A 55851-nucleotide genomic window follows, 5' to 3' on the forward strand; every position below is an offset into this window, starting at 1 on the left:
GCTGCGCGCGGATGTGGCCCGGTTCCTGCACATCATTGGCCGGTCGCTGCCCGAGGATGTGGCGCCGACGTTGGCCAATATCCGCGCCCATGCCGACGCGATCCGGACCGAGTTGAATCGCGGCGGACCGGTCATGGACCGGCAGCAGGATGTGATGTCGGTAAGTGGGATGCCGGCCCGGCTCTATGTTCCCGAGGAGACAGCCGGCACCCGGCTGGTAGTCTATCTGCATGGCGGCGGCTGGACCATCTTGGGGCTTGATACCCACGACCGGCTGATGCGCGAACTGGCCTCAGCCAGCGGGCTGCCGGTTCTGGCGCTCGACTATCCGCTGGCGCCCGAACACCCCTTTCCCCGCGCAATCGAGGCCATCTGCACAGCCCTGGCTGGCATCGACCTACCCGGCCTCTCTCCCAGTCTGCCGCTGGTGCTGGCCGGGGATTCAGCGGGAGCGAACCTCGCCTTGGGCAGCTATCTGCATCTGGGCGCACCCTTGGGCATCGGCGGTCTGCTGCTGAACTATCCCGTGCTGGACGCGGATTTCACCCGCCCGTCTTATCGCCGCTACGGCACCGCGCCCTATATGCTGAGCATTGAAAAAATGGCCGGATTCTGGAGCAATTATTGCCCTGACCCCGCCACGCGCAGCGATCCGCGCGCCGCGCCGCTCCGCGCCGATCCCGCCGCAATCCGCGTGCCGGTGCTGATGATTGTGGCTGGCAGCGATGCGCTGCGCAGCGAAAACGAAGCCTTCCGCAAAAGGTTAAGCGATGCGGGCCAGGCGGTGGATTGGCATGTTTATGACGACATGCCCCACGCTTTCCTTGAAGCCATATCCCTTCTGCCCGAAGCGCGCCACGCGGTGGGTGTGGCAGCGAACTGGTTAAAGGGTTTGAAAGATGGCTGACAAGATGACCCGCGTCGCCCTGCTTGGCACCGGATTGATGGGCCTGCCCATGGGGCAGCGCCTGCTGGCGGCAGGCTTTCCCCTGACCGCCTGGAACCGGACGCTGGGCAAGGCCAGGCCCTTGGCCGAGGCGGGCGCGCAGCTTTGCGCCGATCCGGCAACGGCGGTGGCGGGCGCAGAAGTCGTAATCACCATGCTTGCCGATGGCCCTACCGTGCAAAAGGTGCTGCTGGACCCTGCCTTGATCGAGGCGCTGGCCGACGACGCAGTGGTGATCGACATGTCCTCGACCGACCCACAAGAGGCCCGGACTTGTTCCAGGATGCTGGGTAAGCGTGGCGTAGCTTTTGCCGATGGGCCGGTTTCGGGCGGCGTGGTCGGAGCTGAGTTTGGAACGCTCAGCATCTTTCTGGGCACGGACGGGCAGACTGCGGACACCCTTGCCCCCGTCCTCGCACCGCTTGGGCGAGCCCATCATCTGGGCCCTGTCGGTAGCGGGCAAATTGCAAAGCTTGCCAATCAAGTGATCGTCGCGGCCAATATCACTGGTTTGGCCGAAGCGCTGTCATTTGCTGCGCACAACGGGTTGGACAAATCTGCTCTGCTGTCGGCATTGAATGGCGGTTTCGCTCACAGTCGTGTGGCCGAGGTGCACGGCCCCCGTATGGCATCCGGCGATTTCTCGCCAAAGGGACGGCTGTCCACCCATATCAAGGACCTCGAAAACACACTTCGTTTTGCCGGTGGCGACGTGAAACTGCCGCTCAGCCGCACCATCCGCGACCTGATGAACGAGGTCCGCAGCCAGCATGGCGATCTCGACCACGCGGCAGTGTTCAGGGCCTACGAGGACCGACGCTGAACGCCCTCAAGTTCACGGACGGCATGGTCACGACAGCCGCATCCAGCCGCTGTCCTCCCCGCCATCGGAGCTGATGTATTCCGCGCCGAACGGGCCATCATATCCCGCGGCCTCGATTCTCCTGATTAGGTCGAAGGTCTCGTTATCCGGCGCGGCCCGCGCCGGCAGTGAGGCGATCTGAACATGGCCCACCGCTGGCGCGACCTGCTCGAAAACCTGCGCCGCGTCGCCGTGGATTTGCGCCGCGTGGAAAACATCGAACAGGATGCCGACGCGCGCATCGTTCAGGCGGTCGACTATCTCGGCAGCTTGAAAGACGTCGTGCAGGAAATTGCCCGGCATGGCGGCGGGACAGATCGGCTCGATCAGAAGTTGTCGTTCGGAACAGTCGAGACCAAATCGCAGTGCGTCATGGAACGCCACTGCCGCGTCGGGCCCCTCGGCCACTCCGGCCGCCACACTGATCGCCTGCGCGTCCAGCGCGTTGGCGCAGTCAATTGCTCGCCTGATGCCGTCGCGCGCCGCCGCTTCGCTACCGGGGATCGCGGCCCCCAAGTCTTTCGGCGTGTTGAGACAGACCACCGGCAGGCGGGCGTCGTGCAGTGCATCGGCCACGGCGGGCGCCTCATCCAGCACGTCGTCGTGAAATTCAACGGCACAGAACCCGTGCGCCTGCGCCCGCGCAACGCGCATGGCCAAGGGATGGTCGCGGAATAGAAAGCCCAGATTGGCAGAAAAGGAGGGAGCCCGCGTCAATGGTTGTGACGGGGAAGTTTCTGCCCCACTCCCCTAAACGCGGTCGCCTCCGTAAGGACGGCACCCTCCGACAGATCGTTGACTGCGGCGCGATACATCTTTTGCCAGGGCGTCTCGTCCGCCGGAATGTCGATACCGGCCCCTTTCGCGCGCCGCGCTGCCAGCTCGCTGTCTTCCAGCTGTACGTCACAGCGCCCGCTGTTCAAATCAACGCGGATCAAGTCGCCGTCGCGCAGCAACGCGAGGCCGCCGCCCGCCGCCGCCTCGGGCGAGACATGCAAGATTGACGGTGCGCCAGAGGTGCCGGACTGCCGCCCGTCGCCTATTGTCGGCAGCGCTTCGATCCCCTTACTCAAAAGATGATCGGGCGGCTGCATGTTGACGACTTCGGCAGACCCGGGCCAGCCTTTCGGCCCGGCACCGCGGATGACAAGAATACAGTCTTCGTCAATGTTCAGGTCCGGATCATTCAGCCGGTGATGATAGTCGTCGGAGGACTCGAAGATCACCGCCCGTGCTTCCAGTACATTCTCCCGCCCCGGATGTGACAGATAGCGTGCGCGAAAATCGGGCGAGATCACCGAGGTCTTCATTACTGCGAATTCAAAGAAATTGCCGGACAAGACTAGAAAACCGGCCCGATCCATCAAGGGCGAATCAAAGGAGCGTATGACGTCACCGTCACTGATCGCGGCGCCCTTGAGGTTTTCAGCGACGCTTTGCCCTGCCACGGTTCGCGCCGTGCCGTCCAAATGGCCAGCATCCAGAAGTGTGCGCATCACCGCGGGCACTGCGCCAGCCCGGTGAAATCGCTCGCATAGGTAAGCACCGGCAGGTTGCACATTGGCCAGCAGCGGGATGTCGTAGCCGACCGCCCAATCCGCACGACCAAAATTCACCCCGCAATGTGCCGCTATTGCTTGCAGATGCGGTTGCGCGTTGGTCGAACCGCCAAGAGCCGCAACCACCCGCACCGCGTTCAGGAAGGCCTCGCGCGTCATGATGTCGAGTGGCTTGAGGTCTTCGCAGACCAGTTCCACTGCGCGTGCGCCGGTGCGATACGCCATCTGGCCACGTTCACGATAAGGTGCGGGGATTGCCGCGCAGTAGGGCAGTGACATGCCAAGCGCCTCGGCAACGGCGTTCATCGTACTTGCCGTGCCCATCGTGTTGCAATGCCCGGTAGAAGGCGCAGAACCGAAGGCGCGGTCGTAGAATTCGTCTTGTGTGATCTCCCCCGCCGCTTGCTTGCGTCGCGACTCCCAAATCACTGTGCCTGAGCCGACCAGGCGATTTTCGTGCCATCCATCCAGCATTGCGCCGCTGGACAAAACAATCGCCGGCAAATTAACCGTGGCCGCTGCCATAAGGGCGGCAGGCGTGGTCTTGTCGCAGCCGGTGGTCAGCACGACGCCATCAAAAGGATAGCCATGCAGCAGCTCTACCAGTCCCAGATATGCCAGATTGCGATCCAGCGCGGCAGTGGGGCGGCGGCAATTCTCGAAAATTGGATGTATGGGGAATTCCAGAGGAATGCCGCCTGCGTCGCGGATACCGTCCCGCACACGCTTGGCAAGGTCCAAATGCACCCGGTTGCAAGGGGCTAGATCGCTGCCGCTTTGCGCGATACCAATGATGGGGCGCCCGCTGCGGAGTTCCTCCGGGGTTAGTCCGTAGTTGAAAAACCGCTCAAGGTAGAGCGCAGTCATGTCCGGACGATCGGGATTGTCGAACCAGTCTTGGGAGCGAAGACGGCGCGATACTTTGTCATTCATGCCAGTTTTGCCTATATATGGCGCACCCATGAGGGTAAAATAGCGCGTGTTCGTTAATTTGGTATGATAACTTTTTCGTTGACGGACGTCAATTGCGCCCGGGCATCTTCAGTCTTCGGTAATCGCGCGCCAGTAGCGTTCCGAAACTGCCGTCAGATGCCGCTCCATCGCCTCAAGCGCGGGATATTCCCGCCCTGCGGCAATCGCCTCATAAATTTCGCGATGCTCGGCCACTACATCCTGCGTGCTGACCGCTTGGGAGGACACTGCGCGCTGTTCGATTAGCCAATCATGTAGAGCGCTTACCAGCGCGATGAAGACTTCGTTGCCGACAATGTCGGCGATGGTGCTGTGAAAGGCGAGGTCCGTTTTCTGAAATTCGCCGGCGTCGGTTGCTGCTGCGTTGGCCTCGAATGCGGCGTAGAGACGTTCAATGTCATCCGGCCCAGCTTTGCGGGCAGCATCGCGCGCAAGCATTGCCTCTACCGAGATGCGCGCGTCTTGCATTTTCTTCGCGCCGCGCGGGCGGGACAAAAAATAGCGCGCAGCACCTGACAATGTTTCGACCAGCGGTTGCACAGAAGGCTCGGCGACCCGTCCGCGAGCGCCGTGACGCATCTCAACTAGTCCCTTTCGTTCGAGTGAAAACAACGCCTCGCGAACCGAAGCGCGTCCTGCCGCAAACATCTCCATGATCTCGCGCTCCGGCGGTAGGCGATCTTGCACCTTTAGCGCGCCAGAAATGATCTTGAGCTCTAGTGCGTCAGCGATCTCCTCGAACTTCTTTCTTTTCATTGCCGTGCTGCCCTCATCTCAGACTTAAACTGTTGATACCACGAGCCCGCGGGTGCCGCCAAACGCAATTCGTTAGCGCAGCAGCGACGGGAGGAATAGCGAAAGCGCGGGAACAAGCGAAACCAGCAACAGCGAGAGAAAAAGCGGGACGAGGAAAGGCAGGGTGGCCTTAGTGACGAATTCCACCGATCTGTTCCCGACGCGCGCAAGCACGAAAAGGATCACGCCAACGGGTGGAGTCATCAGCCCGATCATCAGGTTCAGCACCATCATGATGCCCAACTGCACAGGGTCCAGCCCGATATCGGCCGCAATGGGCATCATCACGGGCACAAGGATAGTGATCGCTGCCACGGGTTCGAGGAAGAGGCCCACCAATAGTAGCACAAGGTTTATCAGCAGAATCACTAGGATCGGGTTGTCGGACACTGTCAGGATCGCGCCAGCCAGATGGTCTGGGACCCGGTTGATCGTCAGTACCCAAGCGAAGGCAGAGGCGGCTGCAACAACCAGTAGAACCGCCGCTGTGGTTTCTAGCGTGTCCAGGAAGATTGCGGTAATCCTGCGCAATCCCATCGTCTGGTAAATCAGGGTGCCAAGAATAAGTGCATAGATCACGGCGGCGACAGATGCTTCGGTCGCGGTGAAGGCGCCGGTCATTATGCCGCCGATAATGATACCGGGCGTGACCAGCGAGAGGAACGCTCGCGCGCCAGTGTAGCGGATGCGACCGAGCGACAGGCGGGTGTCAGCCGGATAGCCGCGGCGGCGCGCTACAATCGCGATCATCGCCATCAGAGTGAGCGCGATTAGAAGCCCCGGCACGATCCCAGCCAGAAAAAGCGCACCGATGGACGTTCCGGTTTGCACGCCATAGATAACCAATGGCAGGCTGGGCGGGATGATCGGCCCGATAGCTGAAGAGGCGGCGGTGATGCCAATCGCAAAATCGTCGTCATAGCCTCGATCACGCATCGCCTTCAATTCAATGGCGCCAAGCCCCCCAGCGTCTGCTGCTGCAGCGCCTGACATGCCAGAAAAAATGACAGATGCCACGACATTTACATGCCCCAACCCGCCACGCAGCCAGCCGATCAATGATAGTGCAAAATCAAAAATACGCGCAGTGATGCCCGCACTGTTCATAAGGTTCCCGGCGAGTATGAAGAAAGGCACCGCCAGCAGAGGAAAGCTGTCCACCCCACCTACCATGCGCTGCACCACCACGAATTCCGGCACCCGGCCGGTCATGGCTACATACGATAGAGCTGAAAGCCCAAGTGCCACGGCAATCGGGGCGCCGATGATCAATAGCACCGCAAGGATGACAAACATTGCGATGATCATTTGCCGCCTTCCTGGGTCCGCAGGTACACAATCCAGCCCACCACGCTTCGCAGCACCAGCGCAGCAAGGAATGCGGTGATGAGGTAGTAGAGAACGGATACCGGCACATCGACCACGGCCATGCGCTGATTATGCAGCCGTTCGCCCATCTGCCATGCTAGGACGGCGAGCGCTGCAAAAAAACTTACCGAAACCACCTGAATTGCGCCCTGCAGTACCCGTGCCCAAGCGCGATCTCGCCAGCGTCCCAGCAGATCGAGTGCCATATGCCCACCACGTCGTTGAGCACGCAGGCAGCCAGCGAAAACAGTACAGACCAGCAAATAGCGGGCAATCTCTTCGGTCCAGCCAAAGGAGGAGTTGAGTACGTAGCGCGTGAAGAACTGCAGGAAGACAATGACGAGGAGGGCAACAAATAGCCCGAGCGCCACCGTGTCCTCAGCCGTGAGGTCGATCACTGGCGCATCTTCCAACTGCTCGGCGGTATCTGATTCGGTTTTCATAGGTTTTGGTATTACTACATTTTTCTTACGCTGGGCTGAAAATTCTCCCAGTTTAAGGCAATCTTCAACAAGAAAAAGCGCGCATCTGAAGAAATTTATGGGCAAGTAGGAGAATTTCGGCTATTTGGTATCACGTCTTTAACGGAGGACCTCATGCTCAACAGATTTCGCTCACTCTTCCTCGGCGCAACCGCTGCCGCCCTTGCCGCAACGGCTGCTTTCGCGCAGGAGAAACTGACCTTCGCTCATGTTTACGAAGTAGACTCGGCCTATAACCAATGGGCGCAATGGGCCGCCGACGAGATCGGCAAGCGCACTGACGGTCGCGTCACGGTCGAGAATTTCCCCGCCGCGTCTCTCGGCAATGAAAACGACATCTTCCAGGGCCTGTCGCTAGGGACTGTGGACATCACCCTGTCGGGCAGTTTTTATGCTGGGCAGCTCTATCCGCCGATGTCACTGTCAAGCGCGCCGTACATGTACCGCGACTTTGATCACTGGCTGAAATACTCCAAAAGCGATCTTTTCGAAGAAATCTCGAGCGAGTACACCGAGCAAAGTGGGCGCCATGTGCTGGGCTTGATCTACTACGGTGCGCGACATCTGACCGCCAACCGCGAGATCAACTCGCCAGAGGATATGGCGGGCATGAAGCTGCGTGTACCCAACTCCCCGATGTTCACTCTGTTCCCGCGCTCTGTAGGCGCCAACGCCACGCCGATCCAGTTCGCCGAAGTGTATCTCGCACTGCAACAGGGCGTCGTGGACGGTCAGGAAAATCCTCTGCCGACCATCGTGTTCAAGAAGTTCTATGAAGTGCAGAGCCACGTGATGCTCACCGGTCACCTGATGGATAGTCTTGTGGTCGAGATGGGTGATCCTGCTTGGCAACGGTTGAGCGAGGAGGATCGCGCGATTGTAGCGGAGGTGCTGGGCGAAATGGCCGACAATGCCACGCAAGCTGTGCGTGAGTCAGAGATGGAGCTGGCGCAGTCAATGCCCGAAAAATACGGCGTCACGCTTGTCGAGATCGACCGCGCCCCATTTGTTGAGGCAATGAAGCCGCTCTTGGAGGCGGACGATCTGCCTTGGACGAAGGAACATGTCGCGCGGGTGCAGGCGATTAAGTAAGCTGACGAGCTATCTTGCAAGCGGCCCACCGGGGTCGCTTGTTTTTTTGGAGTATGCGAAGATGCAGCACATCCTGCCGCAAGATGCGGACAACGCTATTTTGGTTGGGCGGTTCTGGGACGAGGATGCCAATGGCCCGGCACTCTGCGCCATTCAGGACGATACTATCGCTGATATCACCGATGCAACCGCCCCGACTATGCGCGATCTGCTTGAGCTGGACGACCCCGCCGTTTACGTTAAGGCACGGCTTGCAGAGGCGTGTAAACTTGGCTCGATCCGGGAAATCGAGGCGGTCAAGCTGCTTGCACCTTGCGATCTTCAGGCGATCAAGGCATGCGGCGTAACCTTCGCGCGCTCCATGGTCGAACGCGTAATTGAAGAACGGGCGGCTGGCGATCCGGCTGCGGCAGATGCAATCCGTGCGCGCTGCAAGGCACTAATCGGCGACCGTTTGTCGGACCTCAAGGCAGGGTCGGCGCAGGCTATCGAGATCAAGAACGCACTGATTTCCGAGGGCATGTGGTCGCAATACCTTGAGGTTGGCATTGGGCCGGATGCCGAGGTGTTCACCAAGTCCCAGCCGATGTCCGCTGTCGGTTGCAGCGCGGATGTTGGGCTGCATCCTGCATCAACCTGGAACAATCCCGAGCCGGAAATCGTGCTAGCGGTAAACAGCCGCGGTGCGATCCAGGGGGCTACTCTTGGCAATGACGTGAACCTGCGCGACATCGAAGGTCGCTCCGCTTTGCTGTTGGGCAAGGCCAAGGACAATAACGCCTCCTGTGCCATTGGTCCATTCATCCGGCTTTTCGACGCCAAATTCACGCTGGACGATATTCGCACCGCGGAACTAAAGATGACCGTGACCGGGCAGGATGGCTACACGTTGACAGGCCACAGCGCCATGTCCGAGATCAGCCGTGACCCGGTTGACCTTGTCGCGCAGACTTGCGGCGCGCATCATCAATACCCCGACGGCTTTATGCTGTTTCTCGGAACGCTTTTTGCCCCGACCGAGGACCGCGACGTGCCGGGCGAAGGGTTCACCCACAAGATCGGTGATGTGGTGCGTATCACATCCGCCCGCCTTGGAACTTTGGAAAACACAGTTCGGCTGTCCACCGATTGTGCACCATGGACTTTCGGAGCTGCGGCATTGATGCGCAACCTAGCGGGCCGCAAACTTATCTGAGTAGAGAGGACGAGATGATACTGACGGGTAAACACCTGATCGCCGGGGAATGGATCGGCGGAGACGAAATTTTCCAGAACGAGCCCGTCGAAGGCGCTGCCGACAGTTTCGCCAAGGGGCGCGTTGCGGATGTAAATGCCGCTTGCGAAGCTGCCGAGGATGCTTTTGCCTCCTATGCCGCGACCAATCGCACAGAACGCGCGGCTTTTTTGCGCCGCATCGGCGATGAGATTGAGGAGCGGGGCGCTGAAATCACCGCCATCGGCACGCGTGAAACCGGCTTGCCCGAAGCACGGCTGGAAGGTGAGCGCGGGCGCACCTGTGGACAACTGCGACTTTTTGCGGAGCACATCGAGGCGGGTGACTACCTTGACCGTCGCTATGATGAGGCTCTGCCCGACCGCGCTCCGCTTCCGCGACCCGATCTGCGGATGATGCAGCATCCCATCGGCCCAGTGGCTGTCTTCGGCGCGTCAAATTTCCCGCTCGCCTTTTCCACTGCTGGTGGCGACACAGCCAGTGCACTCGCCGCCGGTTGCCCGGTCGTGGTCAAGGGTCATTCTGCCCACCCAGGCGTTTCGGACATCGTGGCACAAGCCATCGACGCGGCGCGGCAGGCCTGCAATTTGCATCCAGGTGTGTTCTCCCAGATTCAGGGCGGCAATCGCGCAGTCGGGACGGTACTTGTGCAGCACCCTCTGATCAAGGCGGTAGGCTTCACCGGGTCGCTGGGCGGGGGCCGGGCGTTGTTTGATCTCTGCGCACAGCGCCCGGAGCCGATACCTTTCTTTGGCGAGCTTGGTTCGGTCAATCCGATGTTCGTGCTACCCGCAGCGCAGGCCGCGCGAGCGGCAGAGATCGGCGCTGACTGGGCCGGGTCGCTGACCATGGGGTGCGGGCAGTTCTGCACCAATCCTGGAATCGCCGTCCTGTCCTCCGGTGCCGGAGCGGATACGCTGGTGGACGCCGCGGAGGCCGCGCTTCGTGACGTCGCGCCACAGCCAATGCTGACGCCTTCGATGGCCGAAACCTATGCCCGTGATTCCGCGGCCCTTGCCGGGCGCGCAGGCATCGAAACCCGCCTTCACGCAACCAGCAACGGGCGCAATGGTGCGCCGGTATTGCTTGAAGTCTCGGCCAGGCAATTCCTGGCCGATCCGGATATGGCGCATGAGGTCTTTGGCCCCCTGGGCCTTGTTGTCCGCGCCGACAGCGAAGATGAGGTGCTGGAGATTGCCAGGGGGCTGGAAGGCCAGCTGACCTGCACCTTGCACCTCGACGACGCGGATGTCGAACCGGGCCGTGCGCTCTTGCCGATCCTGACGCGCAAGGCAGGACGCGTACTGGCCAATGGCTTTCCCACAGGCGTGGAGGTCGCGGATACGATGGTGCACGGCGGTCCATACCCGGCCTCGACAAATTTCGGCGCGACTTCGGTTGGAACCTTGGCGATCCGCCGGTTTCTGCGCCCGGTTTGTTATCAAAACATGCCAGCGTTTCTGTTGCCGGAGGACTTGTCAATCGATAGCCCCAGGTGACGTGCAAGCGAACTTGCGAGTGTGGAACCCGGCAAGGAGCGAAACACTTTCTAATACAACCTAGTGTCCCGTGGAACTCATAAGAGTCAATGGGCTATGCTGCTCCCCTTGATACATGTGCCTTCTGGATAGAGCGCACGGCCAAAAACGGTCCGTTGTGTCCGGCGCCTTGGCTGCAATTGAGGTCAATGGCATAAAAGTGACAGAACCCCACGGCAGAACAGCGGCGGTTCTGGCACGTTTTCGCCTGAACTGCTTGCGCTGACGCTTCCAAGAAAGCGAAGCGAAGCAGGTGAGTTGGGCCACGCCGGACCAGGCACTAGCAGTGCGAGGCTCACCGAAGGAGCTTCGGCCAAGATATTTCTCGGATATCGTTACCGCGAGACGCGTAGCAGCGAAGCGAGCGGGGCGGTGGTCCAAAGTCTGAGCCTAGATATCAGCCCAGCACTTTGGTGCGACAAGTACGCCAGTTTTGTGCTACCTTTCTCGCGTGCGTCAGAACGCGTTTCGACCTTTCCGGCGGGCAAGGTGCTGCTCGATGCGGGCGCCGATCCGAACGCGCATTACATCTGGGGCGGAACCTATCGCTTTGCGGTCCTCACCGGGCGGAAATGCTCGAAGCCGATGCCCATCACACTTCGGAAACAGCCAGCGAGCGCAGTGCAGCCGTCAAGACCGACGGTGAGGCCGAGATCATCGTTGAGATTGGCCTCCATGCAATCCTCGACGATGGTGACCTGCACGGCGGGAAGTGGCGACTGCTCGCTCTTGCGCATACCGCAAGACCGCCGGAAAAGCTGAACCGCCAGCATCAGTGTCAGACCTTCCGACATGGCCCGCCACCCCATGTCCGCCTTGGAGACTTCGCGGCGCTTGCAGCGGATGAGATCGAGTGCCGAAAAACGGGTTTGCGCAGATACGTGATATGATCACGCAGGTTCGAAGAAGAACTGAGCCGCACTTGATGAGACGTTCTAGCAGGTCCTTCGCGCAGTCATCGCCAAGGGCAGAACCAGTCACATGGAGTTTAGAATGATATTCTTCGACACATACCAGATGACCAAAGCCATACCCGCACTTTGTTTCGCGCTCGCTGCAAGTGTGCAAATGGTGTCCGCCGAAGTGGTCGTGCGCGGCACCGAGGGAGCGCCGCTCCACGAGGCCCGACCGGCGCCTGCATTCATCAAGGGCGATCACGAAATCGTCGTGGCTCAGCCGTCGCCTTCTGAAATCAATCCGTCCTTTCTGGGGCCTGTCCTTTTGATGAAATCGGCGCATGTCGATCTTGACCGTGGGGTCGCGCGCCTGCCCTTGCGTGAAGGACAACTCGAAACGGGTGAGAAGGTCTGGTTCGCGATTACCGACGTGTCTGACCGAGACCTCGCCGAGCTTCACGGCGTCCCTTATGCCGCAAAAATGGCCTATGGGTTGACAGGAAACGCATCGCGGGAAGCTGTGATCGAAAAAGACGGTACATGGACGTTCAATCGCGGTGCCGTCGATTTTTCACCTGAATGGAACGTGGTCCCGGGCGATGCCCCTGACTACTTCCCTCCTGCCGAGATCCAGCCCGGTTCTGTTGGCGATGCTGGCTACTCACCGCTCGTGGAAGTGACGAATGCGGGCAAGCGTCCTGTCTTCAATGCACCGATGCTGGCCTTCGATGTGTCCGCGGAAGAGCTCAATGCCTACTGTGATGGTGAAGTAGACTACAGCGTGGTGCACGATAAAGTTGTATCGATCTGCCCCGAAACAGGCTGGGTCGAAATCCAGCTGACGTTGGGTTACACCTTTGGAAAACCGATCCTGTATATTTCAACTGAAGCAAACGACGAGCTCGTTGCCACGCTCGAACAGGCCACCTATTCGGAGGCGATGAAGGATTTGCCTTTTGCGAACGAGGATGCGGCTCCTGGAGAAGGGGCGGAGCGTATCTATGTCTTCGCCAACGGCCCGACCGGTACCGACAATCCGCATCGTCAAGGCTTGAACTCAGTCCTTGGCGGCGATGGCCGTGGGCCGCTGAATGTCCTGGGCGGCGTTCCGACCTTGAACCTGGACTACTCGCCAATGTGGCGGCTGTTTCCCGCGAAATGGACTACAGACGCTATCTCACGCGGATACCGAGCGCGTATGTCGGACGCGATCTGGATCGAAGATATGGCTGCGAAAGGCTTCATCACCTCTCTGGATGACGGACCGCTCCGTGCTGTCGGTTTCATCGTGAATTGTCCGGTCGTTTACCGGATCAACTGATCCTTCCCAACTGGCCGGGGGCCACCTGTCCCACCCCCAATGCTGTTCCAAGCAGCCTCCGGCCCTTTTTCATGGAGAACGATATGAAGTGTTCATCCCTGGCGATTGCACTCGCGCTCAGCTTCCCGGCCGCTCCTATTCTGGCCGCGCCGGTCACACTAATGTTCGGGGAGGCAGCGGGCCAACACGTTACTTTCGAGTTTTCGCAAAACCGTACGGCTCCGGACGCTCTGACAATTGAAACCCGTCGTATCGGCAACCCCGGCGCGCACATCCGTATTTGGATCGACAACAGCCGCAGTTCGCTATCGGAAATGATTTTGGATGGAGAGGACTGTAGCTTTGACGATGCCGGAGCGAAATGCACTTTGAAAATCGGCGGCGGAACCGAGACTTACCGCCGATACGTCGAAGCGTTTCGACTTGGCCGGACTGCACATATTGAGGTGCGCAATTCCAACGTCATGGCTATGCGAGACGATATCTCGCTCAAAGGTTTCACTGCCGCTTATAATAGATAACACGCGACCGGAGCGGCTGTCTTCGCTCCGGTCAGACCTCCGTCGCGCAAATGCCTTGATCGCGCCAGAAACGATGAAGAGGTCTCAGATCACTGGACAGCCGGCCAAGTTGTATCTGACCTGCTCCCCGAGGCTCTCTTATTCATAACGAGAGTCTACGGGTCTGTGATCCGACCCCCAACGTTGGACCGCCGTTGGCGAGAGTTTTCCGCCTCGATCAGGGTGACAGGCTAGTGATGCCCCCAGATTTCGTCAGCGTGATCGGGGCTTTGTTGCCGATCGCGCTGTGTGGCCGTTCCTCGTTGTAGTATCTACGCCCAGCCTCCAACTTTTCGGCCGCATCTGCAAGCGTCAAGAACCAGTGCGCGTTCAGACATTCGGCCCTGAACCTACCATTGAAGGCTCCGATGAAGGCGTTGTCCGTCGGCTTTCCCGGTCGCAAGAAGTCGCGAAACTTTTGACCGATCCCATATCGACCCGTCACAGGTGGAATACCCAGATCAGACCTCCTTCAAAACAAAACCCCGCCAAAATGACGGGGATTTGTCCGCATTCCAGGTCAGGCAATGCCCTCCTTACTTGCTTGAGGAGGCCCAGCACTCCAACGGAACCGTTTAGGGAGCTCCGGCTCAGCCTTTCAGGGCAGAAACGATCAGTGCCCTCATTTCGGCATTGCTTTCTATCGACATAGCCTGCGCAATCTGGGCAAGCTGTGATAGAGTCAAAGACATCACGTCAGCTTCAAAGCCGTTGCTGCGCAGTACGTTTGCAGCAGTTGTTTCGAGCCCGCTCAGCGCCGCGCGCATTTCATCCACGCCCATGTCCTGGGCGTTCGCTGCCGTTGCCATGAAAAGCAAAGCCGCCGACATCATCATCTTACGCATCGTTTTTCCTTTCGTTGCATGTACTACAGTCGTACGTCGGAACGGCTCTCCCGGCTTTCAGGAACGTGCGCTTTGTTGACAGTGATTTGCCCAGGTCTGCTGGCTTTCGTGACATAGGAGAAATGCAAATAAAGCGGTTTGCGTTTGATTTGAATCGAAGTGGGATTCACAGGCCCTGCTTGGTCTGATTCACTTCTTATTGGAGGTGTATCATGGGCAAACCGTACCCTTTGGACCTTCGGGAACTGATTTGCGCCTACGTTGCTGAAGGCAACTCGGCCCGTTCAGCTAAGCGGCTGTTTGGGGTGAGCGCGGCCACGGCGGTGAGATCCGTAGCGGAGCATCGTGAACATGGTTCGGCAGTGTCCAAGCCGCAAGGCCGCCCTGCCGGTCAGTTCGGCAAGCTGGCTCCGCACTGGGGTTTTCTGCTGGAGATCGTGCAGGTTGAACCAGACATTACGCTCAAGGAATTGGCCGCAGCCCTGTCGGAAACACATGGCGTGGCGGACCGTCATCTAAAAAAAGGACTGATCGCGGCGGAACGTGAGCGACCGGCACTGCGCCATCTCCGCCATGATTGGATCGAGCGCCGCCAGCCCGCATGCGCCAGGAGCCGCACAGGCTGGTCTTTATCGACGAGACGGCGGTCAAGACCAACCTCATGCGGCTGCGCGGAAGGGCCCCTGTCGGCGGGCGGCGCTATGGCGCAGCACCTTTTTGGCAAATGGGGCACGCTGACCTTTATCGCCGGGCTGACGCAGGTTGCCCTGATCGCGCCCTGGGTGATCAAGGGCACGATGAACGGACCTGCTATCGACACCTATATCAAGGCACGACTGGCCCCAGCGCTTGATCCCGGAACCGTTGTCATCCTCGAAACCCTGTCCACACACAAGAGCCCACGCGCGGCACAAGCCCTGAGAGAGAGCGGCTGCTGGTTCTTGTTCCTGCCTGCCTACAGCCGAGATCTCAATCCCATCGAGATGGCCTTCTCGAAACTCAAGGCCCAACTGCGACGCATCGGTGCCAGAACCTTTGACACCTTGTTCCACGCACTCGGAGACATCTGCGATCTATTCGACCCGCAGGAGTGATGGAACTTCCTCAAAGCTGCCGGATATGCGTCAGATTAAATGCAACGTGCTATAGCCGAGTGGTTCGGCTGGGGCGCGAAGGCCGAAATGGAGCATGCCCGGGTAGTTCCGGGTCAACTCCTGTCTCGGTCTCAATGTCATACGTCAAACCGTGCTACGGAATCGGAAACGAAAGAACGAAAATCGTTCCTGCAGGTCCGGTTTCCTCCAGTTTGAGTGTCCCGCCGATCCGGGAGGTCAGAGATTGCGCGATCGTCAATCCCAGGCCCATAGAGACCGGCAATGCCCCGCTTGAACATGATGCGGTGCTGCTGCCCAAACCAGGGCCCGTATCCGCGACGACGATATTTATCCACCCTCTTTCCGACACACGCGCCGCTATGCGCACTCCGCCAGGGTTGGAGCCGATTGCGACGATGGCATTGGTGAGTAGGTTGGCGAGGATGCGAAACACGGCCGAAGCCGTTCCTTCGCAGAAAACGATTTCTGGTGACTGAAAGCGCAGGTCGATTCCGGGATGTGCAATGCCTTCCCCAAGCTCGATCACGTCGGCGACCACGCGCGACAGCATTGATGGCTGGCCGTCATCCTCGATCATTCGGTCTTCGGAACAACAGAGCTCAAGTACGCGGGAGCAGCTGCGCTCCAGACGCCGACCGAGGGTTTTCGGTCGCGACGCGCTGGCCTCGAGCAACTCGTCGGCCACCATCGAGATCGTCGCGACGATGTTCTTGATGTCATGCGCTCTCTGGCGCCATTCGAGAGAATTAGGTTGGTTCGTCATGGAAACTCTCCTTGATGATACCTCAAAACTCTTCCCAATTTTCCGGATCCCGTATTTCTCGAACGAGCGAAATCGTTGCAGGAAAGCAGATTGCCGGGCTCAGGGCGATGCCACGTGCATAAGCCGATAGCTGCCAGGAGTGCGTCCTACGAAACGACGAAACAAGGACGTCATATGGCTTTGCGAACTGAAGCCCGTCGAATAGGCAATTTCAGCGAGGCTGAGATCGCTGGCGGTAATCAGTCGCTGCGCTTTCTCGATGCGCTGGAGGATCAGGTAGCGGCGGATCGACATGCCAGTTCGTTCCCTGAATCGTCTCGAGAAATGATAAGGGCTCAGGCGTGCGTGATGCGCGATTTCAGTGATGGTGATGCTCTTGTCGAGATTGGCGTCAATGAACTCGAGCGCCGCTTGGATGCATCGCGGGGCGTTCGTTTCAATTTTTTTTTCTTCGGTCACGATTTGCATCAAACGGATCGCGATCAGATCCTTGATGAAACTTGTCTCGGTGGGGGTCGAGCAATGCCGCTTGGTGACGATGAAATCGTAAACGATGACACCTGCGCCATTCAGGGCAAAGTCTATACCGTTCCATATGGGTTCCGTCATACCGTCCAGCGCCAGCCGGGCAGGCGCCACGCGCAGGGCGTCCAAGCGGAAGAGGAAAAGGATGGAGTGGCCTGCTCTGACAGAGGAATAGGTTCGGACGATCCCGGGCGGCAGAAGGCTAAAGGCGTGTCCGGCCTGACGCTTGGGAACACTGTCGCCGTTGGCTGTCAGGCTGCTGTCGGTTGCGCCGAGATTTATGTCGAGCAGCCAGTAGCCGTCTGGGATGTCAATTGAGAATGTACCAACGCCAAAGGCGTGCACCAAAAAGCCGTCGGCCTGAATGGCGATAGGTCTTTCCGAATCTGCGCCAGCGAAATCGTTCATTCCAGTATGAAACGGGATCCGGCGCCGAGCGTATTCCACGGTGTTCGGTTTTCAGGATCTTGCCTGAGTGTGCCATTACCTCGTCAGGGTTTGGGATCCGCGCCGTTGCCATTCTTAGGCACTACGTTGCGGTCGTTGTAGTTCTTGTTAGCCCAAGCAAAATAACGGTTCACCAGCTCATGTTCGCAGGTTTTGAAGGTCAGCCAGAAAAACAGCCCGGCACCCCCCCATATCAACAGTTCCCCAACCTGCCACAACGCGCCGTGCAGGATCGCGTCCCAACCGAATTCTCGTACGAAGCGCACGCTGGCCATTGCGTGTTTGAAAAGGTTGAATGTTACGAAGGCAAAGAAGGCTGTGGCGCTCCCTGCCAGCAGGAACACCAGAATGGCGGGCCAGCGCGTGATGTTGACGAGCACCATGATCGCTCCTTTTGCGTGCACGTTAGTGGGCAGACAGAAGGACAGCAATTCGCGCCGTAGCAATCACAGCGGCACATCCTGTTTCAAACCTCGGTGGATAGACCTTTCCGCATTAGTTCAAAGACCCTTTGCGGAAATGCTCGAAGCCGATGCCCATCACACTTCGGAAACAGCCATCGAGCGCAGCGCAGCCGTCAAGACCGACCCGGGCCGCCAGGGTTTCGCAAGGCAGCCCAGGATCACGGTCCAGCGCCTCGCGTATCCGGTCTACTCGTCGCTCGTTGCAAAAGCGACTGATGGACATGCCGACATCTTCTTTGAAGCTGGCCAGCAAAACAGGCGCAGGACAGCCGCAGTAAGCGGCGACCTCTTCGATCGCGAATTCCTCCGCATGGCGCGTTTCGATGTAATCTATGGCGAGCTTGATCTGTAGCGGCGTGGCCCCCGGTCGGCATTCCAAATCGGACATGCGGGCAAAATCCACCAGTTTGGTTACAAGCGCCCACTCGGTTTCGGTCCTGCTCAAACCATCCGCCGCGAGCAGCTTCGAGGCGCTGGCCGCGAAGCGCAGCGCGCAGTTCCTGAGCGACACGTTCGTCTCGTTGATGAAACCTGCGGCGTTCCCCGCCGATGCGTGCCCGTCGCTGGCATGGCCGATCGCCTCGTCGAACATCGCCTCCGGTATCATCACATGTAGTGCCAGGAAACGCCCCTTCGCCGACATCCGCGTCTGATTTCGAGACGGCACGTAGCAGAGGCTTCCGGTTTCCACCGCCGCCCTGCGGGGTCCGATCCGCTGATCGAAATCGATTTCCGTCTCGGCATAACCGCCAAGGCAGAGAGCCAGGAAATGCACGTTCATTCCGGGTGTTTCGAACGTATCGTCCCCTTGGTCCCAGATCGCTGCATCGATGCGACCGCACCTCAGGTTCTTCTCGGCGAGCCATGACCTGGAGTGGGTCCCAATATGGTTTATGACATCGTCGGCTCCCTGCAAGACGGTGTCGGAGCGGTCCCTTTTCATCATCCCCGCACCTCCCGGCGGTATTGTCCCGGCGTTACGCCCATGTGCTTACGGAAGACGGTCGTCATATGCGCCTGGCTGGAGAACCCGCAATCGTATGCGATCTCGGCAAGTGGCAGGTCGCCGAGCGCGAGGAGCTCGCGGGCGCGGGCGAGGCGGCGCTCGATCAGGTACTGGTGCGGGGTCTGGCCGGTGGTGGCGCGGAAGGCGCGGGCGAAGTGGAACGTGGTGACGCCCGCCGCCCGCGCCACCGTCTCGAGGCCGGGGTTGTTCTCGAGCCCCGCCTCGATCGCCTCGATTGCACGCGAGAGCTGCGCGGGCGACAGCCGCCCCGGCGCGGGTTCCGGCGCCATGCGGCCGGTGCCGTAGTCGCGCACGATCTCGACGCAGAGCACCTGCACGAGGCTCTCGACGTAGAGCGCGCCGCCGCCCGAGGGCCGGCGCATCTCCTCGTGCACGAGACCGACCAGCGCCTTCATTCGTGGATGCCACTGCGCGTTGAAGCCCAGCAGATCGACGCGATCCGGATCGCCGCGCAGCACCGCGCGCTTGGCCTCGTCCATCAGCGAGCGGTCGATGAGCATCTGGAACAGACGGGCCTCGCCGGTGATGCTGTGCGAGCGCACGGTCCGGCCCGGCGGAACGAAGCTGAAGTTACCCGGACGGTAGGGCGTGGCCGAGGACGTGGCGAGGCCGTCCATTACGTTCTCGCTGTGGAGCGCCCCGTCGAGGCAGAACTCGAGAAGCCCGAACTCGACGGCGACCTCAAACGGTTCGAGTTCCGCCCCCTGCGTCACGACCAGCCCGTCGATCCGCCCGGTGTCCGACCCGATCATCCGATGCACAATTGCGGTATCCAGGTCGAGCAGGAACGGCACCATCTGCTCTGCCGTCAGCAGCCCGTTGTTCGTTTGCGCCTCGCTCATCCCCGCACCTCCCGCCGGTAGCGACCGGGCGTGGTGCCCATGTGCTTTCCGAACACCGTCGTCATGTGCGCCTGGCTGGAGAACCCGCAGGCATAGGCGATCTCGGCCAGGGGCAGGGACGTCGTCCGCAGAAGCGCCTCCACCCGGGCGACGCGCCGCCCGATCAGGGCCTGGATCGCGGATTGCCCGGTTGCCGCCTTGAACGCCCTGGCGAACCCGTAGACGTCGAGACCGACGAGCCGCGCGAGGTCGGTGAGGCCGAGATTCTCGTCGAGATTGGCCTCCATGAAATCCTCGACGATGGTGACCTGCATGGCGGAAAGCGGCGACTGCTCGCTCTTCCTCATACCGCTGAAGCGGCGGAAGAGCTCGCCAGCAAGCACCAGTGTCAGACCTTCCGAAATGGCCCGCCAACCCATGTCCGCCTTTGAGACTTCGCGGCACTGTCGGCGGATGAGATCGGCCAGTCGCGGTTCGTGGAAGGCGAGGTCGGGTTCGAGCGCGCCCATGCGCCACGCGACATCGCTGTCCTGCGAGACGGCGCGCAGAAGCGCGTCATCCACGCTGACCAGGATGTTGGTGGTCTCGCCGCGGAAATCGTAGAACTGCGGGACGCCCGCCGGTGCGAAGGTCAGCAGGCCTGGCCGCGTCTCCTTCTCCCAGATGGTTCCGTTCGCCTCCGCCCTCAGTTTTCCGGTCGAGCGGTCCGCGAGAAAAAGAAGGTTCGTCGGCGGGCGAAAAACCTCGCTGCTATGCGAGCCGAACGTGAACGCGGACATCTCTAACGTCTCGCTGGGCGACGGCAGAACTTCACCCCCTATGGCGACCGCGAGGTCTATCGCGCCCGTAAAGTCGAAGTGAGGCACGCGCGCGCTCATCCCCGCACCTCCCGCCGGTAGCGCGCGGGCGTCGTGCCCATGTGCTTTCCGAACACCGTCGTCATGTGCGCCTGGCTGGAGAAGCCGCAGGCGTAGGCGATCTCGGCCAGTGGCAGGGCCGTCGTCCGCAGAAGCGTCTCAACCCGGGCGACGCGCCGCCCGATCAGGGCCTGGATCGCGGATTGCCCGGTCGCGGCCTTGAACGCCCTGGCGAACCCGTAGACGTCGAGACCGACGAGCCGCGCGAGGTCGGTGAGGCCGAGATTCTCGTCCAGATTGGCCTCCATGAAATCCTCGACGATGGTGACCTGCATGACGGAAAGCGGCGACTGCTCGCTCTTGCGCGCACCGCTGAAGCGGCGGAAGAGTTGCACCGCCAGCATCAGTGTCAGACCTTCCGACATGGCCCGCCAGCCCATGTCCGCCTTTGAGACTTCGCGGCGCTGCCGGCGGATGAGATCGGCCACGCGAGGTTCGTGGAAGGCAAGGTCGGGTTCGAGCGCGCCCATGCGCCACGCGACATCGCTGTCCTGCGAGACGGCGCGCAAAAGCGCGTCATCCACACCGACCAAGATATTGCTGGTCTCGCCGCGGAAATCATAGAACTGCGGGACGCCCGCCGGTGCGAATGTCAGCATGCCGGGCCGCGACTCCCTCTCCCAGATGGTTCCGTTCGCCTCCGCCCTCAGTTTTCCGGTCGCGCGGTCCGCGAGAATGAGAAGGTTCGTCGGTGGCTGGCGAACTTCGCTGCTATGCGTGCCGAATGTGAAAGCCGACATCTCGAACGTCTCGCTTGGCGATGGCAGAACTTCGCCACCTATGTCGACCATGACGACCGCGAGGTCCTTCGTGTCGGTCCATTCGAAGTGAGGGGTGCGCACGGTCATCTCGGCATACTCACCGACTTTGCCGGAACGAAGGGATTCGCGGTCGTCACTCCTTCACCTCCATCAATCGAACCGGTACGCCTGTACCCGGATGCGCCAGGTTCTCGAACTATCACGGTGGTCGAATGAACGCCGAAGACGGTCACTCGGACAAAAGTATTATCAAGCATACACTATTTGTCTTTCACGATCTCGGTTTTTCAAATTCTTGCGGGTTTCTCGTCGGGAAACTTCTGAGCCCCACTGGCTGCCATGCATGCATTGATTACGTTCGGCAGAATTTACGTATCTCGGAGCGGTTCGCTTGCCGTGTGCTTGTCCAGCATCGCTCCACCAAAAGAAAGGTGCCGCACCGACGCCCTGGCGAGGAGGCACTTTTCGCCGACATCATCGCGCTCGCCGCGCGCAACGGCCGCTCGGGCTACCGGCGCATTTCGGTCCTGCTCCGCCAGGCGGTTGGCCGGTGAACGGGACAAGGGCCGAACGGATCCGGCGGCGGTAGGGGCTGAAGGTCCCGCAGAAGCACCCGAAGAAGGGAAGTCTACCGGAAAGACGTTCCTTCACGGCACATTTCTCCGCATTTTACCTGGGGTGGTTCCAAGAATCTTGGTGAAAACTTCCGTCATGTGGCTTTGTGAGGCGAAGCCGCAATCCAGGGCGATCTTGACGATTGGGTCGTCGGACTGTTTCAGGCGTCGTTTTCCATGTGCGAGACGCCTTTCAACGACATACTGATGAAGCCTTCGTCCCGTCGCAGCGAGGAACATGCGTGCAAAATGATATGTGCTGACGCCAGCAATGTCCGCGAGGCTCTTCAGCGAGTGAGTTGCGCAAAGGTCTCTGTCAATATGATCGAGCACGCGCTTAATACGCGGAGAGACGGCAGTCGTGCGCGGCGGTTCGCGCTTTTCATCTCTGATACGATCCGTGAGTCGCATGAGGAGCAGCGTGACGATTGCTTCAATCTGAACATCCGACGGCCTATTCTGGTCAGGCAGCCAGCAGCCCGCGAGCTGATTGGCGATGGCCATCAATGTGTCGTCTCGTTCGTGCAACTGGGTCTTAAGCGCCATTGTTTCATCCGCATTTTTCGAGTCGTCTGGTTCGACTTGCGACACAACGATAAGAACCGGCTCGATCCTGATAGGTCATGCCATGGCGAATGGCATTGTAGAACAGGACCGCAATCTTGCGCGCCGTCGCCGTGACCGCCTTTTGCTTGCCTATGCGCGATGACAACCGTCGATAGAACGCGCCCAGAGCCGTGTCGCTTCGGCCAATCGTGACTGCCGCCAGACGCAGGAGTGCAGCGGCGCGGCTGGAGGACCGGCGTGTCCGCGAGGATAGCAACTTGCCGCCGGAGATCTTGTTGCCCGGAGCGAGACAAAGCCAAGACGTAAAGTGCTTGGCGCTCTGCCAGGCGCGCAGGTCCGTGCCGCATTCGGCCACCAGCTTCAGAGCCAGCGATGGGCCAAGACCGTGGATTTGCGTCAAGTCTGTGCCCAACACCCCGTAAAGTGCGGCACGCACATCGAAGGACGGCGCGTTGTGCTGCTTGCCTTTGATCCGAGCTTTGGCCAGCGGAGCCAGATCACCTTCAACCCGAACAGTAAGCGCGGCTACTGCCGCTTCCAGCCGGTGGTCACACGCCGCAATTTGCGCTTTGTAGAAGTCGTATAGCTCCAGCGACTGTGTCAGAGCAAAGACATGTTCTTCGCGGTCGTTGCCGATCAGCGCGGCTTTTATCGTGTCGATTAATGATTTGCAGCGCACGTCGCGGTAGGCCGCCAACACATCTGGGTCTCGCTCGCCGGCGACGATGGAGCGGATAATCCGCAAACTTGTCGCGCCAGTGATGTCGGAGACGACATGATGCAGTTGCAGGTTCATCTCCATCAGGGCCTTCTGCATGTGCTGGATATGGGCGGCAGCATACTCGGTAAGCCGTTCCCGTTGGCGCATGTAAGCCCGCAAGGTAGCGATCTCCGCTTCAGGGCGGAAACTGCCGCGGAGCAGCCCGTAGGAATGCAACTGGCGCAGCCATCCCGCGTCGTTCACATCGGTTTTGCGGCCCGGCACATTCTTGGCATAGCGGGCATTCACGAGGATGACCTCGAAGCCGTGCCCCTCCAGGATCTCGAAGGCCGGTATCCAGTAAACGCCGGTCGACTCCATCGCCACGCTGGTGACGCCGCATGACCGAAACCAGGCGGACAGATCGTGCAGGTCCTGGGTGACCTGTTCATCATGCGGAGCGTGCTGGCTTACATCCGGTCAGACAACGTCCTATGTCGGGAGATTTTGTCTGTTTAGGTCAGCAGGTCATGAGGCATCCGGTGTCCCGGATGCCCTCTAACGGTTGCCCAGACGGGCTCTGCCGTCAAGAAATGATCTCTTCCATAGCAAACACAGGGTACGCGCGCTGGCGGCCCTCACCGTCCTTAATACGAGATCCCAAATCCCAAGCAGAAGGCCCGAACATTATCTACGAGGTCAGCAAGCTGCCTCCACGGCTCATGTCAGAGTGAGGTCCTTCCGCCTGGGCTCACCCCCTCGAAGAAGGGGCGATAGGGTTCGCCGTGATTGACTACGGCGTGTACGGTGCGCGCCATCTTGGCTGCGATCGCGGTGTAGGCCTTGCGGCGCAGATGGGCGTTGTGTCGATCCCTGGAGATGTAGCGCTCGAACTTGTCCCGGAAGCTGTTGGTCCGCTTGAGAACGGCGGTCTGGCCGGCCATCCACATCGTGCGCCGCAGGCGGGCATTGCCGTACTTCGAGATACGGCTCTGACCGCGGAACATGCCGGACTGGACAGTGGCGAGGTCCATGCCACAGAACTTCAGGAACTGCCGATGATGCCGGAACCGACGCAGGTCACCGGCCTCGGCCAGGATGGTCATGGCGTTGATTGGGCCGATGCCTGGAATGGTCGTCAGCAACTGGTAATCTGGCAGAACGGAGAGCAGTTCGACCGCCCTGGCCTCGATCTCGTTGCGCTGCCGGACAAGGCTTCTGCCCTCTGCAAGGACAAGGCGGAACATGCGAACGGCGTCGGAATCTGCATGTACAGGCAAACCGACGGACTCGACGGCCGTGGCGTAAATATCTGAAAGAAGGCGCTCTTTGGAGACTTTCTTGCCTACCACCTGCCAGGCATCAGCGATGAAGGCTTCTCGGGCCATGGCTGTGATCATCGTCGGCGTCGGATACTTCTCGAGGAACGCGAGAAACCAGTCGGTGCGCGAGCTTCGGTGAAACCGTTCGGCCTCAGGGAAGTAGAGCGGCAGGTAATGCGTCAGGATACGGTGCCAGAGCTCTGTCTTCGAACGCGAGACGATCTCGTGCGTCTTCGACAGCTCCTGGATGTCAGCAACGCCAGTCACAAGCGGATCGTGGAAGAACTGCACCGCGCCAATCTCCAGCATGTGCAGAATGACCTGGGCGTCCTTCGGATCGTTCTTGTCCCAGCTGTTATGCAAAGCTTCACGGGTTCGGGCTAACCCGACCGAGGAAACAAGCTTCAGCTCAAAGCCAGCCTGGCCGAGATGATGCGCCAATGGTCGGTGGTAATTGCCGGTCGCCTCAAATCCGATCCGAACCGGCAGGTCGTAGCTGGCCAAGGAAATAGCAAGCCGCCGAAAGTCCTCCAATGTGTTCGTGATCGTCAATCGACGGCGGCGCTTCTTGCCAGGGACGCCAATCAGCACCTCGTGCCGATGTTTGGAGATGTCGATGGCAACGAGCAAAGTCGGCGCGATAGAATGGGTGGCGGTCATAGCCGGTCTCCTCAGCGGTGTGGTTTGTGCAAAACCACTGTTGAGACCTGAGACCCGGTTATGGCCACACGCTGCGCAATTTGAGGGCTGCGCGTGCGGCCATAACCTAAATTAAGCGCTTCTTCCCGACGTGCTATGGCCCGGAGTTCGTGGCTCAGACTGTCCAGGAGTGGATCAAGGCAGTCTGCGCCAAGAATGCCTACATCGAGCCTTGGTCTCCTTGGAAAAAATGATACTTCGAGAGCTTCAATGCCAGATTCCGCGATGAGATCCTCAACGGGTAGGTCTACTACAGCCTGCGTGAGGCGCAGATCCTGATCGAGCAATGGAGAAAACACTACAACACCAAGAGACAACACAGTGCTCTGGGCTACCGCCCACCAGCGCCCGAAACCATCGTCGCGATGGACCCGAGGCCGGTCATGCACCAACACTCAAACCGGACCACTCAGGTGGGGCTGATCACAGGATCAATGTGCCTTTTGCCGGCCGGTTCGGCGGCCAGTCGTCAATTTATACAGAATGGCCAAAAATGTCCTGCCAACGCTCATTCGGTCTTCGATGGATCGTGACATCGGAGCGGGTCTCGATCCGACGGCCAAAGGCGATCCATGTGTCGAGCGTTGCGTAGGTTGCGGTCATAGCGAAGGGTCTGATGTCAAAGTGAATTTGATCGTAGAAGAGGTCGGACCGCCTCAGCTTAGTCCAAAATTCCTGCGCAAAGCACGGTCGAAGACCCGGCCCGGTAGCAGGCTGTGCAATCGGTTCAGCAGGCTTGCCTCGCGGCCGGCATCGGACACGGCGGGCGGGTTCGGATGGATGGCAAGACGGTGGACAACGCGCGCGACCACTTGTGGATTGTCCGCGCGCGTGAGGCTCGTCTCGACCGCACGTCGCACGCGTTCGGCACCCTCAACGGTGCGAGCGGCGGACAGCGTATTGGTGCCGATGTCCGTCCGCATGAAGCCGGGCCGTACCGCGAGCGAGCGCAGACCCGTTCCGCGCAACTCGTGATCGAGCGAGGTCGAAAAACCCTGCAGCGCGTGCTTGCTGGCCGCATAGGCGCCCATGAACGGGGCAGGCAGGTAGCTGACAACCGAGCAGATGTTGACGATCCGACCGGTGCCCGCAGCACGCATCGCGGGTAGCACCGCCCGCGTCATGCGCATCGCGCCGAACAGGTTGGTTTCAAAGGCGGCGCGGATCTCGGCCTCCGTGAAGACGTCGAACCCGCCGATCTGGGCAAAGCCGGCGTTGTTGACGAGGAGGTCGATGCGGCCATGCTCGGCCAGCATATCCCGGACCAGCGCGTCGCAGGACGCAGCATCCATCACGTCGAGCGACGCGAAATCCGCCCGCGTTCGGCTGGTGCCGATGACGGTTGCGCCGGCCTCGGTGAGCGTCCGGGCAATGGCGGCGCCGATGCCGCTTGAGGCGCCGGTGACGATCGCGATGGTGTTTTCCATGTTGTTCCTCATGCTTGTAGGAGTCGCGCCTTGCGCGTGGCGAGATAGGTGCGGGCGGCGGGATCGTCGGACAGACCGATGGCGCGGTCGAAGGCGTCAAGCGCGGCTTCGGTGTCCCCGATCCGTGCCAGGACATGGGCCCGAGTCGCCCACCACGGTTGATAGGTGCTGACCCGGGTGGCCTCGATGGTGTCGAGGGCGGCAAGCGCCGCCTGCGGCCTGTCCCGTTTGGGCGCCGATCGTGGGCGCGATGGCGACAAGCCCGGTATAGAGCAGCTTCAGCTCGTTCCAGTCGGTCAATCCCGTCCGTCGCCGCGCGGCGTGGACCGCTTGGATCGACGCCTCGATCTGATATCGCCCCAGAGAAGCGTTGCGTGCGGCGTTTGCGAGCGCCTTCTCGGCATCGGCCAAGTAGGCGGCGTCCCACAGCGACGTGTCCTGCTCCTCCAGCGGGATGAGTGCGCCTGTGTCGTGGTCGGTGCGAGCAGGGCGCCGCGCCTCGGAAAACAGCATCAGTGCGAAGAGCCCTTGTGTTTCCGCCACTTGCGGGTTCTCGGCGGCCACGAGGCTCGAGAGCCAGATCGCCTCCTGCGCCAGACCCGCGGCCTTGCGGTCACACGCAGGGATGCCATTGTAGCCAAAGGAATAGGCGGCATAAATGGCATTCAGCACATCCGCCATGCGGTCGTCGAAGTCCCGGCCCTCCGGCAGTTCGAACCGGATCTTTGCACTTTCAATCTTGGCCTTGATGCGCGTCAGCCTTTGGCCGAGCATACCGGGCGGCACAAGGAACACGCCCGCCATGCGCTTTGCATCGAGGCCGAGGACGGCTTGCAGCATCAGCGGCGCGCGCAGGGCCGGATCGATGGCCGGATGGGCGCAGATGAACATCAAGGGCAGCCGGGGATCGGTAGCCGGGGCCAGCGTTTCGGCGCGTTCTTCGGCCATGCGAGTGAGCTCCATCTGATAGGTGTCCGGCAGGGCCCGGGTCCGGGCGCGGTCGGTCGCCCGGTTGCGGGCCGCCTTGCTGAGCCAGGCCTCGGGGTTGCCCGGAACGACTCCCGCGGCTAGACCTCCAGCGCGCGGGTCAGCGCATCGCTCAGCGCATCCTCGGCATCAGCCAGCGAGCCGGTGCGCGCGACCAGTCGGCCGACCAGCCTGCCATAGGACAGGCGAGCCACCCGTTCGACCGCGCGCGCCGCCTCTGTGGTCATGACCGCATGATCACCGGGCGCACTTCGACCGTGCCGGTCGTGGCGGCCGGGTTGCGCGCGGCCCATTCCAGCGCCGTGTCGAGATCGGGCACGTCGATAACGTAGAAGCCGCCGAACTGCTCCTTGGTGTCAGCGTAGGGGCCGTCCTGCACCTCGCGTGCGCCGTCCTTCATGCGGATCGTCGTCGCCGTATGGGCGGGGTGCAGGGCTTCGCCGCTTACCATGACGCCCGCGTCGATCAGGGCCTTGGTATAGGCACCCCAGAGCGCGCCATCCTTGGCGGCGCGCACAGCGTCGGCGTCCGGATGGTCGGCCGGCGGCGTGTAGTTCATGATGATGTATTGCATGGTCTTTTCCTCGTTTTGTGGAGGCGCAGCCCAGCATGGGCCACGCGCTTGTCATTTCTGTTATGCCGCCTCGGTGGCCGCGCGGTGCAGGCCTTCGCCGGTTTCCAGCCATGATTTCATCGACGCGAGGAACCTGTCCCTATTATCGCCGATGCCGAGGTCTGCGCAGCGCGTCTGGCTGAGGGTGACCTTCGTACCGAGCGGGTCATCACTCAACTCGACGATGACGGTGGAACCTTCCGGAGTCTCCACCCAGGCGGGTTCGAACCCCAGTTCAAGCCGTTCCCCTTCAACCTGCGACAGGACAGGTTCACGAATGAACAGGCTGCCGTCATCGGGTCGGTGCAGCGCATAGCCGCCCGTCTCAAGCGGCTTGACCTGCATGGCCGTAGGATGGAACGCGGCGACGCTGGCCGCATCGGTCAGAGCGGCCCAGACATCGGCCCGGGACGCGCGGATGAAGGTGTGGATCTTCAGATCGACGGACATGATACCCTCCTTCACTCGCCGAAGCGCGCCACGACCGGCAGCAGCGCAGTGGGCGTTCTGTCGGGGGTGCAGATGTCGTTGTCGGCGGGGCGGACCCCGAAATAAACCCCACCTGCATCCATCGCGAAAAGGTCGTGGTCCTCGCCGCATTCCGCCACCGGGCGCCATGCCGCGCAGCCGGTCTCGGAGATATCGGCCTCCAGGTTGTAGGTCAGCCCGCACTCGGCCATGCCCATCGCCGCCACGATCTCGGGATTGTCGGTCAGAAGCGTCACGTGCTTCCAGTTCTCGTGGAACACGCCGCGATAGGCGCCATCGACCGCTTCGGACGCGTCCCCGATCTCGAACGGCCCGCCGGTGCGGAACTAAAAGGTGCGCATGGTCATGCCTGGGTTGAGCGCGTGGGTGAAGATCAGTTGCCACTGGCCATCGCCGAAGATGAACTCACGGGTGCCGAACCCGCCATACCAGGGTTCCGGCGCGGCGCTGCGGTAGGTGCCATGGGCCGCCTGGAGGGCGTCTCGTGGCGCGAAGCCTTCAGCGAGTGCAGGGGCGGCGCAGGCAATGGCCGCGGCCGCCATGAGGGTCTGTTTGAACATCGGTCGTCTCCTTTCATGCCTGAAGCCGCAGCCGGCTTCGAAAGGGAGACGGATGAGCATGGGTCCTTTTCTACATAGCAATCACCTTTTTCACCGCGTCCTTTGGGTTGACGACGACCTGAGGTCATGCGACCTCCCGCCGTGGGGACCTGCGGGACGCTGATCCTACCACGAGTCCAGCGTCTTTGTGGCTCGGATCAGAACCTGCCTGGTTTGCTACAACCTGTCTCTGAGCCTCCGCACGACATCCATCATCTCGTGCAGGGCGGCGATGATGACGGGACCGTCTATGACGATTCAGAAGATGTAGTGATGCTGGCACCGATGTAGGCAAACTCCGTCGGGCAACCTATTGAATGATCGTGAGCGCACCCGACCACCGCCGATCGCGTCGAGGCAATCCTGGATCTGGTCAAGATACTTGTCCGCTTGTTCGAGACCTCAGGAGTCGTGCGTGTACCGACAGATGCGCCGGAGATCCTCCTCCGCGGCGAGAGTGATGTGAAAGCCGGGCATCGAGTGGGTCAGACCCCAGCGCGCTTGCGCTCTTCGCGCCGGATCTCGTCAAGGGACTTGCCGGAAAGCTCGCCGCGATGTGCCTGCTCGATCCTCGGCTCCAGAAAGTTGGCCAACGTATTGAAAGCCTCGTCCTCGCTCATGCCTTCTAGGGCAGGGGTGTCGCAAAGCGCGCGACCCAGGACATAGTCCTTGATGCTCTGCCCCTTGAGAGCAGCGATGGCCTTGAGCTTCTGATGGTCTTCCGGCGAGATATCGATCGATAGTCTGGGCATGGGGAGAGGATAGTCGATGCTGGCCAACAACATTTGTTGAAGCTGAAAAGTTCAGCAATGCCCCCGGTTTTGAGGCACTTCTACCCAAACACCGCCGCCTTCCTGTCCTTGTACGGGGTGGGGTAGCAGGACAGACGCCGTGTGCGTATGGTGTGCACTTAGGTCGGTCCCGAATGCTGACGGACCTGAGGAGATTGCTGAATGCACATGAACGCAGCCACCGCGGCAGCACGCCTATCTTCTGCGCCTATGATGGATGGTGGCGATTACGGCGGGATTTCAATGAGTTGTTTAGTGACGTGTGCAAGATGTGTTCATGTTTCGATCGCGTGACTTCGCAAAGCGTCATGGGCCTTTCGGACAGCGAGCAGAAATGTACACTTCAGCGCATTTCGGAGTATGCCGGGGACGAGCATTCCAAAGTGTTACCTGGCACTGAACTTTCATCCAGCCAGAACGGGAAGACTTGGGGTTGATAGGCTGGTTGGTGCGCTGGCTGGCGTTAGTGCTTGCTCCAAAAATCACCATTCCCCTAGTTATTTGAGCACGAGGTCATACGGAAGGATCCTGCCGGGTGCGGATTTGCCCTGGTTGAGGGTCTTCATCGTGTCGAGCGAGGCAGCGGCGAAGGCCGCATAGGGCACGCGAACCGTGCTGAGCCAGGGTGCGAGCCATTCGTTCAACGGATTGTCGTCGAAGCCGAACAGGGAAACATCGTTGGGAACCTGAAGGCCGAGTTCGCGGCATCTGCGATAGACGCCGTAGGCGATCTGGTCGTTGCCGCAGAAAACCGCATCGAATGATTGCGACCCGAAAAGCTTGCTGGCGGCGGTGTATCCGCTTTCGATCGAAAGGTCCGATCCCACGACGGCGTCTTCGGGAATGTCGCAGCCCAGCTCCCTGGCGATGTCTAGAAAGCCGCGCAGGCGCTTTGCACTGGTATCGGACGACTGGGGTCCGTGCACGATTGCGATGCGTCCGTCGATCCGGCGAGCGGCCGTGGCAAAAAACTCGCGCGCCGCGGCCTCGTCGTCGATGCCGACGAAGGGCACGTCGGGCACCGAGGTGACGCGCCGGTTGATGAAGACGCAGTTGCCGCGTTCGACGGTGGGTTTGAGAAGGTCGCTTTCGACGGCGCACATGAAGAATAGGCCGGCCACCTGGCGCGAGACGGCATCTTCAAGACACCTGTCCTGGGTCGCGGAGTCTTCATTGGACGTGTAGATGAGCATGCCCGCGCCCATTTCGGAAATTCTGCGCTCCAGCTCCCAGGCGACCGCAGAGTAGAGATTGTTCTGGATGCTGGAGAGGACAAAGGCATAAGTGTTGGTGTTCTGCGACCTGAGCGCCCGGCCGAAATGATTGGGCGAATAACGCAACTCTTCGGCGGCGCGAACGACGCGGAGCCGGGTGGCCGCGGACACCTTGCCCGTGCCGGGGTTCAGGGCGCGGGATACGCTTGAGATCGAAACACCGGCAAGCCGGGCCACATCCCGTATGGACGCCGGTTGCCCTGCGCTGCGCTCCGCGACCGGAGTGTTGTGTTTTGACCCAGCATTCTTCGGCATCTTCTAGGAACTCTCGATTGTGAAGCTCACACGGTAGGTTCTGAGATCCCCGGGGGCAAGCCGGTCGGAGACGGAGTTATCAAACACGGTCTGGGGCTCGAGCCCCAGTGCGAATACCCCGGATTGAAACGCTTGCCACAATGCGGTGGCAGGGAGCGCCTCGGGGTCGAAGTCGACCCGGAGCCCAATGCCCAGTCGGGGATTTTCAATTCCGATCCGTCCGTCTGCGGGCGAAACATCGACGTCGACTATCTCGACGTGATTATCGCAGGGTGTTGCCACACCGACCGGCAGTTTTCCGACCAGCAACCATTGATCGCCCGAGAGTTTGGAGGCCTCGCCCAATAACGGATGGCCCACGTTGACGTGGTAAAGAATGCCATGCCGTGTCGGCCGGAATCCGCGGTTAATCACGGTATCCTCGATCGCGATGCGCGCAGCATCGAGCCCGATCGAATAGGTTCGGTTCAGTTCCAAGACCTCGCCGAAGACCGTTGCCTGGCGAATACGCAGCTGCACCCGGATCTCGCCGTCATCCCAATTGATGTTGCGCTCGAGAAGTTCCGCGGGTTCGCGATAAATCCGGCCGTGCAACGGATGCTGGTTGCGCTCGCGCAGTGGATATAGGAACGAGTCGGCAGGGGTTGTGGTGGCCACGCCGTGATGGTCGAGCCCGCAGGTAACCAGAAAGCCATCGAAACCGCGAAGGAAACCAAGCCCGTCCTCGGTGTCGGCGACCGGCCAGGGTGTTCGGCCTGACGTGGGACCGTGCCAGCCAAGCTCGGTTCCACGCCAGGAAAGGCGCAGGATGTCACCGGCGCGGTCGAGTGCGAGATCGACGGCCAGACCAAGCGGCGTGCGCAGCTCAAGCACGCGCCCCCCCGCCCCGCAGCCTTCGATGACCTCAACGAGCCTGATGTCAGCTTCGGATCGCAAGTGAACGCTACGGCGCCTGAGGTCCTCCAGGGAATCTTCGGTCACTCCTGAATTCCTTTCACGATCGGGAGCAGCGGTCGAGAGCGGCGAAGCATGATCCGCCGCCCGCAATCTCACAGCGAGACCGATCGGCAGTCAGCCCTCGAGTTTGGTCCAGACGCCGCCGTTCTTGCTGGACGTAACACAGGCTTCGATGAACTCCAGTCCGCGCACGCCGTCGCCGACGGTTGGCAGATCGGTCGCAAAGGGATCGGGTTTGCGATTGTCTTTGCGGGCCCAGATCATCTCTGCTGCGTTTGCATAGATGTTGCCGAACCCCTCGATATAGCCCTCGGGATGGCGCGGCGGCATGCGCGTGCCTGCGTTTGCGACGTCCATCGCGCCGGGTCCGCCGCGCGTGATGCAGCGCGTAGGTTCGCCGAACGGGGTGTAATAGAGGTTGTCGTTGTCTTCGCCGACCCATTCCAGCCCGCCCTTGGTGCCGTAGATGCCGATGGACAGCCGGTTGTAATTGCCGGGCGCGACCTGACTGGTCCAGAGGTTGCCGCTGGCACCGCCTTTGTAGCGCAAGAGCACGTTGGCGTTGTCGTCAAGCTGGCGTCCGTCGACGTATGAACGCAGATCCGCGCAGACCTCGTCAAGCTCCAGCCCTGAGATGAAGGCGGCGAGGTTGAAGGCGTGCACCCCGATATCGCCGATGGATCCGCCGCCGCCCGCGAGCTTGGGGTCGGTGCGCCAGGCGGCCTGCTTTTGACCTTCCTGGTCGAGTGCGGTGGTAAGCCAGTCCTGCACATAGGAGGTGCGGATGACTTGGATGTCGCCCAATGTGCCGTCGGCCACCATGGCGCGCGCCTGTCGGACCAGCGGGTAACCTGTGTTGTTCTGGGTCAGAACGAAGACCAGACCGCTTTTGTCGACGATCTGTTCCAGCTCACGCGCCTCTCCGAGGTTCAGCGTCATCGGCTTGTCGCAGATGACGTTGATACCGTTTTCCAGAAACGCCTTGGCTGGACCAAAGTGCAGGTGGTTCGGCGTTACGATGGAAACCGCGTCGATCCCGTCTTCTCGGGCGCCCTCCTTTTCGGCCATTTCTTCCCAAGACGTGTAGGCGCGGTCCTCGACTATGCCGAGATCGGCGGCCGATGCGCGGGCGTTCTTGGCATCCGCCGAAAGCGCGCCCGCCACGATATCCCACTTGTCGTCCAGTCGCGCGGCCATGCGGTGAACGGCACCTATGAAAGCGCCGCGCCCCCCGCCGACCATCCCGAGCCGCAACTTGCGTGCAGCCCGTTCAGTGCCAAAGCTCTCGATCGCCATGAGATCACTCCAGCCCGAGGATGGCGCGCGCGCCCGATGTGTCGCCTTTGCCGCCCGCGAAATCGTCGAAGGTCTTGTCCGTCACGCGGCGGATGTGGTCGCGGATGAATTGCGCGCCCTTCGGAGCGGCGTCTTCGGGATGTTCGATGCAGTCTTCCCACTCGTAGACGTTCCAGCCCTCAAAGCCGTATTCGGTGAGCTTGGAGAAGATCGCGCCGAAATCCGTCTGACCGTCGCCGAGCGATCTGTCGCGCGCGGCGCGCTTCAGCCAAGGCTGGTAACCCGAGAGGAAACCCTGCTTGCCCGTGGGGTTGAATTCACTGTCCTTGACGTGATGCATCCTGATGCGTTCGTGATAGAAATCAATGAATTGCAGGTAGTCGAGCCCCTGCTTGACGAAGTGGCTGGCGTCGTAGTTCAAGCGGCAGCGATTGTGGTTCTTGACCCGTTCAAGGAACATCTCGTAGGTGACGCCGTCGTAGAGATCTTCGGTCGGGTGCAGCTCGAAACACAGATCGACGCCGCAATCCTCGTAATAATCCAGCACCGGGCCCCAGATGCGCGCCAATTCGTCAAAGGCCTCGTTGATGAGCGATTCGTCGCGTTGCGGAAATGGGTACCAGAACGGCCAGGCCAATGCGCCCGAGAAGGTCGCGTGTTCGGTCAGGCCCATGTTCTGAGACGCCTTGGCGCATTTCTTCAGCTGGTCGATCGCCCATTCCTGGCGGGCGTTGCGGTTGCCGCGCACTTCGGGCGGGCAGAGACCGTCCATCCAAACGTCATAGGCCGGGTGAACCGCGCAGAGCTGGCCCTGGATGTGGCTGGCGGTGTCGCAGATCACCACGCCGTTTTCCTTGGCCACGCCGTTGAGCTCATCGGCGTAGTCCTTGCTGTCGGCCGCCTTGGCCAGGTCGATGAAACGGCCATCCCACATGGGCAGCTGAATCGCGGCGAAACCGTTGTCTGCGCACCATTTTGCGATGGCGCCAAGGCTGTTGAACGGTGCCTTGTCATCGGCGAACTGGCCGAGGAACAATCCGGGCCCTTTGAGCGTCTTCATTCCTTTTCCTCCCTGGATCGGGCGTTTGCCCACTGGAATCATGGTTTGGGTCACCAGCTGAATAATATGTGGAAACGTTTCCTACCGCAAACCAAAAAAGATGAGCCTTCATTTCTACAGCCGATAAGACGGGTCGTCTTTTTCGGGACAGTTGGCGATTATCCTGACCAAAACGCCATTAAATAGCACAAATTAAAGAATAAATTGTCAGAAGGCCAAAGTGGGACTTCCGATATCTGCCTGGCGAGCCCTCACTCAAATCCATCTTGACGAGCGGAAACGTTTCCTCATACGGTGAGTGGTAGCGGAGAAAACCGCAATCTGGCGCACGGCGCCACCATCAAGGGGAGGAGTCTAATGAGGGGTTCTGGACAGTCACGCAGGTCGTTCCTGAAGGGCGGCGCAGCGTTAGGAACCGTCGCGGCCATTGGCATCAATCCAAGGTTTATCCGGCCCGCGCATGCTAGCGGGTACGCCCCCGGCATGACCGGCGGCCCGACCGGATTTTCTGGTGCGGAGAGATTTCAGTACAACGAAGGCATGTCCGAGGGACGCGCCATCGAAGGCATCAAGCGCCTGGTCGCCGATGGTAGCGCACCATCGAAGTTGCGCATTCTGCTGACCGACGGCGCGATCGGGCAAATCACCGAGCCCTTCCCGTCCGGCACCTCTGTCAAGGAGGTCTGGGAAGCCGAGACCGGCATCGAGCTGGAAATCATCGGTGCGCCCGCAGGCGATATTTGGGCGCGGGTACTGCAAGACGTAACCACCCGCTCAGGCGCATTCGACATTTATACTCATCCCTGGAACAGTCTGGGCGACCTGGTCGAGGCCGGGGGCGCGGCCAAGCTCAACGACTTCGTTGAAGCCTACCAGCCCGACTGGGCCGACGAAGAGCGCGGCACCCCGACGGCACAGACCGCCGAGCTACTCTACAAATACGGTGGCGATTACTACGGTGCCTCGCTCGATGGCGACTTCCACACTTGGGTCTACAACAAGGGCTATTTCGAGGACGATGCCCATGCCGCCGACTTCCGGGCGCAGTATGGCCGCGATCTGGCGCCCCCGACGACTTGGGAGGAAAGCGACCAGATCTCGGCGTTTTTCACCGGGCGGACCGGGTTGGGCGGCACCACGATCTACGGCAACGGAAACGATATGGCTCCGTTCTGGGGACTGCCGCGGTTTTACGCCCGCCTCGCCGCGCAGGCGATGCCTAACATGTACTGGTTCGATGACGATGGTAACCCGAACCTTGGCACGCCCGAGGCGGTCAAGGCTGCCGAGGAATACGTCAAGTCGCGCGAATGGGCACACCCCGACGCGCTGAGCTGGACCTTCGCGGAAGGTTATTCCGGCATCGGATCGGGCCAGACGCCGCACGTAACGACCTATACCAATGTTGCCAAATTCGTCGACCGCTTCAACGACGACGGCTCGCCGGCCAACCCGGCGGCGGGCATGTTGTCGGCCTACGCACCGCCGGGAGTGCAGCACGATGGCGGGCTCGTCCGCCGCTCGGTGATCTACTACAACATCACCGGCACTGTCAGCTCTCAGGCGCAAAATGCGGAAGCGGCCTATCTCTTCCTGCAATGGCTGAGCTCGACGCGGACCTATTCGTGGATGACAGGTAACCCGGCCGGCTATTTCGACCCGTTCCAGAAGGCGAACTTCGAAGAGCCATTGGTGCAAGAAACCTACCACGACTACATGATGGACGCGATCCGCGAGACAGTGTCGCGCTCGGTGCCCACAATCAACTTCGCCGGGCAGACCGCGTTGGATGCGGCTCTGGACGAAGAGTTGCAGGCGGCGCTGACCGGGCAGAAAACAGCGGAACAGGCGATGATGGACGCCAACCGGCGCTGGCAGCGCATCATCCGCAGACGTGGCGAGGACAAGATGATTCCGATCATTCAGGCCAGCCGCGCCGCCTGGCCGACCATCGTCGACTGAACCAAACCAAACGGGTGCAGGGCGTGTCCCTGCATCCGCCGACCCCAAAGCGATGACACCGATATGACCGGACTTATTCTGAGGACCGTAGTAGTCGCCCTGTTCGCGGCCATTGCGCTGCTGCCGATCAGCTGGATGGCCACAATGGCCTTCAAGCCCCCGGCGGAATGGACGAGCGCGACCGCCGAGCTGACGTTCCTGCCCAAGGATCCGACTTGGTCGAACTTTGTCTATGTCTTTACCGGCGAGGTCGAGGGCCAAATCGTCAGCCTCGACCGCACGGTGTGGTGGCCGCTGTTCGCTAGTCTGCTGACGTCGGTCATCGGCACGCTCATCGCCGTAGTTGCAGGCACCGCCGCCGCCTATGCCGTCAGCCGCGAAAAGGTCGGCGGGTCGATCGGGCTTTCGCTGTTGCAATTGCGGATATTCCCGCCGCTTGCGGTGATGATCCCGGTGATGATCATGTGGGCGTTTCTCGGCATGATCGACACCTGGTGGGGCCTGTCGCTGATCTACGGGATCGTCACCCTGCCGTTCTCGTTCTGGCTGATGAAAAGCTATTTCGACGAACTGCCCCGTGAGATCGAGGAAGCCGCCATTGTCGAAGGCTGCACCGCGTTCGAGGCCTTCTATCAGATTACCCTGCCGATCGTGGTATCCGCGGTCGCCTCGACCGCGCTCTTCATCTTCATTCTCAATTGGTCGGATTACCTGATCGCGCTGCTTCTGACACGCAAGGAGTGGACGACGATCCCGGTCTACATGAACGCGCTCGCGACCGCCGCCTCGGGCCAGCTTTACGGGGCCAAGGCCGCGTTGGGGCTGATCGCGGCCATCCCGCCGATTATCCTCGGTATTTCGATTCAGCGGTTCCTGGTGCAGGGCCTGACGTTCGGGGCACTCAAGCAATGAGCTACACACCCCATACCGGCACCGCCGACGCCCTAGCGGCGCAGCGCAGGACCCTGGCGCGCAGGCTGATTTTGCCGACGCAGATCCTTTTAGTGTTTATTGTGGCTTTCCCGCTACTTATGCAGGTTTACATAAGCCTGACGTGGTGGACGCCGCTTGATGGCACGCTGTGGTACAGCGCCTATGAAAGCTGGAACTGGTTCGACAATTTCGCCGAGATCTTCCGCGATCCGGGCCTGCACGGGGCCGTCTGGCGGACCATCCTCTTCGTGAGCATTGCGGTGCCGATCGAGTTTGGCCTAGGCCTGCTGCTGGCGGCCCTATTCTACGAGGGCGTGCTGGCCCGGCCCGTGTTCTACAGCCTGATCCTGATGCCGATGATGATCGTGCCGGCTGTCGCGGGATACATCTTTTTCCTGATCTTCCAGCAGACCGGGCCGCTCAATGCGTTGGTCGGAATTGTCTGGGACGGGGCCTACCAGATCAACTGGCTCAACGACGTCAACCGGGCCTTCATCGCGGTGATCGTGGCCGACGTTTGGCAGTGGACGCCGCTGATGTTCCTGATCTTGTTCGCGGGGCTGATGAGCGTGCCGCACGACCAGATGCGCGCAGCGACAATCTTGGGCGCCAACTGGCGACAGCGGTTCTTCCGCATCGCCCTTCCGCGCATCAAGGCGGTGATCTTCATCGCCATCGGGCTGCGGGTTATCGAGTGTTTCAAGATCTTCGACATGCTGTTCGTGATGACCAGCGGTGGGCCCGGCGTGGCGACCGAAAGCCTATCGCTCTACCTCTACAAGCAGACCTTCCAAAGCCTCGAATGGTCTTATGTCGCGGCTATCGGCATTACGGTTCTGGTGGTGCTGAGCGTGATCGCTGCGATCATACTGACCCGAACCTCGCGGCCGTCAAACACGTCGGAGGCCTCCTGATGTCGTCGGTCACGCTGGAGCAGACCAGCAAGAAGTTCGGCGATTTCACCGCAGTCCGGGAAATGGACCTGGCGATTCGCAATGGCGAATTCGTTGCGATCCTTGGGCCCTCGGGCTGTGGCAAGACTACGACCATGAACATGATCGCGGGGCTCGAGGACGTCACCAGCGGCACGATCCGCTTTGATGATCGAGACGTCACCGAGGTGTCGACCCAGAAACGCGGCGTGGGCTTCGTGTTTCAGAGTTACGCCATCTTCACCCATATGACCGTGCGCCAGAACCTCGCCTTCGGGCTGGAGGTGCAGGGCGTCGAACAGGCGGAAATTGACCGGCGGGTGGGCGATATGGCTGAATTCATGGCGCTTGGCCACCGCATTGACGTGCCTTCGGCCGGCCTGTCGGTCAACGAGATGCAGAAGCTCGCCATCGGACGGTCGGCGATAGTTGAGCCGTCAATCTTTCTGCTGGACGAACCGCTGTCGAACCTCGACGCGGCCTTTCGTGAGAAGATGCGCGCGGAGCTGCGCGGGCTGCAACGGGCGTTGAAACAGACGATGGTCTACGTGACCCACGACCAGATCGAGGCGATGGGCTTGGCCGACCGGATTGCGGTGATGAACCACGCCGTGCTGCAGCAGTTCGACACGCCGGTCAACATCTATGCGCGCCCAGCAAATGTCTTCGTGGCCCGTTTCATGGGAGCGCCGGGCATGAACATCGTCAACAGCCGCGTGACGGAAGGCGGGGTGCTGTTTGGCGGCCGCGATGCGGATTTTGTCGCGCTGTCGCGGGAGGATATGGCCACGCTGCGCCACCACGGCGAGCGCGATTTGCTTTTGGGGTTCCGCCCCGAAGAGCTGCGTCTGGGCGAGGTCGGCGCGCCGGGCTCGATTGCGGCGGATGTGGCACTGGTGGAAACCGTAGGACGGCGCAAGATTGTGCACCTGGTGTCGGGCACCACGGCGTTTCACGGTGTCTGCGACCGCGGTGTGCCGGTCCGTGCCGGTGAGGCTGTGGGTGTGACGATATCACCAGACAAGGTTCATCTTTTTGACACCGAGACCGAAGCGCGGTTGCAGTGGCCCGTGGAGGCGACCCATGGCTGAGATCCGGCTGGAAGGTGTCACGAAGCGATATGGCGATCTAGTGGCGCTCGACGATGTATCGCTGGTCATTGAGGACGGTTCGTTCACCTCTATATTCGGACCGCCGAGCTCGGGCAAATCGGTGCTGCTGCGCGTGCTGCTGGGGTTGGAATCGGTGGATGCCGGACGCGTCATAGTCGATGGTCGGGACGTTACCCACGCCACGCCCAACGCGCGCAACCTGTCGATGGTCTTTCAGAATCTTGCGCTTTTTCCGCATCTTGACGCGCGCGACAACATCGCCTTTCCTATGATCCGGCGCGGTGCAACGCAAGAGGACATCGACCGCTGGCTGGAACAGCTGAGTGGCGTTCTGTCCATCGGTCACATCCTGCACAAGCGCCCCGCCGCCCTGTCGGGTGGCGAGCGCCAGCGCGTGGCCATCGGACGGGCGCTGATCCGCGATGCCTCCGCCTATATGATGGACGAGCCGATTGCTGCCCTCGATGCCCGGCTGCGCGACGCCATGCGGGTGGAACTGAAGCGGTTGCAAACGGAACTTGGCCGCACCTTCATCTACGTAACCCACGATTGCGAAGAGGCCATGAGCGTTGCCGACAACATGGCCATTCTCGAAAATGGCAGGATCGTGCAGCAGGGCAGGCCCGATGAAGTTTATACCCGGCCCGAGACCCTGTATGTCGCGCGTCTTGTGGGCTCGCCTGGCATCAATGTTCTGGCGGGGCATGCGAGCGACAACGGGGTCGACATTGCGATGGGTCGCATAGCGGTGCCCGTGGACGCTGGAGCGGTCTGCGTTGCGCTGCGGCCCGAAGCGCTCGGCCTCGCCCGACCGGGCGAGGGAGAGCTACGGGGCACGATCACCGACATCGAGCGGCTGGGAGGTTTTTCGGTTCTCACGGTGTCGGGCGGCGAAGAGCTACGCGCGATCTCGAACGCAGATGTCGCCCACCGGATCGGGGACGAGGTCGGGCTGACCGTCGATCCGTCAGGAATGCATCTTTTTGATCCCCAAGCCGGCACTCGAATTGGATAGGTAAGTATGAACAACCCGACAGATATCGCCATCGTTGGAACCGGGATCGTCGGTCAGTCATGGGCTATCGCGTTCGCCCGTGCAGGAGTATCCGTCCGGCTTTTCGATCACGTTGACGGCACGGCCGAGAGGGCGGTTTCGTTGATCAAGGACGCCCTGAGCCAACAGGTTGCGCATGGGCTTTTAGCCGACGGTTCCCAGGACGGCATTCTCGACCGTTTAACACCGCATCGCGACATGGCCGCGACGCTTGATGGTGTGTGCTACGTTCAGGAAAGTACCCCTGAATTGCTGGACATAAAGCGCGTGATCTTCAAGGAGCTCGACGCGCTGGCACCGGCGGACGCGATTGTGGCCAGCTCTACCTCGGCGCTTCGACCGTCCGAGTTCGCGGCGGGTCTGCCGGGCGCCCATCGCTGCCTTGTCGTGCATCCGCTCAATCCGCCCCACATGATCCCGGCAGTCGAGATCGTGCCGGGCCCCGACACCACCCCCAATGCCATTACCCGCGCCACGGAGTTGATGAAATCCATTGGCCAGAGCCCGGTTGTGCTGAAGACCGAGATTGCGGGTTTTGTGATGAACCGATTGCAGGGCGCGCTTCTGGACGAGGCGTTCTCGCTGGTGCGCGATGGTATTGCCGACATCGAGGATATTGACACCGCCATGTGCGATGGGCTTGCGCGCAGGTGGACCATTACCGGCCCGTTCGAAACCATTGACCTGAACGCACCAGGGGGCGTCGCGGGGTTTCTCGAGCGCTACCGCCAGGCCTATTCTGAAATCGGCGAACACCGCCCGGATCGACCCGAATGGAGCGGCGACATGGCTTCCACCGTGATCGCCGAGTGTCGGCGGGCCCGCTCGCTTGCAGAGCTGCCGCAGCGCAAGGCGTTGCGCGACCGGCGGCTGGCGGCGCTGGCCGCGCATCTCGAACAAACCACGCGTGAAGGAGAGTGACGACATGGGCTCTCGTCGAAAGGTAATCATCACCACGGCGCTCACCGGTGCCATTCATACGCCATCGATGTCGGAGTACCTGCCGGTGACGCCGGACCAGATCATTGCCGAGGGTCGCCGGGCGGTGGACGCGGGCGCAGCGATCCTGCACGTCCATGCGCGCAACCCCGAAACCGGCAAGCCGGATCAGTCGGTCGAGGCCTTCGCGCGCATTCTGCCCACGCTGAAAGAGACCGGCGCGGTGATAAACGTGACGACCGGCGGCAGTCCCTTCATGAGCGTTGAAGAGCGTGTGGCACCGGCTGCGCATTTCCGCCCCGAGCTAGCATCGCTCAACATGGGGTCGATGAACTTCGGGCTTTACCCGATGCTTGCGCGCTATCCCGACCTCAAGCAGGAGTGGGAAACCGCCCATCTTGAAAACTCTCGCGATCTAGTTTTTCGTAATACTTTCAGAGATATAGAACACGTTCTGGACGTCTGTTCAGCCAACGGAACGCGGTTCGAGTTCGAGTGTTACGACATCGGCCATCTTTATTCGCTCAAGCACATGGCCGATCGCGGCAAAGTGACAGCGCCATTGTTCGTGCAATCGGTCTTCGGGCTGTTGGGCGGTATAGGCGCGCACCCCGAGGACGTTCAGATGATGCGCCGGACGGCGGAACGCCTGTTCGGCGACGCCTTCCGCTGGTCGGTTCTCGGGGCGGGTGCGAGCCAGATGCGCATCGGTGCGATGTCGGCCGCGATGGGCGGACATATCCGCGTCGGGCTTGAGGATTCGCTGTGGAACGGTCCGGGTGAGCTTGCCAGATCGTCGGCCGATCAGGTGACCAAGGCGCGCCAGGTGATCGAGGGGCTGAGCCTTGATATTGCCAGCCCCGACGACGCGCGCGAGATCCTTGGATTGAAGGGAGTCAGCGATGTTGGCTTCTGAGCCCCCAAAGATCGACGTTGTGGTCGATGTCAAACCGCTGTTGGGCGAGGGGCCGGTCTGGGACGTTGACGCACAGCGGCTCTATTTTGTTGACGCGCTCGGCCGCCGCATTTTTCGTTGCACCGAAGACGGTGCCGAGCTGCGCGCCTGGACGGTGCCCTCGCGCATTGGTGCGCTGGCGCTCCGAGCGCGCGGTGGCGCGGTGGTGGCGCTTGCCGACGGGTTTCACGGTTTCGATTTCGAAAGTGGTGAGGCGGAACTGATCGTGGACCCGGAACCGGGCTTAGTTGGCAACGCGCTCAATGACGGCAAGATCGACCCCGGCGGTCGCTTTGTCTGCGGCTCGATGGATATGGGCGAAGAGGCGGCCACGGGCGCCCTTTGGCGGCTCGACCCCGACATGAGCGTCACCAAACTGGATGACGACATTATCTGCTCGAACGGGCCCTGCTGGTCGCCTGACGGGCAGCGGATGTACTTCGCCGACAGCTTCCGGAACGCAATCTACGCCTACGACTACGACACGGCCACCGGGGCGGCCACCAACCGGCGGGATTTCGTGCGGGTGGATGGCGCGCGCGGCGGCGGGCCGGACGGAGCGACGGTAGATGCCGAGGGCTGCGTCTGGTCGGCCACGGTCTTTGACGGGCGGATCTTTCGCTATGCGCCCGATGGGTCGGTAGACCGGATAGTCGAGATGCCGGTTTGCAAGATCACCAGCCTGGCCTTCGGCGGGCCACAACTGGACCGGCTTTATGTGACATCGATGGCCGAACCGCCGCTGCCCAAATACCCGGGCGACGGCCCGCTGCGCGGATCGACGTTTGTGCTAACCGGGCTGGGCGTGAGCGGGCTGCCAGAGCCGAAATTCGCAGGATGAGGAGGTTGCCGTGACGAAAACCGCGATTGTGACTGGGGGTGCGCAGGGCATTGGGTTGGCCAGTGCCGAACGACTGGCCCGCGACGGGATAGGGCGCGTCTATCTTATCGACGTCCAACGCGATCGTCTCGACGAGGCGGTCGGGGCGGTGGAGGCTCTGGGGGCCGAGGCACACGGGCTGGCAATAGACCTTAGCGATGCTGGGACACTGATTGGCGAGGTGGACGCATTGGTCGCCGGCGCTGGATCGGTTGACATCCTGGTCAACGCTGCCGGATCGACCGCCCGCGGCGGCATTACCGACACCACTCCGGAGACTTACGACCACCTCTACGCCATCAACTTGCGTGCGCCGTTTTTCATGATGCAAAGGGTTCTGCCCGCGATGAACAAGGGCGGCACCATCGTGAACATCTGCTCGATGCTGGCCTACGGGGGGCCGCCGTTTTTGTTGGGCTATTCGTCGACCAAGGCCGCGCTTGTGGCGCTGACCCGTGGTGTGGCCAACACAGTCAAACGCCAGCACATCCGCGTTTTCGGCATTAATTTGGGCTGGACTTGGACCCCGGGCGAACAGGAAACCCAGACAAAGGTGCACGGCCTTCCCGACAACTGGCGTGACACCGTCGGCGCCAAACAGCCCTTTGGCCGTCTTTTGATGCCGGAGGACCCGGCAAATCTCATCGCGTTCCTGGTGTCCGACGAGGCCTCGATGATGACCGGCGCTGTAATCGACCTTGACCAATTCGTGGCAGGCACTGTGGACGATAATCCCGGTGCCTAAGCACAATCAGCCGGGCGAGCTGTTTTCGCCCAACAGAGGAGGAAAGTCCATGAAACGCAGATACCTGTTTGGCCTGAGCGCCGCCGCCCTGATCGCGGCCGGAACGCTGCCCGCATCGGCTGACGACATCGTCGTCGGTATGAGCTGGGCCAATTACCAAGAGGAACGTTGGAAGATCGACGAAGCAGGACTTAAGGCCGGGCTCGACGAACTGGGCGCTACACTTGTCACCGCCGATGCACAAAGTTCCAATGAACGGCAGGCGGCAGATATCGACGGTCTGCTGGCGCGCGGTATTGATGCCCTTTTGATCGTCGCCTGGGACAGCGAGGCGGTACTGCCTGCAGTAGAGCGTGCCCTGGCAGAGGGTATTCCGGTGATCGCCTACGAACGCCAGATCGAACATCCCGATCTTTTTTACGTTGCTTTCGATCCGATTGAAGTGGGTCGTATTCAGGCTCGGGAACTTGTCCGGGTCCAGCCCGAGGGCGACTATGTCCTGATCAAGGGAAGCCCGACTGACCAGTATGCTCACTACGTGCTGACTGGACAGAAAGAGATCATTGATCCGCTGATATCCGACGGCAAGATCAATGTTGTCGGCGAGCAATGGACGGACGGCTGGGTGCCGGACAACGCGCAGAAAAATATGGAAAATATCCTGACCTCCATCGGCGACAAAGTCGATGCTGTACTGGCGTCGAATGATGGCACCGCAGGTGGCGTTGTTGCGGCTCTGACCTCCGTCGGACTGGACGGTATTCCAGTGTCAGGACAGGACGGTGATATCGCGGCGTTGAACCGGATTGCGTTGGGCACGCAGACCGTAACCGCATGGAAAGACGCCCGAGACCTTGGCCGCCTTGGAGCGCGCGTTGCAGTGGAACTTGCCAAAGGCACGGCACCCACCGATGTTGAAGGCAGCGTTATATGGGACGTGGGCCCCAAGGGTGTGCCGCAAAATGCCGTGGTGCTGGCCCCGGTGACGGTGACACGCGACAACCTCGATGTCGTGGTTGATGCCGGCTGGATCTCCAAGGAAGATCTCTGCGTGGGCGTGAGCGAGAACCTCCCGGCGGCCTGTCAGTAAAGACACCGCCTGGCTCTGCGGTGACCTCCCTGCCGCCGGGCCAAAGAAAGGATCGGAGAACCGATGAGCGACGTAACTGCATCGCGATCAGGCCAGTCCGGACTGGCCTGGGCCGGGTTTGACCCGCGCGCGTTTTCCCTTATAGGACTGCTGGCGGCGATTGCGCTGGTGTTTCATTTCCTGTCCGGCGGATTGTTCCTGACACCGCGCAATCTCTATAATCTGGTCGTGCAAACCAGTGTCGTGGCAATACTTGCCGCCGGCATGACGCTGGTGATCGCGACGCGAAACATCGACCTCTCCGTCGGATCGATACTGGGTTTCGTGGGCATGCTCATTGCCTTGTTCCAGATACAGATTTTTCCCATGGATGCCGCCTGGAACTGGCCGCTGACCATCATGGTCGGAATTATTGCTGGTGGGCTGATCGGAGCGTGGCATGGTGCGTGGATCGCTTACGGCGGCGTGCCGTCCTTCGTCGTTACACTTGGTGGCTTGCTGATCTTTCGCGGCGCCGCGTTCGAGGTCGCCCAGGGCAAGACGTTGGCGCCATTTCAACCGACCTACCAGCTTTTGGGAGGCGGGATCGACGGAGCGATTGGCGAGGCCAACAGCTGGATTCTCTTCGTGGTGCTGATGTCACTTTATGGGCTGGGCGAGGTGGTGCTGAACCGACGGCAGGCACGGCTTGGCTTTGCCACGTTGCCCGCGGCGCGTTTTGTAAGGTTTGCGCTTTTTTGCGTGGTGGGAATGGCCTTCGTCTGGGCAATGAATTCCTACGACCGGCCGCGCAGCGACATCGGCAGGGGCATACCCGCGCCCGCACTTATCTTGCTCGCTGTCGTTCTTTGCATGGAATTCATTGCCCGGTTCACCACGTTCGGGCGCTATGTCTACGCCATTGGCGGCAATCTGGAGGCTGCCCGTCTGACCGGGATTCCCACCAAGAGTACAGTTCTCTGGGTGTTTGTCACTATGGGTGTGCTCTGTGGGATTGCCGCGGTTGTCACAACCGCGCGGCTGAACGCGGGCACGTCGTCGACCGGCGAATTGCTGGAGCTTTCGGCCATTGCCGCGGCGGTGATCGGCGGCGTGTCGCTGGCCGGCGGGCGCGGCACGGTGGCTGGTGCCGTTGTCGGCGCCCTGGTGATCCAAAGCCTCGATAGCGGGATGGTCCTTGTGGGCGCATCCAGCTCGCAACGCATGGTCGCGATTGGTCTGGTTCTGATCGCCGCGGTCTGGACCGATCATCGCCTGTCTCGGAAAACCTAGGGAGCCGACAACATGAATGGCATTCGGCCGCTCTCCGATCCCGCCCGCAATCAACCGTTGGTCCGAATAACCGGCGTGTCGAAGGCCTTTGGCGGAGTGCACGCGCTCGAAGACGTAAATCTCGACCTGTGGCCCGGCGAAGTCGTCGGGGTGCTGGGCCACAACGGCGCCGGTAAATCGACGCTGATGAAGATACTCGCCGGTGCCTACGAGCGCGATACCGGCGTCATCGAGGTTGACGATCGGCCGGTCGACTTTAGAAAGCCTGCCGACGCTCAAGCTTGCGGGATCGAGACCATCCATCAGAGTCTGGCGCTGGCCGACAACCTCGATGCCGTCTCGAACCTGTTTCTGGGCAGAGAGATTGGCTGGCGGCTGGGGCCTTTCCGCGTGATGGACGGGCCGCAGATGCACGATCTGGCCAAACGCGTGATTTCGCAACTCAATCCCAATTTCACCGCTCTAACGGTGCCCTGTCGAGATCTCTCGGGCGGACAGCGGCAGACCATCGCCATTGCACGCGCCGTCCAGTTTCAGGCGCGAATTCTGATCATGGACGAGCCGACCGCCGCTTTGGGACCGCAGGAAACTGAAATGGTGGGGGAGTTGATCCAGGAATTGAAGCAAAAGGGGTTGGGCATCTTTCTGATCAGCCACGACCTGCACGACGTGTTCGAGTTGTCCGACCGGATTGTCGTGATGAAGAACGGCCGTATTGTCGGTGGCGCGCGGGTCGAGGACGTCACACAGGACGAAGTGCTTGGCATGATCGTGGCGGGGAACTGCCCGGCTGTTGCGACAGCAGGCACGGGCGTGTTGCAGGCAGGCGAGTCGCAATAGAGAAGCCCGTTCTTGAGAATGCCGATTGTTTGCGCACCAAGGTGATCTTGTCGGCGATCGTTCAGCCAAGTAGGCACTTATTGAGATGTCCGGCGAAGTTGCCGCTTGGCCAACCGTTCTGTTGGATTAAACATGCGACTCTTTGGCTGGGCACTACGCTTCACAGCAACGCCTTCGACGATTCGGCGGCTGCGTGGGCCAAAGATACAAATTGAGCGTATGGGTGGAAAAGGACGCATTATCCGCGGCTTTCTGCTCCCTGACAGAATGTTCAGTGGAGGATCGGCTCGACTCCGTCGCAACTTCAGGCGGGTAGGGGGTGCTGATGTGCGATCCGTGTGCAATCGGTCTGGAAGGGCCGTAAAGCCGATGAAACGGATCTTTCTGTATGACGGCGTAACGGCAGTAACGTCTGCACCACCGGCATTCGTCGTACACGCGGCAAAGGTGAGATTTTCGATATGGCATCGTCATTTCAGCTTGTCCCAACGGGATCCGTACCCTCATTAAGGATTTCCAGGTAGCGGTGGTAGCGAAAGACCCTTCCCCGCTTTCGACCCGTAAACTCCTCGATGATGCCGAGACGCTCCAGATCGGCCAGAGCCGCGTTCACGGTCGGTGCGGTCAGTCCGGTCCGTTCCACCAGCTGCCCCGAAGTCAGGAAGGGTGCTTGTTCGAACCAGTCGTGGACACGCAAGGCTGAACCGGCTCGGGCGCTGTCCGAAGTGATGCGCTCCCGATCCGCTTTGAACAAGTCCACGATCCGGGTGGCCGCGTCGAAGGCCTGGTTTGCTGTTTCGGTAACACCGGTGAGAAAGAAGTCCAGCCAGGCCTCCCAGTCGCCTTTCTCGCGGACATCCTGCAGGAGCCGGTAGTACTCGGTGCGATGGGTCTTGAGGTAGAGGCTGAGATAGAGCAGTGGGCTTCGCAGAACGCCATGGACGCAGAGGTAGAGCGTTACGAGCAATCGCCCGATGCGGCCATTGCCATCGAGGAAGGGGTGGAGCGTCTCGAACTGAACATGGATCAGACCGGCCCGGATGAGCGCGGGCAGGCGCGAGGTCTCGTCGTGAAAGAAGCGCTCCAGCGCGTCGAGACAGGTTTCCAACTCACTCACTGGGGGTGGCACGAAGAGGGCGGTTCCGGGACGGCTGCCCCCGATCCAGTTCTGGGTGCGACGGAACTCACCCGGGGCCTTGGTCTCGCCGCGACCGCTTTGCAGAAGGCGGCCATGCATCTCGCGGATGAGGCGCAGCGACAGGGGCAGGGTGTCGAGCCGCTCGAGGCCATGCATCATTGCACCGACATAGTTCGACACCTCGCGGATGTCGTCGATCGGCTCGCCGTCCTGCGCCTCGGTCTCGAAGCGCAGGAGATCGGATAGGGTCGACTGCGTGCCTTCGATCTGCGAGGAAAGCACCGCTTCCTTGCGCACATACATGTAAAGGAACAACTCCTGTCGCGGTAGGAGCATGGTGATCCCATCGAGGCGGCCAAGCGCTCGTTCCGCGAGGCTGAGGCGGTCAATCAGGCCCAGCACATCGATTGGAGGATCGGGCGGCAAGGGCGGCGGCACGAAGGCACGCACGGTCTCGCCCGCGGCAGGTGTTTCGATGTATCGTCCCAGACGCGGGTTGGGTGCGGTGTCGGTCATCGCTTATTCTTGCTGACCCTTCTTATTAAAGCAAGATGAAAATTACTTTAATAAGGAGGTGGGCAATTAAAGGGGGCTTTATTTGGCGGCCTCCGGGCTTTCTTTTGTGCGGCTTCGCCTCGCCTTGGCGAACCCCCGATCCGTCGCGATGAACCGCTCTAGCATGGGGACAATCAGTTTTCCGGGTTCGATCGGCTGCTGGCCCGTCTCTCGGCCGAGGATTTCGCCGTAGGCGATAAGGTCACGGTGCACATCGGCGGGAAGCTCTACGGTCAGCTTGACCGGCTTGTCATCATGGATCGGGCCAAGCTTCAGTTTCGTCATCGGATTTCTCCCAAGGGCTCGAGGATCAGGTCGCGGGTGACCATGACGCGGACGGGGAAGCCCGGGCGGATGGTCAGTGTCGGGGGAACGGCGACCTGCTGTCGCACGATCTCGTCCCCGGTCCGCCCGATCGTGTCTTGTGCGGCTTCGCGGATGGCTTGGGCGACGTCATCCTCGCTTTCGGCCCCGCTTTCCAGGCCCAGGTTCAGGATCGTGGCGAGGCCTGCGGCGAAAAAGACGCGACCCCAATGATAATTGACCCGGTCCTGCAGGCCGGACGCGCCTGTACCGTCAGTGCCGGGTGCGCGTTCCAACACAATGGAGCGACCATCGGACAGGATGAGGCGGGTCCAGACGAGGAGCAGGCGGCTTTGGCCGGATGCGATGCGGCTGTCGTATTCTCCCAGAAGCCGAGCGCCTTGCGGGATCAGCAGGTATCGCCCTGAGGGGCTGTCATAGACATTCGACGTCACCTGGGCCGAGATCTGGCCGGGTAGGTCGGAGCGCAGTCCGGTGATCAGGGCGGCCGGGATCACCGTTCCGGCCTGCAGGATGTAGGCGCTGGGCGGCGGCACCATGCGCTGCGCGCTGACGGTGTCCGTGTTTCCCGCACGTGCAAGGAACGCTTCCCGGTTTGAGACCGGATCGTTTGCCGTCGGGCTGCCCAATGTGGCGGGAAAGAGCGCGCCGGTCGCGGGAGAAGTCGGTGTGGCATGTGCTGCGCCGCGCGGCACGGTTTGCGCCTCGGTGAAAAGGGCGCTCAGCCGGGCGGCGTCGAGTTCCTGAAGGCGGCGTTGTTCCTCCGGATCGACTGTCGGGGCCAATGGACCGGAAAGGGGCGGTGCCGGGACCGGCTGACCCCGATCCTGAGCGCCGAGAATTGCGCGGCCCAGTTCACCGGGCAAGGGCGGGCCGAGACGCGGGACATCGGCGTAGTCCCGAGGCAATGTGGACAGCCCTTCAGCCGCCTGAATGCGTTCGGTGGAAAAGAGCTCGGTCTGGGTGCCCTCCTGCCGGTTGTTCTGCAGGGCCACGATCAGGATCGCGCCAATGCCAAGTCCGCCGATTGCAGTGGCAAGGGCAAAGGCTCGGCGAGACAGGCGCATGACACGGGGCGGATCAGGCCTGAGGCGGAGCTCCTGGGCGATGTCTTCCTCGGTCCGTGTCGGCTCTGGCATGTCAGGGGTTTGTGTCATCGCTCCGCCTCCGGCTGGGGCGCGCGCGGCGGGCGTTGATCGCCATCCGTACGCACGATCCGCACGACCTGCTGTCGTCTTTCGCCGAGACGCAGCTCTGCGGCCCCGAACAGGCGGTCCACGATCAGCACGTTGCCATGCACGCGGGTGTTGACGATCTGGCCGCGTCCATCCGCGCCGATCACGAAGAGCGGGGGCATTTCGCCCTGGGCGATGCCGGGGGGGAAGACGACATAGACACGCCGTCCATCGTCGAAGACGGAGACTGGCCGCCAGGGTGGGGCATCGCCCTGCAAGCCGTAACGGTAGCGCCGTTCGGCCTCGTGCGGGATCGCCGGGCGGCGGATGGTCGGGGCGCGGGGCGTGGATCGCACCTCTGGATAGGCCCATGCGACGCTGGGCATCCAGGTCTCCTCGTCTGCGTGCAACTCGATGTGGTAGGTGCGCCGGTCGGTGTTGACGACAAGATTGGTGGAGATGTCGGGGCGGGTGGGTTTGACGAGAATATGGACGCGTTCGCTGCGGCCTGCGCCGCTGGTGGTGTCACCGATGATCCAGCGCGCGGTGTCACCCGCCGCGATTGGGCCGGGTCCGGTCAGGCGTTCGCCGGGTTCGAGCGCGATATTCGTGATCTGCCCGGGTGCGGCATAGACTTGGTAGAGCGCGCCCTCGCTCCACGGAAAAACCTGCATGGCATTGTAGTAGCCCTGCTGTCGGGGCTCGACCCGGGCGGCGGCATTGGCGGCGATGATGCGCGCTTCCGGCGTGTCCGCATCGGGATCGCCGCCGCGGGAGGGCGTCCAGCTTGGCGGCGTGTGGACCGGGCGAGGTGGCCCTTCGGCCGGGGGTGGTGCTGGCGGTGGCGCAAGGGTCGGGACCTGGTCGTCATAGGCGATCTCGGGCGGGCGTTGGCCCGTGCAGGCGGTGAGCGCGGTGGCCGCGAGAAGAAGGGCAGAGATGGGGGGCAATCGGTTCATTGGGCATTCTCCCTCGACCAGTTGATGGCATGGACATAGACGCCGAGCGGATTGGCCCGCAGGCGCTCCGCATCGCGCGGCGGCTGGATCACGACAGTCAGGATGGCGGTCCAGCGTTCAGTTGTGGCGAGCTGGCCGTTCTCGTAGCGCCGCTCGATCCAGGCGACGCGGAAGCTCGTATCCGAGGCGCGGATGACGCTCGAGACTTCGACGGAAACCTGCGTGTCGCCGACCAGGGCGAAGGGATCGTTCACGCGGGCATGGTCATTCAGCGCGATGGCCCCTCGATCCGTAGCGAAATCGTAGGCACGAAGCCAGTTCTGGCGCAGCACGATCGGATCGGCCGGCACCTGCCGGACATGCTCAACGAAGCGGGCGAGGTGCCAGGCGATCTGCGGATCGGTCGGGCGATACTCGGCCAGCGCCGGGGCGACGGCCTGTGCCGCGCCGAGATTGTCGACCTCGACCACATAGGGCACCACGCTGCTGCGCGTCGACTGCCAGGCGAGTGCCGCGCTGAGCCCGGCCGACAAGGCGAGGCAACCGAGCGCCATGAGGCACCAGTTGCGGGCTTGGACGCGGGCGGAGCCGATCCGCTCGTCCCAGACTTGCGCGGCTTTCTGGTAGGGGGTGACGGGTTCGGGCGTGGTGCCGTAGCGGACACTGGGGCGTCTGAACATCAGGAGGACCTTTCGGAGAGGCTGACGACCGTGCCGCCGCCGCCATGATCGCCGGAGCGAACGACATGGGCCGCGGTGGAAAGGCCGTGCTGGAGGGATTGCTTGCGCTTCATCCGGCGCGCCCAGTCGGGTGGGCTATCATTGGCCGAGGCAGGTAGGGCGCCACCCGCCATCCGTCCCCCTGTGGCGGCATAGGCCGCGCGGGCTCCGGATTGCGCGCCGTCCGAGATCGCGCGCCGGAGTGGGCTGAACGCAGTTACGGCACCGGTCTTGCCGACTGCGGCCACGCCACCGACGGACTTGCCCAGTGCCGTGCTGCGCGAGGCTGCGCCAAGTTGATAGGCCGTCGCGGTTCCGCTGCCGACCGCGCTGGCACCACGCAGGGCGGCACCTCCGGTGCCAAGGGCCATCCGGGTCCCGGCCACACCGGCGACCGCGGCCCCGCCCACGGCAATACCGGTGCCGACAGCGGCCCCTGCGCCAAGCTGCGGCCCGCCGGAGACAATGCCATTGGCGATGCCAGGGCCGAAGATGCCGAGGGCGAGAAGCGCCAGCGCGCCGAGGACCACGGACATCGCGTCGTTGATCGTGGGTTCACCCGCAAACCCGGCGGTGAATTCGCTGAAGATCGTGGAGCCGATGCCGACGATGACGGCCAGCACCAGAACCTTGACGCCGGAGGAGATGACGAGGCCCAGCACGCGTTCGGCCATGAAGGCGGTTTTGTTGAAGAGCCCGAAGGGCACGAGGATGAAGCCCGCCAGCGTGGCCAGCTTGAATTCGATCAGGGTGACGAAGAGCTGGATCGCGAGGATGAAGAAGGACAGCAGGACCACGAGCCAGGCGAAGAACAGGATGAGGATCTGGATCAGGTTCTCGAAGACGGCGACGAAGCCGGTCAGCTCGGCGATGGAGGCAAGGATCGGCTGACCCGCCTCGAGCCCAACCTGGGCGATGCGCCCGGGCTGGAGGAGTTCGGCGGCGGAAAGGGTGCCGCCGGTGGCCACCAGGCCAAGACCTGCGAAACTGTCGAAGACGATCCGGGCCAGCGTGTTCCAGTTGCCGATGATGTAGGCAAAGACCCCGACGAAGAGGGTCTTCTTCACCAGCCGCGCGATGATGTCGTCATCCGCGCCCCAGGCCCAGAAGAGCGCGGCCAGGGTGATGTCGATCACGATCAGCGTGGTGGCGAGAAAGGCGACGTCGCCCCCGAGAAGTCCGAAACCGGAATCGATGTAGGAGGCGAAAACCTCGAGAAACCGGTCGATAACACTGACGCCGCCCATCGCCTCACTCCGTCCCGGCCGGCTCTGGCGCCAGATCGAAGAAGCGCTGCCGGGCCGCCTCCCAGGCGGCGCGGCATTCGGTGTCGGTGGCGTAGTCTTCGGGCGTCAGGTCACGGCAACGCCCGAGAGTACCGCGCAAGGCGTCATCCCTGATCACATGCCCGGTGTCGGTGGGCAAGACGGTGCGTGTCAGTTCGACCGCGGCGGCGAGGGCGGCAAGGCCGCCGATACCGAAGGCGACAAGGCGCAGAGTTCGCGGGGTGTCGAGGGCCATGCGCTTACTCCCCGAAGAAGCGCACGGAGCCGGGGGAGTAACCGCCGCCATAATCGAGGAACCGAGCGAGGTTCTCGCGGCCCTGCGCCTCGGCCGAGGCGATGCGGGCGGCTTCCAGCGCTTCGGCCCGGTTCTGCGCGGCGATGGCGGCGGTCAGATCGGCGATCTGTGTGGACTGCAATGCGAGCAGTTGGTTGCCAGCCTGCGCGACCTGCAGGGCCCCAACGGCTCCTTGGCTTTCGCGGATGAGCGCGTCCATCTGGCTGCGGGCTCCGTCGATATTGCCCACGACCCCGGCCTGCACGCGCAAGCTGTCCTCGAAGCCCGCGACCGAGGTCTCCCACCGTTCGCGCGCGCCGGCGATCATCTCATCGAAATCACCCTGGGCTGCTGCAGCGCCGTAATCCTGCGCAAAGGCCTGTTCGATGGTGGCGACGTCGAAGGCGAGGCTCTGGGCATCGGCCAGGAGTCGCTGGGTTTCGCCGATGGCGTCCTGCAGCTCCGCCAGCGACGAATGCGGCAGGTTCGCGAGGTTCAGCGCGTCGTTCATCAGCATCTGCGCCTGGTTCTGAATCTGGGCGATCTGGTTGTTGATCTGCTCCAGCGCGCGGGCAGCCGAGAGGATGTTTTCGGCGTGGTTGCGCGGGTCGTAGACGATCCGCCCGCCGCCCCCGAAGAAGAAGGCTTGGGCCGGTGCCGATAGAACCGGTGTCAGGACGAGGGCGCTGGCCATCAATGCGGCGGCGAGTTTGCGGGGCCGGGCAGCGCGCTCAGGATTGCGGGTCATGTTCTGTCTCCTTTTGGTCAGGGTGAGGGGGTGTCGGATCGGCTGGTGCGATGTCGGGCCCGAGCAGGTCGATGGCCCAATCAAGACCGCGATGGCGCAGCCAGGCGGCGGCAAAGCCATCCCGGCCGTGGGTGGCGAGCAGATCGCTGATTGCGGTCTGGTCGGCCTTGGATGAGGCGGCGGTGAAGGCCAGCGCCACCTCGCCGAGACTTAGCGAGAAGAGCCGGTTGCCCCGCCGCGACTGGCAGTAGTAGTCGTGCTTCGGCGTCGCGCGGGCGACGATGTCGATCTGGCGGTCGTTCAGCCCGAAGTTCCGGTAGATCCGTGCGATCTGGGGCTCGAAGGCGCGCTCGTTGGGCAGGAAGATACGCGTGGGGCAGCTCTCGACGATGGCGGGTGCGATGAGGGACCCGTCGATATCGGCCAGCGACTGGGTGGCGAAGATCACCGAAGCGTTCTTCTTTCTCAGCGTCTTCAGCCATTCGCGGAGCTGCCCGCCGAAATTGGCGTCATCGAGCGCAAGCCAGCCTTCATCGATCAGGATCATAATGGGCCGCCCATCGAGCCGCGCCTCGATGCGGTGAAAGAGATAGGCGAGTACTGCGGGGGCAGCTGCCGAGCCGATCAGACCCTCCGTTTCAAACGCCAGCACGTCCGCGCTGCCCAGGTCTTCGGCCTCAGCATCGAGAAGCCGTCCGAAAGGCCCGCCGAGGCAGAAGGGCTTGAGCGCGCGTTTGAGTTCGGTCGACTGCAGCAGGACCGAGAGGCCGGTCAGTGTGCGTTCCTCGCGCGGGGCCGAGGCGAGCGAGCTCAAAGCCGACCAGAGATGGTCCCGCGCGCCTGGGTCGATCGTCGCGCCTTCCCGTCCAAGGATTCCCGCGAGCCAGTCCTGCGCCCAGGCGCGTTCCGGCACCTCATCTACGCGCGCGAGCGGCTGCAGCTGCACGGCGGGTTCCTCGTCGGCCAGTGCATCGCCGA

The 55851-nt window shown here is 61.6% G+C and carries 56 protein-coding genes and 5 pseudogenes (2 of these 61 cut by a window edge); 22 read left to right on the forward strand and 39 right to left on the reverse strand.

Going from position 1 to position 55851, the window contains the following annotated elements:
- On the forward strand, positions 1-907 hold the 3' portion of the coding sequence (locus Q1B16_RS15295) for an alpha/beta hydrolase (protein WP_299790575.1). The gene continues 35 nt to the left of window position 1, outside the view; only the last 907 of its 942 coding nucleotides appear in the window; its start codon lies off the left edge, out of view; its stop codon occupies positions 905-907.
- Positions 900-1769: an NAD(P)-dependent oxidoreductase gene (locus Q1B16_RS15300; RefSeq protein WP_299790577.1), complete on the forward strand. Its 870-nt coding sequence runs from the start codon at positions 900-902 to the stop codon at positions 1767-1769. Before Q1B16_RS15295 ends, Q1B16_RS15300 begins: the two co-directional genes overlap by 8 nt.
- Positions 1770-1796: 27 nt before the next feature.
- Here Q1B16_RS15300 and Q1B16_RS15305 read toward each other — a convergent pair whose 3' ends face one another.
- The 5 genes from Q1B16_RS15305 to Q1B16_RS15325 all read right to left on the reverse strand — a co-directional run bounded on the left by Q1B16_RS15305 (position 1797) and on the right by Q1B16_RS15325 (position 6945).
- Positions 1797-2462: a TIM barrel protein gene (locus Q1B16_RS15305; RefSeq protein WP_299790850.1), complete on the reverse strand. Its 666-nt coding sequence runs from the start codon at positions 2460-2462 to the stop codon at positions 1797-1799.
- A gap of 59 nt (positions 2463-2521) precedes the next feature.
- Positions 2522-4300, reverse strand: a complete 1779-nt coding sequence (locus Q1B16_RS15310) for an IlvD/Edd family dehydratase (RefSeq protein ID WP_299790579.1) — start codon at positions 4298-4300, stop codon at positions 2522-2524.
- A gap of 108 nt (positions 4301-4408) precedes the next feature.
- On the reverse strand, positions 4409-5095 hold the full coding sequence (locus Q1B16_RS15315; RefSeq protein WP_299790580.1) for an FCD domain-containing protein: 687 nt from the start codon (positions 5093-5095) through the stop codon (positions 4409-4411).
- Positions 5096-5167: 72 nt separating this feature from the next.
- Positions 5168-6442: a TRAP transporter large permease gene (locus Q1B16_RS15320; RefSeq protein WP_299790581.1), complete on the reverse strand. Its 1275-nt coding sequence runs from the start codon at positions 6440-6442 to the stop codon at positions 5168-5170.
- Positions 6439-6945, reverse strand: a complete 507-nt coding sequence (locus Q1B16_RS15325) for a TRAP transporter small permease (protein WP_299790583.1) — start codon at positions 6943-6945, stop codon at positions 6439-6441. The genes Q1B16_RS15320 and Q1B16_RS15325 overlap by 4 nt, the downstream gene beginning before the upstream one ends.
- Positions 6946-7098: 153 nt before the next feature.
- Between Q1B16_RS15325 and Q1B16_RS15330 the strand changes: the two genes are divergently transcribed.
- From Q1B16_RS15330 to Q1B16_RS15340, 3 genes are all read left to right on the forward strand, one after another.
- Entirely contained in the window at positions 7099-8076 is a 978-nt protein-coding gene (locus Q1B16_RS15330) for a sialic acid TRAP transporter substrate-binding protein SiaP (protein WP_299790585.1), read from the forward strand.
- A gap of 70 nt (positions 8077-8146) precedes the next feature.
- On the forward strand, positions 8147-9271 hold the full coding sequence (locus Q1B16_RS15335; protein ID WP_299790852.1) for a fumarylacetoacetate hydrolase family protein: 1125 nt from the start codon (positions 8147-8149) through the stop codon (positions 9269-9271).
- 14 nt (positions 9272-9285) lie between these two features.
- Positions 9286-10809, forward strand: coding sequence for an aldehyde dehydrogenase (NADP(+)) (locus Q1B16_RS15340; protein WP_299790587.1), 1524 nt, complete (start codon positions 9286-9288; stop codon positions 10807-10809).
- A 581-nt stretch (positions 10810-11390) separates the two neighbouring features.
- On the opposite strand, the gene Q1B16_RS15345 is transcribed toward Q1B16_RS15340, so the two are convergent.
- Positions 11391-11642: a hypothetical protein gene (locus Q1B16_RS15345; protein WP_299790589.1), complete on the reverse strand. Its 252-nt coding sequence runs from the start codon at positions 11640-11642 to the stop codon at positions 11391-11393.
- A gap of 199 nt (positions 11643-11841) precedes the next feature.
- Here Q1B16_RS15345 and Q1B16_RS15350 point away from each other — a divergent pair, with 199 nt between their 5' ends.
- On the forward strand, positions 11842-13065 hold the full coding sequence (locus Q1B16_RS15350; RefSeq protein ID WP_299790591.1) for a hypothetical protein: 1224 nt from the start codon (positions 11842-11844) through the stop codon (positions 13063-13065).
- A 71-nt stretch (positions 13066-13136) separates the two neighbouring features.
- A complete protein-coding gene (locus Q1B16_RS15355) occupies positions 13137-13586 on the forward strand; it encodes a hypothetical protein (protein ID WP_299790593.1) in 450 nt (149 codons plus the stop codon).
- A gap of 217 nt (positions 13587-13803) precedes the next feature.
- Here Q1B16_RS15355 and Q1B16_RS15360 read toward each other — a convergent pair.
- Both Q1B16_RS15360 and Q1B16_RS15365 read right to left on the reverse strand, forming a co-directional pair.
- A pseudogene (locus Q1B16_RS15360) lies at positions 13804-14034 on the reverse strand (transposase); the annotation flags it as partial.
- A gap of 181 nt (positions 14035-14215) precedes the next feature.
- Positions 14216-14470 carry a hypothetical protein gene (locus Q1B16_RS15365; RefSeq protein ID WP_299790595.1) on the reverse strand — a complete coding sequence of 85 codons (255 nt, stop codon included), beginning with the start codon at positions 14468-14470 and terminating at the stop codon, positions 14216-14218.
- A gap of 212 nt (positions 14471-14682) precedes the next feature.
- Between Q1B16_RS15365 and Q1B16_RS15370 the strand changes: the two are divergent.
- Positions 14683-15564: pseudogene (locus Q1B16_RS15370) on the forward strand (IS630 family transposase).
- A 154-nt stretch (positions 15565-15718) separates the two neighbouring features.
- Here Q1B16_RS15370 and Q1B16_RS15375 read toward each other — a convergent pair.
- The 7 genes from Q1B16_RS15375 to Q1B16_RS15405 all read right to left on the reverse strand — a co-directional run bounded on the left by Q1B16_RS15375 (position 15719) and on the right by Q1B16_RS15405 (position 21418).
- On the reverse strand, positions 15719-16162 hold the full coding sequence (locus tag Q1B16_RS15375; protein WP_299790597.1) for a HAMP domain-containing sensor histidine kinase: 444 nt from the start codon (positions 16160-16162) through the stop codon (positions 15719-15721).
- Positions 16163-16447: 285 nt separating this feature from the next.
- Complete coding sequence (locus Q1B16_RS15380) at positions 16448-17281, reverse strand: AraC family transcriptional regulator (RefSeq protein WP_299790599.1); 834 nt, start codon at positions 17279-17281, stop codon at positions 16448-16450.
- A gap of 83 nt (positions 17282-17364) precedes the next feature.
- A complete protein-coding gene (locus Q1B16_RS15385; protein ID WP_299790601.1) occupies positions 17365-17703 on the reverse strand; it encodes a hypothetical protein in 339 nt (112 codons plus the stop codon).
- A 112-nt stretch (positions 17704-17815) separates the two neighbouring features.
- Positions 17816-18730: an AraC family transcriptional regulator gene (locus tag Q1B16_RS15390; RefSeq protein WP_299790604.1), complete on the reverse strand. Its 915-nt coding sequence runs from the start codon at positions 18728-18730 to the stop codon at positions 17816-17818.
- Positions 18727-19653: an AraC family transcriptional regulator gene (locus Q1B16_RS15395; RefSeq protein ID WP_299790607.1), complete on the reverse strand. Its 927-nt coding sequence runs from the start codon at positions 19651-19653 to the stop codon at positions 18727-18729. The genes Q1B16_RS15390 and Q1B16_RS15395 overlap by 4 nt, the downstream gene beginning before the upstream one ends.
- A complete protein-coding gene (locus Q1B16_RS15400) occupies positions 19650-20531 on the reverse strand; it encodes an AraC family transcriptional regulator (RefSeq protein WP_299790610.1) in 882 nt (293 codons plus the stop codon). The genes Q1B16_RS15395 and Q1B16_RS15400 overlap by 4 nt, the downstream gene beginning before the upstream one ends.
- Positions 20528-21418, reverse strand: a complete 891-nt coding sequence (locus Q1B16_RS15405; protein ID WP_299790613.1) for an AraC family transcriptional regulator — start codon at positions 21416-21418, stop codon at positions 20528-20530. Before Q1B16_RS15405 ends, Q1B16_RS15400 begins: the two co-directional genes overlap by 4 nt.
- A 224-nt stretch (positions 21419-21642) precedes the next feature.
- On the opposite strand from Q1B16_RS15405, the pseudogene Q1B16_RS15410 reads away from it, so the two are divergent.
- Positions 21643-21917: pseudogene (locus tag Q1B16_RS15410) on the forward strand (IS3 family transposase); the annotation flags it as partial.
- Between the two features lie 61 nt (positions 21918-21978).
- On the opposite strand, the gene Q1B16_RS15415 reads toward Q1B16_RS15410, so the two are convergent.
- From Q1B16_RS15415 to Q1B16_RS15425, 3 genes and pseudogenes are all read right to left on the reverse strand, one after another.
- Positions 21979-22491: an AraC family transcriptional regulator gene (locus tag Q1B16_RS15415; protein ID WP_299790616.1), complete on the reverse strand. Its 513-nt coding sequence runs from the start codon at positions 22489-22491 to the stop codon at positions 21979-21981.
- 4 nt (positions 22492-22495) lie between these two features.
- Positions 22496-23659, reverse strand: a pseudogene (locus Q1B16_RS15420) (IS110 family transposase); the annotation flags it as partial.
- 278 nt (positions 23660-23937) lie between these two features.
- Complete coding sequence (locus Q1B16_RS15425) at positions 23938-25194, reverse strand: IS110 family transposase (RefSeq protein WP_299790619.1); 1257 nt, start codon at positions 25192-25194, stop codon at positions 23938-23940.
- A 137-nt stretch (positions 25195-25331) separates the two neighbouring features.
- Between Q1B16_RS15425 and Q1B16_RS15430 the strand changes: the two are divergent.
- Positions 25332-25592 (forward strand): annotated as a pseudogene (locus Q1B16_RS15430) (transposase); the annotation flags it as partial.
- 297 nt (positions 25593-25889) lie between these two features.
- On the opposite strand, the gene Q1B16_RS15435 reads toward Q1B16_RS15430, so the two are convergent.
- The 12 genes from Q1B16_RS15435 to Q1B16_RS15490 form a co-directional block, all read right to left on the reverse strand.
- Positions 25890-26660 (reverse strand): SDR family NAD(P)-dependent oxidoreductase, encoded by a 771-nt coding sequence (locus tag Q1B16_RS15435; RefSeq protein WP_299790621.1) that lies wholly within the window; start codon positions 26658-26660, stop codon positions 25890-25892.
- A 96-nt stretch (positions 26661-26756) separates the two neighbouring features.
- Positions 26757-27623: a DUF6596 domain-containing protein gene (locus tag Q1B16_RS15440; RefSeq protein ID WP_299790623.1), complete on the reverse strand. Its 867-nt coding sequence runs from the start codon at positions 27621-27623 to the stop codon at positions 26757-26759.
- 104 nt (positions 27624-27727) lie between these two features.
- Positions 27728-27874: a hypothetical protein gene (locus tag Q1B16_RS15445; RefSeq protein ID WP_299790625.1), complete on the reverse strand. Its 147-nt coding sequence runs from the start codon at positions 27872-27874 to the stop codon at positions 27728-27730.
- Positions 27871-28221, reverse strand: coding sequence for a YciI family protein (locus tag Q1B16_RS15450; RefSeq protein ID WP_299790627.1), 351 nt, complete (start codon positions 28219-28221; stop codon positions 27871-27873). Before Q1B16_RS15450 ends, Q1B16_RS15445 begins: the two co-directional genes overlap by 4 nt.
- A gap of 60 nt (positions 28222-28281) precedes the next feature.
- Complete coding sequence (locus tag Q1B16_RS15455) at positions 28282-28710, reverse strand: SRPBCC domain-containing protein (RefSeq protein ID WP_299790629.1); 429 nt, start codon at positions 28708-28710, stop codon at positions 28282-28284.
- Positions 28711-28721: 11 nt separating this feature from the next.
- The gene (locus Q1B16_RS15460) at positions 28722-28985 is read right to left on the reverse strand and encodes a hypothetical protein (protein ID WP_299790631.1); all 264 of its coding nucleotides are present in this window, start codon (positions 28983-28985) and stop codon (positions 28722-28724) included.
- 90 nt (positions 28986-29075) lie between these two features.
- Positions 29076-29309, reverse strand: coding sequence for a hypothetical protein (locus Q1B16_RS15465; protein ID WP_299790633.1), 234 nt, complete (start codon positions 29307-29309; stop codon positions 29076-29078).
- A 524-nt stretch (positions 29310-29833) separates the two neighbouring features.
- Positions 29834-30127, reverse strand: coding sequence for an antitoxin (locus Q1B16_RS15470; RefSeq protein WP_299790635.1), 294 nt, complete (start codon positions 30125-30127; stop codon positions 29834-29836).
- Between the two features lie 509 nt (positions 30128-30636).
- A complete protein-coding gene (locus Q1B16_RS15475) occupies positions 30637-31668 on the reverse strand; it encodes a LacI family DNA-binding transcriptional regulator (protein WP_299790638.1) in 1032 nt (343 codons plus the stop codon).
- 3 nt (positions 31669-31671) lie between these two features.
- Complete coding sequence (locus Q1B16_RS15480) at positions 31672-32649, reverse strand: aldose 1-epimerase family protein (RefSeq protein ID WP_299790641.1); 978 nt, start codon at positions 32647-32649, stop codon at positions 31672-31674.
- 90 nt (positions 32650-32739) lie between these two features.
- Complete coding sequence (locus Q1B16_RS15485) at positions 32740-33921, reverse strand: Gfo/Idh/MocA family oxidoreductase (RefSeq protein ID WP_299790644.1); 1182 nt, start codon at positions 33919-33921, stop codon at positions 32740-32742.
- A gap of 4 nt (positions 33922-33925) precedes the next feature.
- Positions 33926-34981, reverse strand: a complete 1056-nt coding sequence (locus Q1B16_RS15490) for a sugar phosphate isomerase/epimerase (RefSeq protein WP_299790647.1) — start codon at positions 34979-34981, stop codon at positions 33926-33928.
- Positions 34982-35338: 357 nt separating this feature from the next.
- On the opposite strand from Q1B16_RS15490, the gene Q1B16_RS15495 reads away from it, so the two are divergent.
- From Q1B16_RS15495 to Q1B16_RS15550, 12 genes are all read left to right on the forward strand, one after another.
- Positions 35339-36943, forward strand: a complete 1605-nt coding sequence (locus Q1B16_RS15495) for a substrate-binding domain-containing protein (RefSeq protein ID WP_299790650.1) — start codon at positions 35339-35341, stop codon at positions 36941-36943.
- Positions 36944-37006: 63 nt separating this feature from the next.
- Positions 37007-37855: a carbohydrate ABC transporter permease gene (locus Q1B16_RS15500; RefSeq protein WP_299790653.1), complete on the forward strand. Its 849-nt coding sequence runs from the start codon at positions 37007-37009 to the stop codon at positions 37853-37855.
- Positions 37852-38790 (forward strand): sugar ABC transporter permease, encoded by a 939-nt coding sequence (locus Q1B16_RS15505; protein ID WP_299790656.1) that lies wholly within the window; start codon positions 37852-37854, stop codon positions 38788-38790. The genes Q1B16_RS15500 and Q1B16_RS15505 overlap by 4 nt, the downstream gene beginning before the upstream one ends.
- Positions 38790-39899: an ABC transporter ATP-binding protein gene (locus Q1B16_RS15510; RefSeq protein ID WP_299790659.1), complete on the forward strand. Its 1110-nt coding sequence runs from the start codon at positions 38790-38792 to the stop codon at positions 39897-39899. The genes Q1B16_RS15505 and Q1B16_RS15510 overlap by 1 nt, the downstream gene beginning before the upstream one ends.
- Positions 39892-40935: an ABC transporter ATP-binding protein gene (locus tag Q1B16_RS15515; RefSeq protein ID WP_299790662.1), complete on the forward strand. Its 1044-nt coding sequence runs from the start codon at positions 39892-39894 to the stop codon at positions 40933-40935. The genes Q1B16_RS15510 and Q1B16_RS15515 overlap by 8 nt, the downstream gene beginning before the upstream one ends.
- Before the next feature lie 6 nt (positions 40936-40941).
- Positions 40942-41895, forward strand: coding sequence for a 3-hydroxyacyl-CoA dehydrogenase (locus tag Q1B16_RS15520; protein WP_299790667.1), 954 nt, complete (start codon positions 40942-40944; stop codon positions 41893-41895).
- 4 nt (positions 41896-41899) lie between these two features.
- The gene (locus Q1B16_RS15525; protein WP_299790670.1) at positions 41900-42829 is read left to right on the forward strand and encodes a 3-keto-5-aminohexanoate cleavage protein; all 930 of its coding nucleotides are present in this window, start codon (positions 41900-41902) and stop codon (positions 42827-42829) included.
- A complete protein-coding gene (locus tag Q1B16_RS15530) occupies positions 42816-43709 on the forward strand; it encodes an SMP-30/gluconolactonase/LRE family protein (protein ID WP_299790674.1) in 894 nt (297 codons plus the stop codon). Before Q1B16_RS15525 ends, Q1B16_RS15530 begins: the two co-directional genes overlap by 14 nt.
- A gap of 10 nt (positions 43710-43719) precedes the next feature.
- Positions 43720-44493: an oxidoreductase gene (locus Q1B16_RS15535; RefSeq protein ID WP_299790677.1), complete on the forward strand. Its 774-nt coding sequence runs from the start codon at positions 43720-43722 to the stop codon at positions 44491-44493.
- 49 nt (positions 44494-44542) lie between these two features.
- Positions 44543-45583, forward strand: coding sequence for a substrate-binding domain-containing protein (locus tag Q1B16_RS15540; protein ID WP_299790680.1), 1041 nt, complete (start codon positions 44543-44545; stop codon positions 45581-45583).
- Positions 45584-45646: 63 nt separating this feature from the next.
- Positions 45647-46855, forward strand: coding sequence for a sugar ABC transporter permease (locus tag Q1B16_RS15545; RefSeq protein ID WP_299790683.1), 1209 nt, complete (start codon positions 45647-45649; stop codon positions 46853-46855).
- Between the two features lie 12 nt (positions 46856-46867).
- A complete protein-coding gene (locus tag Q1B16_RS15550; RefSeq protein ID WP_299790686.1) occupies positions 46868-47695 on the forward strand; it encodes an ATP-binding cassette domain-containing protein in 828 nt (275 codons plus the stop codon).
- A gap of 475 nt (positions 47696-48170) precedes the next feature.
- On the opposite strand, the gene Q1B16_RS15555 is transcribed toward Q1B16_RS15550, so the two are convergent.
- The 9 genes from Q1B16_RS15555 to trbE all read right to left on the reverse strand — a co-directional run.
- Positions 48171-49349, reverse strand: a complete 1179-nt coding sequence (locus tag Q1B16_RS15555; RefSeq protein WP_299790689.1) for a Fic family protein — start codon at positions 49347-49349, stop codon at positions 48171-48173.
- A 78-nt stretch (positions 49350-49427) separates the two neighbouring features.
- Positions 49428-49673, reverse strand: a complete 246-nt coding sequence (locus tag Q1B16_RS15560) for a DUF2274 domain-containing protein (protein WP_299790692.1) — start codon at positions 49671-49673, stop codon at positions 49428-49430.
- A complete protein-coding gene (locus tag Q1B16_RS15565; RefSeq protein WP_299790695.1) occupies positions 49670-50869 on the reverse strand; it encodes a TrbI/VirB10 family protein in 1200 nt (399 codons plus the stop codon). The genes Q1B16_RS15560 and Q1B16_RS15565 overlap by 4 nt, the downstream gene beginning before the upstream one ends.
- Positions 50866-51846 carry a P-type conjugative transfer protein TrbG gene (gene trbG / locus Q1B16_RS15570; RefSeq protein ID WP_299790698.1) on the reverse strand — a complete coding sequence of 327 codons (981 nt, stop codon included), beginning with the start codon at positions 51844-51846 and terminating at the stop codon, positions 50866-50868. The genes Q1B16_RS15565 and trbG overlap by 4 nt, the downstream gene beginning before the upstream one ends.
- Positions 51843-52526 carry a conjugal transfer protein TrbF gene (trbF, locus tag Q1B16_RS15575; protein WP_299790701.1) on the reverse strand — a complete coding sequence of 228 codons (684 nt, stop codon included), beginning with the start codon at positions 52524-52526 and terminating at the stop codon, positions 51843-51845. The genes trbG and trbF overlap by 4 nt, the downstream gene beginning before the upstream one ends.
- The gene (gene trbL, locus Q1B16_RS15580) at positions 52526-53812 is read right to left on the reverse strand and encodes a P-type conjugative transfer protein TrbL (protein ID WP_299790704.1); all 1287 of its coding nucleotides are present in this window, start codon (positions 53810-53812) and stop codon (positions 52526-52528) included. Before trbL ends, trbF begins: the two co-directional genes overlap by 1 nt.
- Positions 53813-53816: 4 nt before the next feature.
- Entirely contained in the window at positions 53817-54086 is a 270-nt protein-coding gene (gene trbK-alt / locus Q1B16_RS15585) for a putative entry exclusion protein TrbK-alt (RefSeq protein WP_299790707.1), read from the reverse strand.
- 4 nt (positions 54087-54090) lie between these two features.
- Positions 54091-54873: a P-type conjugative transfer protein TrbJ gene (gene trbJ, locus Q1B16_RS15590; protein WP_299790711.1), complete on the reverse strand. Its 783-nt coding sequence runs from the start codon at positions 54871-54873 to the stop codon at positions 54091-54093.
- Positions 54857-55851, reverse strand: the 3' end of a protein-coding gene (gene trbE / locus Q1B16_RS15595; protein WP_299790714.1) for a conjugal transfer protein TrbE. 1486 nt of this gene lie beyond the right edge of the window; only the last 995 of its 2481 coding nucleotides appear in the window; the start codon falls outside the window, past its right edge; it ends in the stop codon at positions 54857-54859. Before trbE ends, trbJ begins: the two co-directional genes overlap by 17 nt.

Source organism: uncultured Marivita sp. (genome assembly GCF_947488135.1).
Taxonomy (GTDB): Bacteria; Pseudomonadota; Alphaproteobacteria; order Rhodobacterales; family Rhodobacteraceae; genus Marivita.

Coding starts and splice junctions, on each gene's coding strand:
- Q1B16_RS15300 (WP_299790577.1), top strand. CDS start 900: ATGGCTGACAAGATGACCCGCGTCGCCCTGCTTGGCACCGGATTGATG.
- Q1B16_RS15305 (WP_299790850.1), bottom strand. CDS start 2,462: ATGCGCGTTGCGCGGGCGCAGGCGCACGGGTTCTGTGCCGTTGAATTT.
- Q1B16_RS15310 (WP_299790579.1), bottom strand. CDS start 4,300: ATGAATGACAAAGTATCGCGCCGTCTTCGCTCCCAAGACTGGTTCGAC.
- Q1B16_RS15315 (WP_299790580.1), bottom strand. CDS start 5,095: ATGAAAAGAAAGAAGTTCGAGGAGATCGCTGACGCACTAGAGCTCAAG.
- Q1B16_RS15320 (WP_299790581.1), bottom strand. CDS start 6,442: ATGATCATCGCAATGTTTGTCATCCTTGCGGTGCTATTGATCATCGGC.
- Q1B16_RS15325 (WP_299790583.1), bottom strand. CDS start 6,945: ATGAAAACCGAATCAGATACCGCCGAGCAGTTGGAAGATGCGCCAGTG.
- Q1B16_RS15330 (WP_299790585.1), top strand. CDS start 7,099: ATGCTCAACAGATTTCGCTCACTCTTCCTCGGCGCAACCGCTGCCGCC.
- Q1B16_RS15340 (WP_299790587.1), top strand. CDS start 9,286: ATGATACTGACGGGTAAACACCTGATCGCCGGGGAATGGATCGGCGGA.
- Q1B16_RS15345 (WP_299790589.1), bottom strand. CDS start 11,642: ATGTCGGAAGGTCTGACACTGATGCTGGCGGTTCAGCTTTTCCGGCGG.
- Q1B16_RS15350 (WP_299790591.1), top strand. CDS start 11,842: ATGATATTCTTCGACACATACCAGATGACCAAAGCCATACCCGCACTT.
- Q1B16_RS15355 (WP_299790593.1), top strand. CDS start 13,137: ATGGAGAACGATATGAAGTGTTCATCCCTGGCGATTGCACTCGCGCTC.
- Q1B16_RS15365 (WP_299790595.1), bottom strand. CDS start 14,470: ATGCGTAAGATGATGATGTCGGCGGCTTTGCTTTTCATGGCAACGGCA.
- Q1B16_RS15375 (WP_299790597.1), bottom strand. CDS start 16,162: ATGATCGAGGATGACGGCCAGCCATCAATGCTGTCGCGCGTGGTCGCC.
- Q1B16_RS15380 (WP_299790599.1), bottom strand. CDS start 17,281: ATGAACGATTTCGCTGGCGCAGATTCGGAAAGACCTATCGCCATTCAG.
- Q1B16_RS15385 (WP_299790601.1), bottom strand. CDS start 17,703: ATGGTGCTCGTCAACATCACGCGCTGGCCCGCCATTCTGGTGTTCCTG.
- Q1B16_RS15390 (WP_299790604.1), bottom strand. CDS start 18,730: ATGATGAAAAGGGACCGCTCCGACACCGTCTTGCAGGGAGCCGACGAT.
- Q1B16_RS15395 (WP_299790607.1), bottom strand. CDS start 19,653: ATGAGCGAGGCGCAAACGAACAACGGGCTGCTGACGGCAGAGCAGATG.
- Q1B16_RS15400 (WP_299790610.1), bottom strand. CDS start 20,531: ATGAGCGCGCGCGTGCCTCACTTCGACTTTACGGGCGCGATAGACCTC.
- Q1B16_RS15405 (WP_299790613.1), bottom strand. CDS start 21,418: ATGACCGTGCGCACCCCTCACTTCGAATGGACCGACACGAAGGACCTC.
- Q1B16_RS15415 (WP_299790616.1), bottom strand. CDS start 22,491: ATGGCGCTTAAGACCCAGTTGCACGAACGAGACGACACATTGATGGCC.
- Q1B16_RS15425 (WP_299790619.1), bottom strand. CDS start 25,194: ATGACCGCCACCCATTCTATCGCGCCGACTTTGCTCGTTGCCATCGAC.
- Q1B16_RS15435 (WP_299790621.1), bottom strand. CDS start 26,660: ATGGAAAACACCATCGCGATCGTCACCGGCGCCTCAAGCGGCATCGGC.
- Q1B16_RS15440 (WP_299790623.1), bottom strand. CDS start 27,623: ATGGAGCTCACTCGCATGGCCGAAGAACGCGCCGAAACGCTGGCCCCG.
- Q1B16_RS15445 (WP_299790625.1), bottom strand. CDS start 27,874: ATGACCACAGAGGCGGCGCGCGCGGTCGAACGGGTGGCTCGCCTGTCC.
- Q1B16_RS15450 (WP_299790627.1), bottom strand. CDS start 28,221: ATGCAATACATCATCATGAACTACACGCCGCCGGCCGACCATCCGGAC.
- Q1B16_RS15455 (WP_299790629.1), bottom strand. CDS start 28,710: ATGTCCGTCGATCTGAAGATCCACACCTTCATCCGCGCGTCCCGGGCC.
- Q1B16_RS15465 (WP_299790633.1), bottom strand. CDS start 29,309: ATGTTCAAACAGACCCTCATGGCGGCCGCGGCCATTGCCTGCGCCGCC.
- Q1B16_RS15475 (WP_299790638.1), bottom strand. CDS start 31,668: ATGCCGAAGAATGCTGGGTCAAAACACAACACTCCGGTCGCGGAGCGC.
- Q1B16_RS15485 (WP_299790644.1), bottom strand. CDS start 33,921: ATGGCGATCGAGAGCTTTGGCACTGAACGGGCTGCACGCAAGTTGCGG.
- Q1B16_RS15490 (WP_299790647.1), bottom strand. CDS start 34,981: ATGAAGACGCTCAAAGGGCCCGGATTGTTCCTCGGCCAGTTCGCCGAT.
- Q1B16_RS15495 (WP_299790650.1), top strand. CDS start 35,339: ATGAGGGGTTCTGGACAGTCACGCAGGTCGTTCCTGAAGGGCGGCGCA.
- Q1B16_RS15500 (WP_299790653.1), top strand. CDS start 37,007: ATGACCGGACTTATTCTGAGGACCGTAGTAGTCGCCCTGTTCGCGGCC.
- Q1B16_RS15505 (WP_299790656.1), top strand. CDS start 37,852: ATGAGCTACACACCCCATACCGGCACCGCCGACGCCCTAGCGGCGCAG.
- Q1B16_RS15510 (WP_299790659.1), top strand. CDS start 38,790: ATGTCGTCGGTCACGCTGGAGCAGACCAGCAAGAAGTTCGGCGATTTC.
- Q1B16_RS15515 (WP_299790662.1), top strand. CDS start 39,892: ATGGCTGAGATCCGGCTGGAAGGTGTCACGAAGCGATATGGCGATCTA.
- Q1B16_RS15520 (WP_299790667.1), top strand. CDS start 40,942: ATGAACAACCCGACAGATATCGCCATCGTTGGAACCGGGATCGTCGGT.
- Q1B16_RS15525 (WP_299790670.1), top strand. CDS start 41,900: ATGGGCTCTCGTCGAAAGGTAATCATCACCACGGCGCTCACCGGTGCC.
- Q1B16_RS15530 (WP_299790674.1), top strand. CDS start 42,816: ATGTTGGCTTCTGAGCCCCCAAAGATCGACGTTGTGGTCGATGTCAAA.
- Q1B16_RS15540 (WP_299790680.1), top strand. CDS start 44,543: ATGAAACGCAGATACCTGTTTGGCCTGAGCGCCGCCGCCCTGATCGCG.
- Q1B16_RS15545 (WP_299790683.1), top strand. CDS start 45,647: ATGAGCGACGTAACTGCATCGCGATCAGGCCAGTCCGGACTGGCCTGG.
- Q1B16_RS15550 (WP_299790686.1), top strand. CDS start 46,868: ATGAATGGCATTCGGCCGCTCTCCGATCCCGCCCGCAATCAACCGTTG.
- Q1B16_RS15555 (WP_299790689.1), bottom strand. CDS start 49,349: ATGACCGACACCGCACCCAACCCGCGTCTGGGACGATACATCGAAACA.
- Q1B16_RS15560 (WP_299790692.1), bottom strand. CDS start 49,673: ATGACGAAACTGAAGCTTGGCCCGATCCATGATGACAAGCCGGTCAAG.
- Q1B16_RS15565 (WP_299790695.1), bottom strand. CDS start 50,869: ATGACACAAACCCCTGACATGCCAGAGCCGACACGGACCGAGGAAGAC.
- trbG (WP_299790698.1), bottom strand. CDS start 51,846: ATGAACCGATTGCCCCCCATCTCTGCCCTTCTTCTCGCGGCCACCGCG.
- trbF (WP_299790701.1), bottom strand. CDS start 52,526: ATGTTCAGACGCCCCAGTGTCCGCTACGGCACCACGCCCGAACCCGTC.
- trbL (WP_299790704.1), bottom strand. CDS start 53,812: ATGGGCGGCGTCAGTGTTATCGACCGGTTTCTCGAGGTTTTCGCCTCC.
- trbK-alt (WP_299790707.1), bottom strand. CDS start 54,086: ATGGCCCTCGACACCCCGCGAACTCTGCGCCTTGTCGCCTTCGGTATC.
- trbJ (WP_299790711.1), bottom strand. CDS start 54,873: ATGACCCGCAATCCTGAGCGCGCTGCCCGGCCCCGCAAACTCGCCGCC.